This window comes from Nitratireductor sp. StC3 (genome assembly GCF_003015025.1).
GTDB classification, from domain to species: domain Bacteria; phylum Pseudomonadota; class Alphaproteobacteria; order Rhizobiales; family Rhizobiaceae; genus Mangrovimarina; species Mangrovimarina alexandrii.
Window position 1 is genome coordinate 167,111 of sequence record NZ_PYBP01000005.1, and the last position, 44,685, is coordinate 211,795.

Genomic DNA, 44,685 nt, shown 5'->3' on the forward strand with positions numbered 1-44,685 from the left:
GAACCCAGGTCGACCTCGGAGCCTTGGTCCGCGGGCGCGCTCGCGGCCGGCGCCCGAGCCGCGGCGGAGCGTTGCGCCTGCGGCCGCTGCGCCAGCAGGCGCAGCCACATATATTGCGCGGTGTTGGTATCTTGATACTCGTCCACCAAAATATAGCGGAATTTCTGCTGATATTCGCGCAAAATATCGGGATTTTCGCGCAAAAGCCGGATCGGATGCAGCAAAAGATCGCCGAAATCGCAGGCGTTCAGCGTTTTCAGCCGCTCCTGATAGGCGGCGTAGAGTTCGCGGCCCTTGCCATTGGCGAAGGCGCGGGCATCGCCCTCGGGGATTTGTGCCGGCGACAGGCCCTTGTTCTTCCAGCCGTCGATCATCTGGGCGAACTGGCGCGGCGGCCAGCGCTTGTCGTCGAGCCCCTCGGCCTGGATCAACTGCTTGAGCAGCCGGATCTGGTCGTCGGTGTCGAGAATGGTGAAGTCGCGTTTCAGCCCGGCAAGTTCGGCATGGCGGCGCAGGAGCTTGACGCCGATCGAGTGAAAGGTGCCGAGCCAGGGCATGCCCTCGACCTGTTCGCCGACCAGAAGCCCGACACGGCTCTTCATCTCGCGCGCGGCCTTGTTGGTGAAGGTGACGGCCAGAATCTGGCTCGGCCAGGCGCGTCCGGTCGCCAGGATATGGGCGATGCGGGTGGTCAAAACCCGTGTCTTGCCGGTGCCGGCGCCGGCCAGCACTAGCACCGGGCCCTCGGTGGTCTCGACCGCGCGCCGCTGTTCGGGGTTGAGGCCGGCGAGATAGTCGGGCGCCCGTGGATGGCGGGCGGCCATGGCGCGCGCGGCCAGTCCGCCGCCGCCGGCGGCGGCGGGCGCGGACATCTCGTCCCCTTGGTGGATGGGCAAATCGTCTGGGCGGCTGGACATTGCCTTGAATGTAGTGATTCGCGCCAGAAAGGCCAGCGGCGCGGCGCCTGTCACCGCCAAAGCCCGTCAGCGGAACCATTTTTCGCCATCGGCCGTTTCCGTCGTGCTGCGGGCCGCGTCAACCGGGCGCGGCGGTACGGCGAACAGGACGGATTTTCCCGGTTTCCCCTCCTGGCCAACGAATCGGCAGACGAGCGCCTGTCCCGCCCGGCCCGCGGCGGCTTTTTTCGCGACGGGCCTGCCCGCCGCGACAAAGCCTACCGCGCCAGAACGCGGGTTTCGCCGATCCGGAACACGGTCGTGCGGGTTTGGGTCGTCGCGGCGGCCAGAAAACGCCGTTTCTGCTCGGCCGGCGGATCCTCGGAAAGCGCGAATGTGCCCCAATGCATGCCCACGGCCAGCCGCGCGCCGAGCATCTTGGCCAGTTCCGCGGCCTCGGCCGGATCGACATGGTAGGGACGCTGGAAGCGGTGCGGGGACCAGGCGCCGGTCGGCACCAAAGCCACGTCGACGGGACCCAGGCGCCGGCGCATGTCTGAAAAGATCGCTTGATCCTTGGCGGTATCGCCGGCGAAATAGACCCTGTTTTGCCTGTCGCCGATCACGAAACCGGCCCAATGCATGCTGTCGATGGCAAAAGGCGGGCGGCGCACGCCGTGAATGGCCGGTACGGCGGTGATCGACAGGCCGTCGAGCCGCGCCGTCTCGTACCAGCGCATTTCTTCGACACGGGCAAAGCCCGCCCGCCGGACCAGGAACGCCGTGCCCTCGGGGACGAAAACGCGCGCATGGGGAAAACGACCGGCGAGCCTTTTCAGGCTGGCGATGTCGAGATGGTCGTAGTCGGCATGGGAGATGACGATCGCGTCGAGACGCCGGATCAGACCGGGGTCGGGGCGCAACGGCGGCAGGCGATGCAGATGCAAATGTCCGGGCCCGACACGATCGCCAAGCACGGGATCGGTGAGGACGGCATGGCCGCCGATCCGGATCAGGAAGGTGGAGTGCCCGAACCAGGTGAGCGCCAGCCGCGCCGCGCGTGCGCTCTCGAATTGTGCTTCGGCCTGCGCGGGCGTCAGCCAATGGTCGGGCGGCAGCGTGTCCTTTTGCGGAAACAGCTTGAGCGCCATCTTGGCCAGATGGTCGGTCCAGCCGACGATTTGCGGCGCCGGGGCGGGCCGGCCCGGATTGGCGTAAAACCGTGGCCCGTCCGTGGCGCGTCGGCCAGGCCCGGCACAGGCTGCCAAGGCGAGCGCCGCCAGCACGACGACGGTTTTCGCGCGTGTTGCTTCCCCGCGAGAAAGCACTCCCACCCCCCATTTTGCGCCAGTCTAACCGGTGTTTGCCCGGGAACAAACCCGCGTGTGCCGGATGATGGGGCGTGGGGATGCGTACGGCGGGCCGGTCAGGCTCGATGTCTGCTCCCGACGGCGCGCTTGGAAACTGCCGGCCGGGCTGGGGCTATTGCGTTGCGGTCGAACGGCCGACGCACCGCAAACCCGCACCAGCATAAGCAGTCGGGCTCACCCCTCCTGCCGGAGATGGCGAACCTCGCGCACCACGGCGCGCCATCGCAGATAATCGATCGGGATCGGTTCGTTGCGTCCGGCGATGGCGTGGATCGCGTTTTCGAGATTGTTCTTGGCCCGCCAAAAATCATAGTCGGAAAAGCGCCGGTCTCGGGCAAGCGTTTGCGCCAGCGCCTGGACGTCAGTCGTCACGCCATCACCTCGATATCGTTGTAAGTGCCCGTCGCCTCACCCGTTTCCCGAGCCATCTGTTGCGAGTCGGCCTATGCGTTCAAGGCCGGGCTTCGGCTGTCCACATTAACGTTTCGTTAAGGTTAACAATGTGTTGCGCCGGCCGGGACGGTTCCCGCGCGCATCAGCGATGTTCCTCGACCGAGGTCTGGACGAGGGCCTGGTTGAAGTGGCGCAGTGCCGCCACCAGGCTGACCCAGGCGATGATGCGGGTGGAGTCGGCAGGGTCGACGACCGGCAGGCGTTCATGGCCGCCAGTGTCGAGGGCGCGCAGTGCCGCATCGAGCGTGTCGGTCGGTTTGAGCGCCGTGCCGCCGCGTTCGGGGTCATAGGCGAGGGGCTCGCCGCCCGCGGCGACCGGCTCCATGAAATCCATCACCCGCACCGAGGCGCCGAGCGGCTTGTGCGGGCCCTCGCGCACGTCGAGGCCGCGCAGGCGCAACTGCCACTGGAACCAGGAATGACCGTGCACGGCCTGAATGACGCCCTGAGCCACGGCCACCGTCAGCAACAGCGCGATGGCGAGCGCGTAGCCGCCGGTCAGTTCGAACACGATCATCGCCGTGGAGATCGGCGCGCCGAACACGGCGCCGGCGACCGCGCCCATGCCGAGCATGGCGTAGAGGCCGCCGCTGGAGGCCATGTCGGGGAAAAGACCGGAGGCGATCATGCCGAAGGCGCTGCCGGTGAGCGCGCCGACCACCATCGCCGGCGCGAACACGCCGCCGCCGAAGCGCGCCGCAAGCGAGATTGCCGTCGCCACCGTCTTCAGCACGATCAGCGACAAGACGAGCGCCAGCGGCAGTTGCTCCGACAGGGCCAGGTCGGTGAGCTCGTAACCGACACCCAGAATATGCGGAAAAAAGACGCCGATCGCCCCGACCAGCACACCGCCGGCCACCGGCCGGGTCCAGAGCGGAATATCCACGCGGCGGGCGGCGAAATCGGCGATGAACAGCGCGAACTGGAACAGGATCGCGACCACGGCCGAGACCAGGCCGAGAAGCACGAAGGCGGGGAATTCCCAATAGGAAGCGACCGCGTAGGCCGGCACGGAAAAGGAGGCGTCGGGCCCGAACCACAGCCTGGACAAGACGCTGCCGGCGGTCGAGGCGATCATGATCGGCACGAAGGAGCGCAGCGCGTAATGGCCCAAAACCACCTCGTGGGCGAACAGCACGCCGGCGAACGGGGCGTTGAAGGAGGCGGCGACCGCGCTTGCCACGCCCGCCGAAAGCAAGGTGCGGCGGCACCATTCCGGCAGCGCGGCGCGGCGCGCGATCACCCCGCCGAGCGTTGCGCCGAGATGCACGATCGGCCCCTCGCGTCCGGCGCTGGCGCCGCTGCCGACCGAGATGGCCGAGACCAGCGCCGACCACAGCCCGTCGGCCATGCCGAGCTTGCGTCCGGTAAAGGCGCGCGCCTCGATGACGTCGGCGACGCCGCCGGCGCGGCGCACGGAAATGCGCTGCAGCAGGAGGCCCACGACGAGGCCGCCGACGACCGGGCCGGCGACGATCACCCACCACGGCATGCCGGCGGCGGCCGTCAGGGTCTGTTCGGAGCGGCTGCCGAGCCAGAACCATTGCGCGATGCCGATCAGTTCGCGGAAGATGATCGCGGCAATGCCGGCGCCAAGGCCGATCGCCAGCGCCAGGCACAAGACCAGCGGCTGGCGTTCCTTGCGGAAATCGCGCCAGTTCGGGCCGACCCAGCCCCTGAGCGCGACGATCGCGCGCTTGGCGAAGAGATTCATCGCCCAGCCTAGTTGGATTTGCGCCGGATCGCGATCGAGCGGCCGGCGCGTTCGGGCATCGGCAAGGCCCGGTGGGCGGCACGCACCGCCTCGACCCTTTGCCTTATGTCGTCGGGAAAGGCGACGACCCGCGGCCCGGCCATGTCGATATGCAGGGACAGCGTTTCCGACGTCGCGGCCAGCCAGCCGTCGAGATGATGGATCTCCTGGTAGGCGCGCAGGCGCTTGTCGTCATGGTCGATGAGATTGAAGGAGACGCGGACACGATCGCCCAGATGCAGTTCGCGGACGTAACAGACATGGACTTCGGCGGTGTAGATCGTCAGCCTGCGCGCGCTGGCATAGTCGGGGCCCATGCCCATCAATTCGAACGCCTCGTCGGAACAGCGATCGAACAGCACATTGTAATAGGCCATGTTGAGGTGGCCGTTATAGTCGATCCAGTCCTTTTCGATCTCCATGATGCGCGACAGGAGCGGTGCGTCGATGGTCATTGAATTTCCCCGCTTGATGAACTCTCCGGCGCGGCCGATAAAGGCGCGGACGCCCGCCGGCCCGGTCCCGATACTCATCAGAACCGGGACGCCTTCTCAAGGCCTGCGCGGCACAATGCACGGGAGGAACACATGGCGCTTGCCGATCTTGTCCGCGTCGAACGCAACGAAGACGGCATCCAGGCCGTGCTTGGCGTCCTCAAGCAGCGCTTCGGCGAGCGGTTTCAGACCGGCCAGGCGATCCGCGAGCAGCATGCCCACACCACCACCTATATTCCCGCGCAATTGCCGGACGGGGTGGTGTTCGCACACTCGACGCCGGAGGTGCAGGAGGTGGTGCGCCTTTGCGCGACGTATCGCGTGCCCGTGATCCCGTTCGGCACCGGCACGTCGCTGGAGGGTCATGTCAACGCGCCGGGCGGCGGCATCTCGCTCGACCTGATGGGCATGGACAAGATCGTGTCGGTCAATGCCGAGGATCTCGACTGCACGATCGAGCCGGGCGTGACGCGCGAGGCGCTCAACACCTATCTGCGCGACACGGGGCTGTTTTTCCCGATCGATCCGGGCGCCAATGCCAGCCTCGGCGGCATGGCCTCGACGCGTGCGTCGGGCACCAACGCGGTGCGCTACGGCACGATGCGCGACAATGTGCTGGCGCTGACGGCGGTGACGGCGGACGGGCAGACGGTGACGACCGCCAAGCGCGCCAAGAAATCCTCGGCCGGCTACGATCTGACGCGGCTTTTCATCGGCGCGGAAGGCACGCTCGGCATCATCACCTCGCTGACGCTCAGGCTGCAGGGCATTCCCCAGGCGATGTCGGGCGGGGTGTGCCCGTTTCCGAGCGTGGAGGCGGCCTGCGAGGCGGTGATCGCCACCATCCAGATGGGCGTGCCGGTCGCGCGCATCGAACTGGTCAATCGGCTGCAAATGAAGGCGATGATCGCCTATTCGAAGCTCGACTATCCCGAAAGCCCGTGCCTGTTCCTCGAGTTCCACGGCACCGAGAGCGGCGTGGCCGAACAGGCGCAGCTTTTTGGCGAGATCGCGGCCGAGCACGGCGGCGGACCGTTCATCTGGACCCAGGTCGCCGAGGAACGCACCAAATTGTGGAAGGCGCGCCACGACGCCTATTGGGCCTCGCTGCCGCTCAGGCCCGGCGCGCGCGGCCTGTCGACGGATGTGTGCGTGCCGATCTCGCGGCTGGCCGAATGCATCGCCGAAACGGAACGCGACATCGAGGCGATGGGCCTGGTCGCGCCGATCGTCGGCCATGTCGGCGACGGCAATTTCCACGTGCTGGTGCTGATGGACCCCGAAGACACGCGCGAGATCGCGCAGGCGGAGGCCTTCGTTGCCCGGCTCAACGAACGGGCGCTGGCGATGGAGGGCACCTGCACCGGCGAGCACGGCATCGGCCAAGGCAAGGCGAAGTTTCTGGAACTGGAACTGGGCACCGGCGTCGACGTGATGCGGGCCATCAAGAAGGCGCTCGATCCGCAGAACATTCTCAATCCGGGCAAGATTTTCGCGCTCGACTGACGGGTTTTTCGCGCTGGCCGGGATCGGCGCCGCCACTTTATCGACACGCCGATCGGGGTAAGGTGTCGGCTATCGACGACTCAGGAGCAGGTTTCTGGCCCGTCTGTTCGTATTCATCGGCGGCTTGATCGTGCTGGCGCTCACCGCGGCGCTGGTGGGGCCTTATTTTGTCGACTGGACCAGCTATCGCGCCGATTTCGAACGCGAGGCAAGCCGCATACTCGGCCGCGCGGTGACCGTGGAGGGCACCGCCACGGCGCGGCTCTTGCCGTTTCCCTCGGTGCGGTTCACCGATGTCAGGGTGGCCGGGGCGACGCCCGGCGAGCCGCAGATGACGGTCGACAGCTTCTCGATGGACGCGGAATTGTCGCCGTTCCTGCGCGGCGAGATCCTGATCTTCGACATGCGGCTCGAGCGGCCGTCGGCGGTCATCACGGTGGCCGAGGACGGCACCATAGACTGGGCGGCGCGGCCGGCGAGCCTTTTCGATCCGTCGCAAATATCGCTCGAAAAGATCACGGTGGCCGAAGGCAGGGTGCGGCTGCGTCATGCGCTCAGCGGCCGCGAGCATATTGTCAGCGAGATCAATGCCGAGATCGCCGCGCGCACGCTCGCCGGGCCGTGGCGGCTCGACGGATCGATGCGCCTCGACGGGCAGGCGGCGGCGGTCACGCTGTCGACCGGCACGGTCGAGGACGACGGCACGTTGCGGCTGCGCGCGCGGGTGCGCCCGAGCGACCGCGCCTTCGCGCTGGAAACCGACGGCCGGGCGCGGCTGCATGACGGGGCGGCCAGCTATGACGGCCGCTTCAAACTGGATGCAGGCATCCGCAGCGCCGACGGCGAGACGGGCGAGCAGCCCGAAGCGCCGGCCGGCTTTCGTTTCGCCGGCGCGTTCACGCTCGACAACAACCGGCTCGACGTTTCGGAGTTTCGGCTCGAGACCGGTACGCTCGACGACCCCTATACCGCCGACGGCACCGCGCTGCTCGATTTCGGCGTCTCGCCGCGTTTCCTGATCCAGGCGACCGGCGCGCAGGTGCGGCTCGACCGCGGGGAGGGCGAAGCAGGCGACATAACCGGCCTGGCGCTGCAGGATCGCCTGGACGCGCTCAACGAGGCCGTGCTCGACCTGCCGCGGCCGGGCATCGCGGGCACGGTCGACATCGACCTGCCGGCGATCGTGGCCGGCGATACCACCATTCGCGACGTGTCGTTCTCGGCCGAGCCGGGCGCGGACGGCTGGACGGTCAACACGCTGCGCGCGACGCTGCCCGGCCGCACGCGGCTGGAGGCGAACGGGCTGATTTCGGCCGGCGAGGCGATGCGCTTCGACGGCCGGCTTTTGTTGGCGGTCGGTCAGCCGTCGGGCTTCGCGGCCTGGCTTGCGCGCGACGTCGACGAGGCGATCCGGCGCCTGCCGGCCGCCGGTTTCGCCGCCGATGTCGAACTGGGCGCCGAGCGCCAGCTTTTCAACAATCTGGAATTGATCCTGGGCACAGCGCGGTTTCGCGGCTCGCTCGACCGCCAGCGGCGCGACGCCGTGCGGCCGGCCATGGCCGCCAAGCTGGAAGGCGAGGCGCTGGACGTCGACGGCATGGCGGCATTCGCCTCGCTGTTCGTCAGCGATGCCGGCGTGACCCATTTCGGCGGCCACGACATCGATTTCAGCCTGAAGGCGGGGCCGGTGCGGCTGTCAGGCCTGGCTGCCGAGGAGGTCGATACCGCCTTCAGGCTGCGCGGCGACCAGCTCGACATCGACCGGCTGGCGGTGACCGGCCTGGCCGGCGCCAATATCAGCGCGACGGCGAAGCTACGCGACATTGACGGCCGGCCGAGCGGCTCCGTCGACGCCTCCATCCTCGCCGGCGATCTCGCCCCGTTCGCGCGGCTGGTGGCGGCGCGCTTTCCCCAAAACGCCCTGGCGGCCGCGCTTGCCGGCCGGGCCGATGCCTATCAGGGGCTGATGGATGACGCGCAGATCGACCTGGTGGCGAGCCTGGAGCGCGCCGACGCGGGGCCGGGCCAGGCATCGCTGGGCGCGCAGGGCCATATCGGCGACAGCGATGTCAGCCTGTCGCTGTCGTCGGAGGCTTTCGACGGCGACCTTTTCGGCGCGCCGCTGGCGCTGTCGCTGGAGGCCGAAACCACGAATACCGCCGAACTGCTGGCCTTTGCCGGCCTGCCGGCCTTCGATCTCGGCCTGACCGGCGAAGGCACGGCGCAACTGGCGGTGGACGGCACCTTGTCGGAAGGCGCCGCGGTCCGGTTCGCGCTCCTGTCGCCGCAGGCCCAGGCGCGGTTTTCCGGCAGCGCCACGGTAAACGGCATGGCGCTGTCGGCCAAGGGCGGGCTCGACCTGTCGGGCGACGATCTGGAACCGTGGCTGATGACCTCGGGCCTGACCCTGCCCGGCATGGGGCTCGGGCTTCCCGCCGATCTCAAAAGCGATGTCGCGCTGGAGGGGGGCGTGCTCACGCTTTCCGAGATCGCCGGCAATCTCGCCGGCAATACGGTTTCGGGAGATTTGCGGGCGCGGCTCGCGGACGGGATGCCCGATCTCGCCGGCAGGCTCGCGCTCGGCGGGTTCGATCTCGCGCTCGCGGCCGGGCTGGTGCTCGGCGAAGGCGCAATCGAATATGACGGCGAGGGCTGGCCCGACGCGCCGTTTGTCCAGGCCGCGACGGTGCCGTTTACCGGGCGGCTGGATTTCGAGGTCGGCACGCTCGGCGTCGGTGCCTGGCTGAGCGCGGAGGAGGCCAGCTTCACTCTGGCGCTGGACCGGGAAGGGCTGCGGCTCGCCGATCTTGAGGCCGGCTTCGTCGGCGGTTCGCTGGAAGGGCTTGCGGAGCTCAACAACAATCAGGGGGCGGGCCTGTTTTCGGCCCAACTGAAGATCGAGGGCGCCGACAGCGCGACGCTGCTGCGCGCGCCGGGTTTCGGCGGCAGCGCCGATCTGAGCGCGTCGGCGACGGCGAGCGGGCGCACCGTCGGCGGGCTGATCGCGGCGCTGACGGGATCGGGCACGGCGCGGTTCGTCGGGCTTGCCGTGCCGGGCCTGAGTGCGGACGCGCTCGGGCCGATCCTGGCGCGCGCCGACGAGATCGGCCGCGACATCACCGCAGACCAGACGGCCGGTTTCGCGCCTGCGCTGGTCGCCGACGGGACGCTTGGGATCGGCGAAATCGTTGCCCCCTTCACCATTGCCGGCGGCGTGATCCGTACGCCGCCGCTGTTCATGGAGGCCGGTGCGGCGCGTTTGGAGACGCAGGCCCGCGCCGATCTCAATTCCGGCGCGGTGTCGATGGACGGGCAGCTTCGTTACGAGGCCGGCGACGAGGCGGTGGTCGGGTCCGAGCCGGTGGTCGGCTTTGTCGCCGAAGGGCCGATCGGCAATGTGATGCGCCGTTTCGATACCGCGCCGCTGGCGCAATTCCTGACCCAGCGCGCGCTCGAACGCGAACAGGCGCGGGTGGAAAAGATGCAGGCCGAACTGCTCGAAAAGCAGCGGCTGCGGCGCGAAGTGCGCTATTACACGCAGCTTGCCGAATCGCGCCGCGTCCGCCAGGCGGAAGAAGAGGCGCGGCGCCAGGCCGAGGAGGAAGCGCGGCGCCAGGCCGAGGAAGCCGCGCGGTTGAAGGCAGAGGAAGAGGCCGCGCGCCAGGCCGAGGAGGAAGAGCGGCGCCAGGCCGAGGAGGCCGCACGGTTGAAGGCGAAGGAAGAGGCCGCGCGCCAGAAAGCCGAGGAAGAGGCCGCGCGCATCCGCGCCGAGGACGAGGCCCGGCGGCGCGCGGAGGAGGAGGCGCGGCTTCGTGCGGAACAGGCCGCGCGCGAACAGGCCCGCGAGCCGGTCGACGAGGCCGGGACCGCATCGACCGACACGATCACCCGCACGCCGCTGCCGCCGCCCGCGCGGCCGCCGAGACCGAGGCCGGGTTCCGCTTCGGAACTCGATTTCGACGCGATGGACATCGAAGAATTTCTGAAGTCCCATTCACCGGGGCGCTGAGTTTGCGGCAGGCGCGTCCCGGCCGAGCGCGGCGCGCGGCTGTTACGATGACGGTTCGGGACGGCGGGCGCGTTCGGCGTCGCGCGCGCGCACATGGTCAAGCACGTAAAGTCGCAATGCCGACGACAGATTGGTGTCGCGCGGGCGCTGTTCGTCGATTTCGGCGACGAGCGCGGCCAGGGCGCGATCACGCCGGGCCGCGATTTTCTTCAACTCGTCGTAAAAAGCCTGTTCGATCGAATAGCTGGTGCGGTGGCCGCGGATCGTGACCGATCGTTTGCGCACGCCGCTCACGGCCGGTCGTCGCCTTGCGGCTTGTCGCGGCGATGGCCGTCGAGCGCTGCGCGGGCGGTTCGTTCGGTGCGGGCTTCGGTCTGCTTTTCGGTCTTGGTGCGGCCGTGGCGTGCGCGATTTTCGCTCGCCCGCTTTTCGCGCGCGGCCCGTTCGGCACGCTTGCGCGCCAGGCGCAGATTGACGATCTCAGCCATCGGCGCTCCCGAGCGGACACGCTTTTGGGCTATTTCTTTCGGAACGCATCGAGCGAGACGACCTGGGCGCCCTTGGTTTCGGCCTCCGCCTCGGCGGGCTCCTCGGCCTTTGCCTCGTCCTTCTTCTTCTTGGCGCGCTCGCCGCCGGATTTTTTCGCCGCGGTCGCCTTGGCGGGCGCGGCGGCTTTTTTGTCGTCCGCCTCCGGTTCCGGCACTTCTTCGGCCGGGGCCTCCACCTTCACGTCAAACTCGAGTTCGAAATTGACGGACGGGTCGTAGAAACCGCGCACGGCCGAGAACGGGATTTCGAGCTTTTCGGGCACATCGGAGAACGACAGGCCGATCTCGAAGCCGCTATCGGTCACCTTCAGGTCCCAGAACTGGTATTGCAGCACGATCGTCATCTGCTCGGGATAGCGCTCGCGCAGCCGGCTGGAGACCCGCACGCCGGGCGCGCCGGTGAGGAAGGTGATGAAAAAGTGATGGTTGCCCGGCAGGCCCGTCTTGGCAACCTCGCTCAAAACCTTGCGCATCACGCCGCGCAAGGCTTCCTGGGCGAGGATGTCGTAGCGAATTTGGTCGTCCGTCATGCAGTCGGGGTCCATCGAGTGAGTCCGGTTAGATTTAGTGCGGTTTGCACAAAGATGGAACCGGCGAGTGCGATATTCCCGCATGCGGCGCCGGTCAGCATCGCGGCCGGCGATGTCTCATGCCGTCCGCAGCGTGTCGACCACAAAGCGCACCCGTTCGGCAAGACCGGTTTTGGGCAATTCGACAAGCCGGTAGCCGAAGGCGGAATAGGTGTTTGCCATCGCGGCGTGGGTGCGCCGCGCTTCCTCGGGCGATTGGCGGCGTTCGGCGTCGTTGACGTAGATCTCGGGCCAGTGCGGCGCGATGAAGACGGTCGCGTTGTAACGGAAATCGGTGGCGGCCCGTGTCAACGCCGGCGGCACGGCAAGCCGCGACAGGGCGAGATAGCCGACAATGTCGGGGATGGCACGGTCGAACAGGACGGTCCCGCTGCGCTGCATGGCGAGCGCGTGCGACCGCAATTCCCAACACAGCATCCAGTCGGCGAAGCGTGCCCGATCAGCCCAGGGCAGGGCGTCGGCGCCGATCGCCTGTTGCTGGCGGATGACGCCGCGCCCGGCCTCGTCCATGACGGCGAAGCCGGTCGCGGCCAGTGCGTCGAGCAAAGTGGTTTTGCCGGAGCCCGGCCCGCCGGTGAAGACGAACAGGCGCTCGCTCTGTGGTGAGGACATGGCATGCTCCCTGGCTGGATGATTTTGGCGGCGACGGCGTGCGCGCGGGAAAGCGGCCGCGGGGCGCGCCAAGCGGCGCCGACACGCGCGACAGCGGACGGGAATGGACGGGGAGGCAGATGGGGAGAAGTGGAGGCTTCTGTTGCCAGGTGCCTCCGAACCCCGCCTAGAGGTGCGAACCGCTAGGACTTGAATTGAAGCTGTCGAGCCGCATTACGCAGCGAGACGTGCTTCCGCATAGTTGTCGTTTGCAACTACAAGTTTAGCCCGATAACGGTGGTACAATGCCGGGCAAAAGTCCGATCTTTACACCTTCGTCGATCCTATTTCGCCCCCATCAAAAACCGCCAGGCAAAGCGGTTTATGGTGGAGGCGCCGGGTACCGCCCCCGGGTCCGAACGGCTTATTACATCGGCAGTTTATCGCCATAGTCAGTCAAGCTGACGGGACGAATATAGGCATGCCGACGGCAAATGAAAAGACCGCCGGCACGCGGTTTGTCGGGCTATGCGGCCGGAACCGGCTTCGCCTTGCGCGCCAGCCACCGGTCGAGCCGGTCGGAGAGATCGTGCGTGGGCACCAGGCCGGCGAACAGGTCGCATTCGGTCTGCAGGCCCTCGGCGATGCTCATGTTGAGGCCGCGCGTGGTCGCCGCCAGGACCGCCGCGGCGGCCGAGGCGGTGTGGACCGTGATGCGACCGGCCAGGTCGCGCGCTGTCGCCATCAGCTCGTCGTGCGGCACGACGCGGTTGACCAGCCCGAGTTCGAGCGCATATCGCGGCGAGAAGGTTTCGCCGGTCAGCAGCAATTCCAGCGCGCGCTTGCGGCCCGCCAGCCGGGCGAGACGCTGCGTGCCGCCGAATGTCGGCGGCATGCCGAGCCGGATTTCCGGCTTGGCGAACAGGGCGTCGTCGCTGGCGACCGTCAGGTGAGCGGCTTCGACGATCTCGCAACCGCCGCCAAAGGCGAAGCCGTTGACCGCCGCGATCACCGGCTTGCGATAGGCCTCGATCCGCGCCGTCATGCGCTGGCCGCGGCGCACGAAGTCGCGCACGGCGCAGTCGATGCCCGCGCGCACGCTTTCGCGAAATTCGGCGATGTCGGCGCCGGCGGAAAAGGCGCGCTGGCCTGCACCGGTCAGGATCACTGCGCGGCAGCGGCTGTCGCTCTCGATCCCGTCGAGCAGGTCCAGCACACGGTCGATCATCGCGCGGGACAGCGCATTGAGCTTGTCGGGACGGTTGAGGGTGAGGACGGCGATGCCGTCGGCGACGTCGATGAGAACCGGTTCTGGCATGGTGCTTTTCCTGCGTGCGTGGGGGACGACGGGAAGGTAGCGTGACGCCGCTGTTGTGTATATTCACTAGTCGGTATACATAGGGCCATGGCGATGACGGCATTATCCACCCGCGAACGCATCGTGCAGGCGGCCACGACGCTGTTTTACGGCGAGGGCATCCGCGCGGTCAGCGTCGATGCGGTCGCCGCCAAGGCCGGGGTCACCAAGCGCACGCTTTATTATCATTTCGCCAGCAAGGACGAGTTGATCGCCGCCTATCTGGAAGGGCGCGACCAGCCCAATCTTGCCACTTTCCGGCGCTGGTTCGCCGAAACCGACGGTTCGCTTGCCGACAAGGTGCGCGGCATTTTCTGCGCGCTCGCCCGATCGGCCCGCAAGCCGGGATGGAAGGGCTGCGGCTTCCTGCGCACGGCGGCCGAATTGGCGGCGATGCCCGGCCACCCGGCGATGCGCATCGGCGCGGCGCATAAGAAGAAGTTCGAGGCCTGGCTTGCGGAAATTTTTGCGGGCGCGGGGCTGGCGGAGCCGGACCGTCTGGCGCGGCGGATCGTGCTGCTGCTCGACGGCTCCTTCGCCGTCGTGCTGTTGCATCGCGACCCGGACTATATGGAGGAAGCCGGCGCGACGGCCTTTATGCTGGTCGAGGCCGCGCTGTCCCGGTCCGGGCGGACCTGAGGCGGTCCGCCACGTTCGCCGGTATTGCGCCGGGATCAAGCATTCGTGTGAGGTCGTGTAGCGCGCGGCAGGCCCGGCCGCGCTACAAGCGGTGTCGGCAGAGAGGGAGGATGTGCGATGCAGCGACGTGGGGTCTTGGGCCTGATTGCCGGCGCGGCGGCCGCGCTTGGCACCGCCGGCGCGGCGGTTGCCGCCGACAAGGTGTTTACCGGCCTGGTGGCGGGAGTGGGCGCCGGCGGCTACGATGTCGTGGCCTACCAGAGTGAAAACGCCGCGATCCCGGGCGATCCGGCGATCGAAGCCAGCCACGAGGGCGTGCGCTACCGCTTCGCCAGCGCGCGCAACCGCGACGCTTTCCGCGCCGATCCGCAAAAATATCTGCCGCACTATGGCGGTTACTGCGCCTGGGCGGTGAGCCAGGGCTATACCGCCAAGGGCGATCCCGAGGCCTGGACGGTCGTCGACGGCAGGCTCTATCTCAACTATTCGCAGTCCGTGCGCGCACAATGGTCGCAGGACATCGCCGGCAATGTCGCCAAAGCCGACGCCAATTGGCCGGCCGTGCTGGACTGAGATGCCGGCGCCGGCATTGGCTGCGTTTTACCGGTTGGGGACAGGCCGGACAATGGCGTGCGCGGCCGGGCGCGATAGGCTAATGTGAGGCGCGAAGAGAATCGCTGTCCCGGAACACCATGCGCCAATATCTCGACCTTTTGTCCCACGTGCTCGACACGGGCACCGATCGCGGCGACCGCACGGGGACCGGCACCCGCTCGGTGTTCGGCCACCAGATGCGGTTCGACCTCGATGACGGCTTTCCGGTGCTGACCACCAAGAAGCTGCATTTGAAGTCGATCATCCACGAATTGCTGTGGTTTTTGTCCGGCGACACCAATATCGGCTACCTCAACCAGCACGGCGTGACGATCTGGGACGAATGGGCCGACGAGAACGGCGATCTCGGCCCCGTCTATGGCTCGCAATGGCGCTCCTGGCCGACGCCGGACGGCGGCTCGATCGACCAGATCGCGCAACTCGTCGACCAGATCCGCGACAATCCCGAGTCGCGGCGCCTGATCGTGTCGGCCTGGAACCCGGCCGAGATCGGCGAAATGGCGCTGCCGCCGTGCCACTGCCTGTTCCAGTTCTACGTCGCCGAGGGCCGGCTGTCGTGCCAGCTCTACCAGCGCTCGGCCGACATCTTCCTCGGCGTGCCGTTCAACATCGCCTCCTACGCGCTGTTGACGATGATGGTGGCGCAGGTGACGGGACTGCGGCCGGGCGAATTCGTTCATACGCTCGGCGACGCGCATCTCTACCACAACCATTTCATGCAGGCGCGGCTGCAGCTGACCCGCACGCCGAAGCCGCTGCCCACGATGCGCATCAATCCCGATGTCGCCGACCTGTTCGCCTTCCGCTACGCCGATTTCAGCCTCGAAGGCTACGAGGCCGACGCCTCGATCAAGGCGCCGATCGCGGTATGAGGCGGGTGTGAGGGGCTCGCCATGAGCAGTATCGCGATCGTTGTGGCCGTCGCCGAAAACGGCGTCATCGGACGCGACGGCGGCATGCCGTGGCGCCTGTCGACGGATCTCAAGCGGTTCAAGGCGGTCACGCTGGGCAAACCCGTCATCATGGGACGCAAGACCTTCGACAGTATCGGCAGACCCTTGCCCGGCCGGGCCAACATCGTGGTGACGCGCAATCGCGACTGGCGCGCCGACGGCGTCACGGTGACGGCGACGCTCGACGAGGCGCTGGCGATGGCGGCGCGCGAGGACGGCGATGAGATCTGCGTGATCGGCGGCGGCGAGCTCTATGCCCAGGCGATCGGCCTGGCCGACCGGCTGCATGTGACCCATGTGTTGGCCGATATCGACGGCGACACGCGTTTTCCGCCGATCGACCCGTCTGTGTGGGCGGTGGTGGAGGAGGCCGAGATCCCGCCCGGGGAAAAGGACAGCCACGCCACCCGTTACGCCGTTTACGAAAGGCGCTGAGCGCTTGCATGGCCGTGCCCGGTTTTTTACCCTATGATGTAAGAAAGCGCGACCATGTGCGGCAAATGACACCGCAAGGTCCATGCCCGCGTTGAAAGGGCGGTAGCGCATCCCTATAACTCTCGACACATGGATTCCGCCCGGCATTCAGGCCGTCGCGAAGCGGAACGCACAATGAAAGGAATTTCATGCCCTGGAGTAATCAGAGCGGAGGCGGCGGCCCTTGGGGGGGCGGCAATGGCGGTGGCCCCTGGGGCCAGGGACCGCGCGGTCCGGGTGGACCGTCCAACTCCCCCCCCGACCTTGAGGATATTATCCGACGCGGCCAGGACCGGCTGAAGCAGGCTCTGCCGGGCGGCGGCGGCTTCAGCCCCGCCATTGTCGGGCTGATCGTGGTCGGCCTGCTCGGACTGTGGGCCTTCAAGGCGATCTACACCGTCCAGCCCGACGAACTTGGCGTGGAACTGCGCTTCGGCAAGCCGAAGGACGATATTTCCGAGCCCGGCCTGCATTTCCATTGGTGGCCGATCGAGACCGTCGAAAAGGCCAACACGGCCGAAAAACTGCTCAATATCGGCGATGCGAGGGGATCGACCTCCTCCGGTCTGATGCTGTCGGGCGACCAGAACATCGTCGATGTCAGCTTTTCCGTCGCCTATCAGGTCGCCGATCCGCGCGCCTATCTGTTCAACGTGCAGAACCCGGACGACATGATCCGCCAGATCGGCGAGAGCGCGGTGCGCGAGGTCGTCGGCCGTCGACCGGCCCAGGACGTGTTCCGCGACGATCGCCAGGGCATTTCCGACAATGTGCGCAGCATCATCCAGACGACGCTCGAGGAATACGGCTCCGGCCTGGCGGTGAACGCGATCTCGATCGAGGACGCCGCGCCGCCGCGCGAGGTGGCCGACGCGTTCGACGAGGTGCAGCGCGCCGAGCAGGACGAAGACCGTTTCGTCGAGGAATCGAATCAATATTCCAACCAGCAACTCGGCCAGGCCCGCGGTGAAGCCGCCCAGATCCGGGAAGAGGCGGCCGCCTACAAGAACCGTGTCGTGCAGGAGGCGCGCGGTGAGGCCCAGCGCTTCATCTCCGTCTACGACGAATACGCCAAGGCGCCGGACGTCACCCGCAAGCGTCTGTTTCTGGAAACGATGGAACAAATCCTGAAAGGATCCAACAAGGTGATCGTCGAACAGGACAATGGCCAGGGCGTGGTGCCGTATCTGCCGCTGCCCGAACTGCAGAAGCGCGCGGGAGGAGACCAGTGATGTCGAACCGTCTTCCCATTATCGCGTTTGTGGTCGCGATCCTCGTCATTCTCGGATTTTCGTCGTTTTTCATCGTCAACGAACGCCAGCAGGCGATCGTGCTGCGCTTCGGCGAGATCGTCGAGGTGAAGACCGAACCGGGCCTCTATTTCAAACTGCCCTTCGGGTTTCTGGAGGCCGACAATGTGCAGCTGATCGAGGACCGCGTGCTGCGCTTCGATCTCGACGACATTCGCGTCCAGGTCTCGGGCGGCAAGTTCTACGAGGTCGACGCGTTCGTCGCCTACCGGATTTCCGATCCGCGGACCTTCCGCCAGACCGTGTCGGGCAGCGTGACGCTGGCCGAGCAGCGCCTGCGCACGCGTCTCGACGCAGCGCTGCGCCGGGTCTACGGCTTGCGCGGCTTCGAGGCCGCGCTTTCGGAAGAGCGCTCTTCGATGATGCGCGAGGTGCGCGACCAGTTGCGCCCGGACGCCAATTCGCTCGGCCTGGAGATCGAGGACGTGCGCATTCGCCGGACCGACCTGACCCAGGAGGTTTCGCAACAGACCTATGACCGCATGAAGGCCGAGCGCCTGGCCGAAGCCGAGCGCCTGCGTGCGCGCGGTCGCGAGGCGGCCCAGCGCATCCGCGCCCGCGCCGATCGCGAGGTGGTGGAAATCGTCGCCGAGGCACGCCGGGAATCGGAGATCCTGCGCGGTGAGGGCGAGGCGGAGCGCAACGCGATCTTCGCCGACGCCTTCGAGCGCGATCCGGAATTCTTCGAGTTCTATCGTTCGATGGCCGCCTATACGCAGGCGCTGGACAGCGAGGGCACCTCGATGGTGCTGTCGCCGAACTCGGAGTTCTTCCGCTATTTCGGTTCGGCCGCCGGCCGCGCGCCGGCGCCGGCCGAAAACGCTCCGGCCGCTCCGCGCGCCGACCGCACGACCACCGGCGCGACGCCGCCCGGCCAATAGAATGGGCGACTTCGTTGCCGCCATCGGTCTCGTCCTCGTGATCGAGGGCGTGATCTATGGCGGCTTCCCCGGTTTCGCCCGGCGGCTGGCAGCCGAAATGCGCGAGACGCCGGAACATGTTCTGCGTTATGGCGGGCTGGCGGCGGTCGCGGCCGGGGTCGCGATCGTGTGGATGGTGCGCGGGTAACGCAGGCGTTATCGATGCGGCGCGCGCGAGGTCGCAAACGCGCCGTATTTTTTGGGAAGTCTCAGTCAATCGGGCGAGGGCCGCGCCGACGGTCATGCGCCGCTACCGGGAGAACGATCGCATGTCCTTGACGCGAGTTTGGCCGTCGCTGCGCACGAGCCTGATTGCGGCCGCGGCCGCCGTTTCCGTCGCCGGCGTCACCATGTCCGTGCCCCAGGCCTCAGCCCAGAACGCCGGGCCGGCCTCGGTCGCCGACCTCGCCGACGGGCTGATCGGGGCGGTGGTCAACATCTCGACCTCGCAAACGACGCGCGGCGGACGCGACGCGGTGCCGATGCCCAAATTGCCGGAAGGGTCGCCGTTCCAGGATTTCTTCGACGAGTTCTTCCGCAACCGGGAAGGCCAGGACAACCGGCCGCGCAAGGTGCAGTCGCTCGGGTCCGGCTTCGTGATCGATGCCGAAGAGGGCATCATCGTCACCAACAATCACGTGATCGCCGATGCCGACGAGATCGAGGCCAATTTCTCCGACGGCAGCAAGCTGAAGGCCGAACTGATCGGGCGCGACACCAAGACCGATCTGGCGATCCTGAAGGTCGATCCGACGAAAAAGAAACTGACCGCGGTCCCGTTCGGCGATTCGGACAAGATGCGCGTCGGCGACTGGGTGCTGGCGATCGGCAATCCGTTCGGGCTCGGCGGCTCGGTGTCGATCGGCATCGTGTCGGCCAACAACCGCGACATCAATTCCGGTCCCTATGACGACTACATCCAGACGGACGCGGCGATCAATCGCGGCAATTCGGGCGGACCGCTGTTCAACATGGCCGGGGAGGTGATCGGCATCAACACCGCCATCATCTCGCCGTCGGGCGGCTCGATCGGCATCGGTTTCTCGATCCCGGCCAAGCTCGCCGTCAACGTGATCGACCAGTTGCGCGAGTTCGGCGAGACGCGGCGCGGCTGGCTCGGCGTGCGCATCCAGCCGGTGACCGACGACATCGCCGAAAGCCTCGGCATGGCGACGGCCAAGGGCGCGCTGGTGGCCGGCATCGTCAAGGACGGCCCGGTCGACAACGGCTCCATCCAGCCCGGCGACGTGATCGTGAAGTTCGACGGCCAGGACATTATCGACATGCGCGACCTGCCGCGCATCGTCGCCGAAAGCCCTGTCGGCAAGGCGGTCGACGTGGTGATCGTGCGCAAGGGCAAGGAAAGCACGGTCGAGGTCACGCTCGGCCGGCTGGAGGACGGCGAGCAGCTCGCCTCGGCCGAGACGGGCGGCGAGGGCGACGACGGCACGGTCGCAACCGCGACGGTGCTCGGCATGACCATTGCCGAGCTCGACGACCCGGCGCGGCAGCGTTTCGAGATTTCCGAGGATGTGTCCGGTGTGGTCGTGACCGAGGTCGCGCCGGACTCGGCGGCGATGGAAAAGGGTATCGCGGCCGGAGACGTCATCACCGAAATCGCTCAGGAATCCGTTTCGACACCGCAGCAGGTGATGGACCGGATCGCCGCGCTCAAGGAACAGGGCCGCAAAAACGCGCTGTTGATGCTGGCCTCCAAGAACGGCGAATTGCGTTTCGTGACCGTGCGGATGAATTGACGCGCACGCATATGGCCGCCGGGCACGCGGCCCGCACGGTCTGAACGCGGCCTACGGCTCGGCGCGGGCGCGCCAGGCCTCGCGGGACAGGCGGTAGAGGACGTGGCGGCGCAAGTCGGGATGGGTTTCGGGCACTTTCGGGTGGTCGAAATCCGCCTCCGGGTCGCGCCGCATGCCGATCCGCTCCATCACCGCGGTCGAGCGGGTGTTGTTCCACACCGCGAAGGACACGATCTCGTCAAGGCCGAGATCGTCGAACCCGTAGGCCAGCAGCGCCCGGGCGGCCTCGCTGGCGTAACCGTTGCCCCAAAATTCCGGCGCCAGCCGCCAGCCGATCTCGAACGTTTCGGCGGGCAGGACCGGTTCGAGACCGGCCGGCTGGAGACCGGCGAAGCCGATCGGCGCGCCGGTGGCGCGCAGTTCGAGCGCCGCGAAGCCGTAGCCGTTCCTGGCGATGCCGTCGCGCAGCATGTCGAACAGCCGGTCGGCCTGCTCGCGGTCTCGGCGGAAAGGGAAAAACGCCATCACCCGATCGTCGGAATTGATCCGGAAAAACAGCTCGCGGTCGCGATCCCGCCAGTTGCGGATCAGCAGACGGGGCGTCTCCAGCCTCATGGCCGGTGGAACTCGGGCTGGCGATAGCCCTGCAGGTAGAGCAGCGCCGTCAGGTCGCCATGGTCGACGCGGATTCGGGCCTGGGCGGCGACGCTCGGCTTGGCGTGCAGCGCCACGCCCGTTCCGGCGAGCCGCAGCATGTCGAGATCGTTGGCGCCGTCGCCGACGGCGATGGCGTCGGCCGTGTCCAGGCCGAGGCGCGTGGCGATCGCCTGCAGGGCCTCGGCCTTGGCGCTGCGGCCCAGAATCGGTTCGTCGACCCGGCCGGCCAGCACGCCGTCTTCTTCGACCAGCCGGTTGGCCTGGTTCTCGTGAAAGCCGAGCATGGCGGCGACCGGCCCGGTAAACAGCGTGAAGCCGCCCGACACGAGCGCGGTGAAGGCGCCGTCCCTTCGCATCGTGGCGACCAGTTCGCGGCCGCCGGGGGCGAGCGTGATGCGCTCGGCGATCACGCGCGCGACGACTTCGACCGGCAGGCCCTTGAGCAACGCCACACGCTCGCGCAGCGCCGGCTCGAAGGCAATCTCGCCGTCCATGGCGCGCGCGGTGATCGTCTCGACCTGAGCGCGCAGGCCGACTTCGTCGGCGAGTTCGTCGATGCATTCCTGGCCGATCATGGTGGAGTCCATGTCGGCGATCAGGATTTTCTTGCGCCGGCCGGCCCGGTCCTGAACGGCGATGTCGAGCGGGTGGCCGGCGAGCGCAGCCCGCAGGCGCGCGCCGGCATCGGCCGCATCGATGTGCGCGGGCACGGCGATGTCGGCGGCGACGGCCGGCGCCAGCCACTCGACCCGGCTTGCGCCGAGAGCCGATATGGCCATAGTCGCCGCGTCCTCGCTGAGCGCGCGGGCGACGGGATTGGAAATGATTGTTGCGACCAGTGCCATGAAAAACCCTGCACCGGCCGAACGCCGGGCACCGTTGAAAAACGCGATCCTGATAGCCGGCCCGACCGCCAGCGGCAAGTCGCGGCTGGCGCTGGCGCTGGCCGAGCGCAGCGGCGGGCGGATCGTGAATGCCGATTCCATGCAGGTCTACGCGACGCTCGAACGCATCACCGCACGGCCGGACCGTGCCGCACGCGACCGGGCGCCGCACCATCTTTACGGCCATGTCGATCCGGCACGGGCCTATTCCACCGGGGCCTGGCTGCGCGATGTCGCCGCGCTCGTGGACCGATTTGGCGTCGACGGCGCCCCGTTCATCTTCGTCGGCGGGACAGGGCTTTATTTCCGCGCCCTGGAAGGCGGGCTCTCCGCCATGCCCGACATTCCTGCGGCGGTTCGCCGCCGCTGGCGCGACCGCCTCGCGCGCGAGGGCAGCGCCGCGCTTCACGATGAGCTGGCGGCGCGCGACCCGGCAAGCGCGGCAAGGCTCGCGCCGGCCGACGGTCAGCGCATCGTGCGCGCGCTCGAGATTTTCGACCATACCGGCCGTCCGATCGGCGACTGGCAGGCCCGTCGGGCGCCGGCGATCGTGGAGCCGGACACGCTTCGCCGCTTCGTGCTCGAGGTCGACCGGGCGACGTTGACCCGCAGGATCGATGCGCGCTTCGACGACATGATGGCGTCCGGCGCGCTGGAGGAGGTCAGCGCGCTGGTCGCGCGCGGCCTGGACCCGGATCTTCCGGCGATGAAGGCCATCGGCGTGCCCGAACTGTCGGCGGCCCTCGCCGGGGCGGCGACGCTCGAGGATGCAGTTTCGCGGGCCAAGACCGCAACCCGGCGTTACGCCAAGCGCCAGGCGACCTGGTTTCGCAATCAGCTGGATTCGTCATGGACGAAAATCGCCCCGGACGTTCGGGTGGACAGAATATTTACCCCTCCCATTTAAGACACCACCAGGCCATTGCCGGCAGAGAAATTTTCACTCAAGGGTTGCAGTCATTAATACGGCCGTAAACAAAGACGTGCGAAACTCGGTTTCGGCTGGTTGGTGGTGGACGATGCGTTTCCATAAATCGGAATCGGCGTTTTTTGCCTTTATCGCCCTGATCCTCACGTCCGGGGCCTTCACGCTCGTCGCCTATGACGCGCTTGGCGGTTTCGAGGATATGGGCGGTTTCGGCGCGGCTGGCATGCGCCCGTCCCAGCTTTTGTTCGCCTCGGTGATGCTTCTGGCCGTCGCGGTATTTTTCGGCATGTTCTTCATCTACCCGCTTATCCGCACCCAGGTGAAGGAAGAAGGCAAGCTGCGCGAGATGACGGCCTCGCTCAGCGCGCGCTCCGAGACGCTGGAGCAGGCGGCGTTGACCGACGGGCTGACCGGGATGCAGAACCGGCGTTATTTCGACGATGCGCTACGCGAATATCTGCACGAGTTCCGCCGTATCGGCAAACCGATCGGCCTGATGATCCTCGATCTCGACCATTTCAAATCGGTCAACGACACCCATGGCCACGATGTCGGCGACGAGGTGCTGCGGGCGGTCGCGGGCTGCTTGCGCGATTTCACCCGCTATCACGATGTCGCGGCGCGGCTGGGCGGCGAGGAATTCGCCGTGGTGGCGCCGAACATGGACGAGGAACTGCTTACCAAGCTCGCCGAACGCATCCGCAAGGCGATCTCGGGCCTGACCGTGGTGTCGGGCAATATTCGGTTGAAGGTGACGACGAGCGTCGGCATCGCGGTGTGGGACGGCAAGGAAACGGCGGAGGACTTTTTCCGCCGCGCCGATCGCATGCTCTACCAGGCAAAACGTATGGGCCGCAACCGGGTCTGCGCCTGAGGCCGGGCGCCTCGCAGTGCCGCGCCCGACGGGCTCGTCCCGTTCCGGCGCCCGCCAAACCGCAGGCCGGCCGGCAGCGAAAATATCCTTCCTGAGAAGATCGACGAACAGGTTCGCGCCGTGGCGCCGGCGGGCTTTGCGGCCTATGCCGGCGCAGATCCGGCGGCGACAAAGGGCGTGGGCGGCGGAAAAGCTGGTTTGGAAAAGGCGGCCGCCGCGCCGCGCGCGCTCGCGGCGCGGCTATGCCGGCGTTGGAGGCGTTCTGCTTTGCACGGCTTCGCAGTCCGGTCCCAACGCATTGTTGCAAGACGTTTGCGAACGGCTCGGCGGCTTCCGCTTCGCCTAAAAACGCTTGAGGGCTTGCTTGCCGGTCGGCCGGGTCAGTCGCGGATCGGGCGGTAGGTGGCGTCGCCGAAACGGCGCGCGCGGCGCGGTTCGTCGTCGAAAGCGGCAACGCCGCCGCCCCGTTGTTCGCGGTCGGCCCAGCCGCCGCTATTGGCCGCGCCGCCGGGCAGGACGCGTTTCAACACGCTGCTCGGCTCGCCGAAGAAGGCGGGATCGGCCTGCGGATCGGCGGCGTTGGCCGGCTCGGCCCGGTTGACGTGCCGCATCCGCTCGATCATCGCGGCGAGGTCAAGGTCGTCGGGCTCGGTCACCTCGCCGAAGTCGCTGTCGGCGTGGGCACCGGGAATCAGGTCGGGGCTGAGTTCCTCGAATTTCAGGCGCATCGGCGTGGCCACGCCCTCGCCGAAGGCGATCGCCTCGCGTTGTCCCATGGACGACAGAAACGACAGGGTGGAGGCCGACGAGTCGGCGATCGCGCTGCGGATGATGTCCTGATCGCGATCATTGGACAGGCGCATGGCGAACACGGTCGAGCATTGCGACAGGATGGTCGGGTCGAGTTCGCCCGGTCGCTGGGTCACGACGCCGAGATAGCAGCCATATTTGCGGCCTTCCTTGGCGATCCGGGCCAGGGCGTGGCGGGTCGGCGCGAAGCCGAGCCGCGGGTCGGACGGCATGTAGCGGTGGGCTTCCTCGCACAGCACCAGCAATTTCAGCCGGTTCGCGCTCGCCTGGGCGAGGTCGAAGGCCAGCCTTGCCAGCACCGAACAGACCGAGTTGACCACCTCCGAGGGCATGCCGGCCATCTGGAAACACATGACCGGCTTGCCGCCATGGGGTACGCGGAAGGTCTTGCCGATGATGTCGCGGATGGAATCCTCGACCAGGCTCGGCGCGAACATGAACCGGTAGGACGGGTCGTTGATGATGCTTTCGAGCCGGCCGCGAAGCGAACGCAGGACGGGCCGCTCGGCCTTGGAATCGAGCAGGCCCATGCGCTCGTCGATCAGCCTGATCAGATCGTTGATGCGATAGGGCACCGGCGTGTCGGCGGTGACCGAACCGTGATCGGACGAGCGCCGCAGACGCGCCGCGCCGGAGGGTTGGCTGTAGGCGAGCTTGGCCGCGGGAATAAGGTCGCGAAGCATGTCGATTTCCTCGACCACCCCGTCGCGGCCGCGAAACAAGACCTCGGTCAACTCTTCGAGCCGGAACAGCCAAAACGGCAAGTCGAGCGTCGTCTGGTCGATGCGCGCGGCCTGACTGGGGAAGGCGGCGGAGAATTCGTTGTGCGGATCGAGGATGAGAATGCGCAGATCGGGGCGTTCCTCGATCGCCTTGTGCAAGAGCAGCGACACGGCGGAGGATTTGCCGACGCCGGTCGTGCCGACGATCGCGAAATGGCGATTGAGCATGCAGTCGATCGCGATGCGCGCCGGCAGCTTGGTGTTTTGGGCGAGTTGGCCGATGGCGACCGCCCGCTTGCCGTGCATCTGGTACACGGCCTCGAGATCGCGCGACCTGATCTGGTGCGCGATCGAACCGATATTGGGATAGACGGTGATGCCGCGGTCGAAGACCGGCCGGCGGGTACCGGGCTCGTCGCGAACCTCACCGATCAGTTCGAGATGAACCGTGATCGGATTGGTGCCGGTTTCGGCCCAGATGCCCGAGGGCGTCTCGATCGAGCAGACCAGGCCGACGAGACGGGTCTGGCCGGTCGACACCGAAATCAGCTTGCCGATGTTCCACAGATCGGTCGGTGCGTCCTCGGCCGCGTCGACATAGGACGAAATGGTCGCGCGCGCGCCGTCGCACTGGATGACGCGTCCCAGCATCCGGGCGTCCGGCTGCTGGGGGTTGCGTCTTTCCTGGCTGACCGTTTCGCCGACGGCCTTGCCGTTCTCGGCATACATCATCGACACATTCCCGTACCCTCGTTGCCAGGCACGGTAGCCGTGTTGGGTTAAGGCGGGGTGTTGGGGAATGGTAGACATTTCCCTAATGGCGGGGACGGCTCGCCGATGACGGGAACGGTCGCGGACGCGTTTTCGCGTTGACGGGGGCCGAAACCGTGCCTAAAGTCCGCGCCCATGAACACACGGATCATTCTCGTAGTAGGAACGCGCATGGGCAAGGCGGTGTAACCGTCGGGCAAAAGCACCCATGCGCGATCGTCAGGCTCCTTCGGGGGCCTTTTTTATTGTCAGGATCGCCGCTAAGGAACGTGGCGGCAGCGCGCAGAAGAAGATTGGGACGAAAGACAATGGTGAACCCGAAAGACGATACCGGCCGTGCCGAGATGACGGGCGCGGAGATGGTCGCGCAGGCGCTGAAGGACAACGGCGTCGAACATATTTTCGGCTATCCCGGCGGCGCGGTGCTTCCCATCTACGACGAACTGTTCCAGCAGGAGGATATCGAGCATATCCTGGTGCGGCACGAACAGGGCGCCGGCCACGCCGCCGAGGGCTATGCGCGCTCGACGGGCAAGGCCGGCGTGATGCTGGTGACGTCCGGGCCGGGGGCGACCAACGCGGTCACGCCGCTGCAGGACGCGTTGATGGATTCCATTCCGCTGGTCTGCATCACCGGCCAGGTGCCCACCACGCTGATCGGCTCGGACGCGTTTCAGGAATGCGACACGGTCGGCATCACCCGCCCGTGCACCAAGCACAATTGGCTGGTCAAGGACGTCAACGAGCTCGCCGGCATCATCCACGAGGCGTTCCACGTCGCCACCACCGGACGGCCGGGGCCGGTCGTGGTCGACATTCCCAAGGATATCCAGTTCGCCAAGGGCATCTACACCCCGCCGCAGCAGGCGCCGCGGACGTCGTACCGGCCGCGCCTGCAAGGCGATCTGGAGGCGATCAAGGCGGCGGTGCACCTGCTTTCCGAGGCCAAGAAGCCGATCATCTATTCGGGCGGCGGCGTGGTGAATTCGGGACCCGAGGCAAGCCATTTGTTGCGCGAACTCGTCGACCTGTCCGGTTTTCCGGTCACCTCGACGCTGATGGGGCTCGGCGCCTATCCGGCCTCGGGCGAGCGCTGGCTCGGCATGCTGGGCATGCACGGCACGTTCGAGGCCAACATGGCCATGCACGATTGCGACGTCATGCTGTGCATCGGCGCCCGTTTCGACGACCGCATCACCGGGCGCCTGGACGCGTTTTCGCCCAATTCGAAGAAGATCCACATCGATATCGACCCGTCCTCGATCAACAAGAACGTTCGCGCCGACATTCCGATCCTGGGCGATGTCGGCCGGGTGCTGGAGGATGTCGTGCGGCTGTGGCGCGCGACGGTCACGCCCGACCGTGCCGCGCTCGGACCCTGGTGGGAGCAGATCGAACGCTGGCGGGCGCGCGATTCGCTGGCCTACAAGCCCAATGACGACGTCATCATGCCGCAATATGCGGTCCAGCGGCTCTACGAATTGACCAAGGACCGGGACACGTTCATCACCACCGAGGTCGGCCAGCACCAGATGTGGGCGGCGCAGCACTACGGTTTCGAGCAGCCCAATCGCTGGATGACCAGCGGCGGGCTCGGCACGATGGGCTACGGCCTGCCGGCCGCGCTGGGCGTGCAGATCGCCCATCGCGACAGCCTGGTGATCGACATCGCCGGCGACGCTTCGGTGCTGATGACGATCCAGGAGATGAGCACGGCCGTCCAGTACCAGGCGCCGATCAAAATCTTCATCCTCAACAACCAATATATGGGCATGGTCCGGCAATGGCAGCAATTGCTGCACGGCAACCGGCTGTCGCATTCCTACACGGAGGCGCTGCCGGATTTCGTCAAGCTGGCCGAGGCCTATGGCGGCCACGGCATACGCTGCGAAAAGCCCGGCGAGTTGGACGACAAGATCGAGGAGATGATCGCGGTCAAGAAACCGGTGATCTTCGACTGCCGGGTGGCCAACCTCGCCAATTGCTTTCCGATGATCCCGTCCGGCAAGGCCCATAACGAGATGTTGCTGCCCGACGAGGCGACCGACGAGGCCGTTGCCAATGCGATCGACGCCAAGGGCAGGGAACTGGTCTAGGCGCGGAGAGCCGAGGGCTCGGCCACGCGGTCCGCAAGGACGGTCCGGCGCCCGCAAGAACCCGCCCGCCACAGCGCAGAAGGAAAAAGCGCAAAGATGAACGCCCAACTCAAACCGACCGGTTCCGCCTATTTCATCGCGCGCGAGACCGAGACCCACGAAACCCGCACGCTGTCGGTGCTGGTCGACAACGAACCGGGCGTTCTGGCGCGCGTGATCGGGCTGTTTTCGGGGCGCGGCTACAATATTGACAGCCTGACCGTGTCGGAGACCGAGCACGAGCGGCACCTGTCGCGCATCACCATCGTCACCCGCGGCACGCCGCACGTGCTGGAACAGATCAAGCATCAGCTCGAGCGCATCGTGCCGGTGCACAAGGTGGTCGACCTGACCGTGGTGGCGCGCGAGCGCGGGCAGGACCGGCCGCTGGAGCGCGAATTGGCGTTGGTCAAGGTAGCCGGCGTCGGCGACCATCGGGTGGAGGCGCTGCGGCTCGCCGACGCCTTCCGCGCCCAGGTGATCGACGCCAATACAGAGCACTTCATCTTCGAGATCACCGGCAGGGTCTCCAAGATCGAGCAGTTCATCGCCATCATGCAGCCGCTCGGGCTGGTGGAGGTGTGTCGCACCGGCGTCGCCGCGCTCAACCGCGGCGCCCAGGGCATGCAGTAGGGCCGGCGGGCTCGTTCCTTTTTCTCGGCGCGGACGGGTTTCCGCCGCGCCTTGCAAACCATGACGCTTCCCGGGTCGTCAAAATTGTTCCCCGGACAAATTCGGAGTCGATTTTCAGGCAATTTAGGACAATAATACTGTCCTAAGTGCGTGCCCGCGATCTTTGCATAGGCGCGGCGGGCACGGTGCAAACGGAACCGGACCATGACCGCCGACGTCTTTTTCGCCCTGCTGGTTTTCGCCTTCGTTTCCTCGATCACGCCCGGTCCGAACAATCTCATGCTTTTGGTTTCGGGCGTGAATTACGGTTTCTGGCGTACCGTGCCGCATATGCTCGGCATCGGTGCCGGGTTCGTCACATTGTTGTTGTCCGTCGGACTCGGCCTTGGCGCCGTGCTTTCCAGCTTTCCGTCTTTGCATACGGCGCTGAAATTCGCCGGCGGCGCCTATCTGCTCTATCTCGCCTGGCGGATCGCCATGTCGCGGTCGATCGATGGGGTGTCGGGTAACGGCCGGCCGATGTCCTTCCTGTCGGCGGCGGCGTTCCAATGGGTCAATCCCAAGGCCTGGGTGATGGCGGTGACGGCGATGGTGCTCTACACCAATGCGGACAGCCCCTTCGGATCGGTTTTTCTGGTCGCCGTCGCCTTCGGCCTCGTCAACGTGCCGTGCGTGTCGTCCTGGGCCGGGTTCGGGGTCGCGCTGCGACGGTTTCTGGCCGATCCGATCCGGCTGAAATGGTTCAACATCGCCATGGGACTGCTTTTGGCGGCGACGCTGTGGCCGATGCTGCGCTGATCGGCGTCGACATCTTGCCCTGAGCCGGTGCGCGCCATACTCTGCGCGATCATGGCGCACGATCACCACGACAACGAGCTCGATCCGATGACGGCGCGCGTGCGGGCGCTCGAAACCGTGCTTGCCGAAAAGGGGCTGATCGACCCGGCCGCCGTCGACGCGATCGTGGAGACCTACGAACACAAGGTCGGACCGAAAAACGGCGCGCGCGTCGTCGCCAGGGCATGGACCGATCCGGGCTTTTCTGAATGGCTGCAAAACGACGCCACCGCCGCGATCGCCTCGCTCGGTTATACCGGCCGCCAGGGCGAGCACATGCAGGCGGTGTTCAACAGTGCCGACACCCACAATCTGGTCGTGTGCACCTTGTGCTCCTGTTATCCGTGGTCGGTGCTCGGCCTGCCGCCGGTCTGGTATAAATCGCCGCCCTATCGCTCGCGGGCGGTGATCGATCCACGCGGCGTTTTGGAGGAGTTCGGGCTGAAACTGCCGGGCGAAACCGCGATCCGGGTGTGGGATTCGACCGCCGAGCTGCGCTATCTGGTCGTGCCGCTACGCCCGCCCGGCACGCAGGGCTGGGCCGAGGAGGCGCTTGCCGGCCTGGTGACGCGCGATTCCATGATCGGCACCGGGCTGGCGCTGGCGCCCGAGGCCGCACCGTGAACGGTCCGCACGACCTCGGCGGCCAGATGGGCTTCGGCGCCGTGGCGCCTGAGGTCGACGAACCGATCTTTCATGCCGAGTGGGAAAAGCGCGCGCTCGGCGTCACGCTGGCGGCCGGCGCGATGGGACACTGGACCATCGACGAAAGCCGGCACGCGCGCGAATGCCTGCATCCAGCCGACTACTACGCGTCGAGCTATTATGAAATATGGACGAAGGCGTTGGAACGGCTGTTGGTGCGGCACGGTTTCGTCACCGAGGACGAACTGGCAGCCGGCCGGGCGCACGGCGCGGGCGCGACCCCGAAACGCGTCCTGCGGGCGGCCGACGTGCCGGGCGCGCTCGCCAGAGGCGGGCCGTGCGACCGGGCGGTCGGGCAGCCGCCGCGTTTTTCGTCCGGCGCCCGCGTGCAAACCCGCACCATGCATCCGCAGGGCCATACGCGGCTGCCGCGCTACGCGCGCGGCAAGGTCGGGGTGATCGAGGCGGTGCGTGGCGGGTTCGTCTTTCCCGACGCCAACGCGCATGGCGCGGGCGAGGCGCCGCAGCATCTCTACACGGTCGTGTTTTCGGCCCGCGAATTGTGGGGCGAGGCGGCGGACGCGACGCTTTCGGTGTCGATCGACGCCTGGGAAAGCTATCTGGAGCCGGCCGATGAGCCATGAGGACGGCGCCTTCGCCGAACCCTGGCAGGCCGAGGCCTTCGCGCTGGCGCTCGCCCTGCAGGACAAGGGGCTGGTCTCGCCGGGCGAATGGGCCGCCGCGCTCGGTCGCGAGCGCGCGCGCGCCGGCGTTGCCGCCGACGGCAGCGACTATTACCATGGCGTGGTCGCCGCGCTCGAGGCGTTGCTCGCCGAAAAGGGGCTTGCCGACCGCGCCCGGCTTGCCGAACTGGCGGCCGCCTGGCGCCGCGCGGCCCGCGCGACACCGCACGGCGCGCCGATCAAGCTGGAAAACGACCCTCGCGGCTACGCCGGCTGAGCGGCCTCGCGCCGGCCCGCCCGTTATGCGCCGGTACGAGCGATCGGCTTGGCGTAGAGGCGCAATCAGGCTGGCGCAGGCCGCGGGCGCGCGGCCTATGCTATACTGGATTTCATGATCCGGCATGTGACCGTTATACGCGTCCTGGCGGCAACGGCGACGATCCTCGTCCTGCTGCTTGCCGTCGGCTGGCTGACACGCGAGGATCCTTCCTCGAAGCCCTATCTGAAGATCCTCGGCAGCGGTTTCATGTTCAATTACCGCGTCGCAGACGTCTATTACGGTTTCACCGCGCTGGTGCAGCGCCCGCTGCCCACCGGCTCGATCATCGAGGCGACGTTTGAGGACCCCGCCGGCGGCGCCGGCCACGTGGTGCGCACGCGCGTCGGCACCGACACGGCGCGCTATTCGCTGCGCTCGCCGCCGGTGCGCGGTGTCGAAAAGGACAAGCCCTACCGGGTGGCGATCCGGGTTTTGGACCGCGAGGCGCGCGCCGTGCTGTGGCGCGACAGCCTGAGCGTGCGCTCGCAGATCAGCGACGCGGTCGTGCCGGACAGGCCGCTGACGATCGGGCCGGGTTATGCACGCAACCCGCTCCGGTGAGACATCGCCGCGAAATTCGAGCGTTTCGATCGCGGGATGTCTTTGGCAGGCCGGGCCGGCTCGGCGGTGACGGGGCGCGTCGAGCACCCTTGCGCAAGGGGCGCGAATCCTGTCTTTCGGTGCCATGCAATTTTCTCCCCAACAGGACGAGGCGCTGAAGGCGGTATCGCGCTGGCTCAAGGAGGGCCGGCCGCAGATATTTCGGCTGTTCGGGTATGCCGGCACCGGCAAGACGACGCTTGCGCGCCATTTCGCCGAACATGTCGACGGCTCGGTGCAGTTCGCCGCCTTCACCGGCAAGGCCGCCCAGGTTCTGCGCGCCAAGGGCGCCACCAATGCGCGCACCATTCATTCGCTGATCTACCGGCCGCGCGGCGAGGAGGCGATCGCCGACGAGACGACCGGCAAGACCTCGATGTCGCCGACCTTCTCGCTCAACCGGCAAAGCCCGGTGGCGCGCGCCAAGCTGATCGTCATCGACGAGTGCTCGATGGTCGACGAGCAATTGGGGCGCGATCTTTTGACCTTCGGCACGCCGGTGCTGGTTCTGGGCGATCCGGCGCAGTTGCCGCCGATTTCGGGCGGCGGCTTCTTCACCGAGCACGAGCCCGATTTCCTGCTGACCGAAATCCACCGCCAGGCGCGCGACAATCCGATCATCCGGCTGGCGCTCGACGTGCGCGAGGGCCGCGAGTTCATGAAGGGCGATTTCGGCGCCGCCCAGGTGATCGGCCGCGAGGATGTCGACCAGGAGTTGGTTCTGTCCGCCGACCAGGTGCTTGTGGGCACCAACCGCACGCGGCGGCGCTACAACCAGCGCCTGCGCGAATTGAAGGGGTTTTCCGGGCCGCTGCCGCAGGCCGGCGACAAGCTGGTGTGTCTGAGAAACGATCCGGCCAAGGGCCTGCTCAACGGCTCCTTGTGGAAGGTGATGACGGCTTCGAAGGAAACGGTGAAGCCCGGCATCAACCTTCTGGTGTCGCCGGAGGAGGACGATCCCGACCGGGGCGTGTCCAAGATCAAGCTGTTGAAAGCCGCCTTCGAGACGCCCGAGGCCGACATTGCCTGGCAGCAGAAAAAGCGCTTCGACGATTTCGACTACGGCTACGCGCTCACCGTGCACAAGGCGCAGGGCTCGCAATGGGACGAGGTCGTGCTGTTCGACGAGAGCTATGCGTTCCGCGACACCCGCCAGCGCTGGCTTTACACCGCGATCACCCGCGCCGCCGAGCGGCTGACCATCGTGCGGTGAATGGCGGCCGGCCGTTATCCTTCGGCCGGCTCGGCGTCCAGCCATGCCCAGGCCTCGGCTTCCCGGTCGGCCTCGAAATGGCGCATCTCCATCGACATGAACGGCTTGAAGACCGTCATCATGGTGGCGATCCAGGCCGGTCCGCCGACGACGGCATATTTGCGGATATGCCGCAGCGCGTGGGTCTTGCCGATCATGGTCGATTCCTTGAAGGCCGCGCTCCAGTCGAAACCCTCATAGGCGGACATGCGCACCAGGAGGTCGATCTTGTCGTGAATTTCGTAGGCCCCTTCGAGCAAGCCGTACATGTTTTCGATGTCCGGCGCGGTGACATGGCCGGTGACGTCGAAGGCGTAGGCGTCGTCGCGGGTGGTGTCGATGCGCTTGATGGTGGGCGGGTTTTCGTTGACGAGCATGATGTTGATCCTCGTTTGCCGTTGTGCTGTCCATAAAATGAACGGCGTTTGGTCCTGTGCGTTCCGGCAAAAGCGACTATACATCGTCGCGTTGGAAAATTCCGCGAGTCAGCCATGCCGGCAAAACTGTCCGTAAACCTCAACGCCATCGCGATGCTGCGCAACCGGCGCGACCTGCCATGGCCGAGCGTGACGGGTCTCGGTCGCATCGCGCTGGCGGCGGGCGCGGGCGGGCTGACCGTGCATCCGCGCCCCGATCAGCGCCATATACGCTTCACCGACGTGCCACAGATCCGGGCGCTGATCGACGACGAGTTTCCCGACCGCGAATTCAACATCGAGGGATATCCGACGCAGGATTTCCTCGATCTGGTGGAGAAGGCGGAACCCGAGCAGGTGACGCTGGTGCCGGACGACCCCGAGCAGGCGACCTCCGATCACGGCTGGGATTTCGTCGTCAATGGCGACATTCTGCGCGCCATCGTCGCGCGGCTGAAGGCGAACGGGGCGCGGGTGTCGCTGTTTTGCGACCCCGATGCCTCGCAGGGCCAGATCGCGGCGGCCCGGGCGACGGGCGCCGACCGGGTCGAATTCTATACCGGGCCCTACGGCGCCTGCTACGACGATTCCAAAAAGGCGGCCAAAGAGCTGGAAAAGCTCAAAGAAACCGCGTTGCTCGCAAAAGATGCCGGGCTCGGCGTCAATGCCGGCCACGATTTGACGGTCGCCAATCTGCCGGCGCTGGCGCGGGCGATTCCGCATTTGGCGGAAGTCTCGATCGGCCAGGGCCTGACCGCCGACGCGCTCGAACACGGCATGGCCGAGACGGTGAGGCGGTTCCTGCGCGCCTGCGCGGGCCAGTAGCAGCGCGCGGGACCCGCAATTCGGTCAGAATTTATTAGGATTTTAGCGATTACATCCTCGTCAGAGCACGAGGATTTGTTATTCGTACCGTCGTCGCCATCGTCTTGTTGATCGCGCTCGCAGGTTGTGGGTCCACGCCGCGCGGCATCAACAATGTGTGCACCGTCTTCGACCAGAAGGACGGCTGGTTCGGCAATTGGTACCGGGCGGCCAAAAAGACGGAGCGCGAATACGGCGTTCCGGCGTCGGTACTGATGGCGACCATCCGCATCGAGTCCGGTTTCGATTCCGATGCGCGGCCGCCGCGCAAGAAACTGCTCGGGATCATTCCCTGGAAGCGCAAATCGACCGCCTACGGCTATTCGCAGGCGCTCGACGGCACCTGGCAGGGATATAAGCGCGAGACCGGCCGCTGGCGGGCGAGCCGAACCGATTTCGCCGACGCGATCCACTTCGTGGGCTGGTATCACTATAACAGCCATCGCAAGAACGGCATCGCGCTCAACGACGCCTACAGTCTCTATCTGGCTTATTATGCCGGTCAGGCCGGCTATGCGCGCGGCGTGTGGCGGGGCAATGCCGGCATGCAGAAATCCGCCCGCAAGGCCGCCAACATGGCCAATTCCTATGCCAGGCAGATGCGTCAATGCGGACGCTAGGCTTTCGCACCTGAAAGCCGGACGGGTTTTCAAGCCAAGGCATCCACGGATATCCCAAGCGCTCATCACGGTACCGTCTGGCGGGGCCGTGCCGAAACGCCGTGGCCGGTCGACCCGGCGCGGGCCGCGCGAATGACGGCCGCGCGGCCTTTCGCTTGTCAGGGCCGCGCCCGGCGTGCCATTTCGTGGTCGAACGGGGGATTTCGACCATATGGACATCGCGATCGCCGGAGCTGGCCCGGCCGGGCTCGCCGCGGCGCTTTTTCTCGACCGGGCCGGGCACCGGGTGACGGTTTTCGAGCGTTTCGAGGCAGCGCAGCCATTGGGCTCGGGACTGATCCTGCAGCCGACCGGGCTGACGGTACTGGCCGCGCTCGGCCTTCTCGACGCGATCGTGCCGCGCGGCAGCCGCATCGAGCGGCTGCACGGCAGCGACGCGCGGTCGGGGCGCACGGTGCTGGATGTGCGCTACGCGGCCTGGCGCGGCGGCCGCTTCGGCCTGTCCGTGCACCGCGCCGCCCTGTTCGACGTGTTGTTCGACGCGGTCAGGGCGGCCGATATCGGCTTGGAAACGGGCACCGAGATCGAGGCGCTCGACGTGACGGGGGCGCGGCCGCGGATCGTCACCGCGACCGGGCGCCTGTTCGGCCCGTTCGATCTCGTCGTCGATGCCAGCGGCGCGCGCTCGAAGCTGAAGCGGCATGCGCGCCGGCCGTGCGAGCCGCGGCCGCTCGCCTATGGCGCGTTCTGGGCTTCGCTCGACTGGCGCGGCGACGGTTTCGACCCGCACGCGCTGGTGCAGCGCTACGACAAGGCCAGCGTGATGATCGGCGTTCTGCCGATCGGCCGACCAAGGCCGGACGGCGAGGCGCAGGCGGCGTTTTTCTGGAGCCTGAAACCGGCGCAGGCGGCCGCGGTTCGCACGGCCGGGCTGGAGGCCTGGAAAGGGCGGGTCGAACGGCTCTGGCCCGAAACGCGGGCCTATCTCGACCAGATCGCGGATTTCGACCAGCTCACGCTGGCGCGCTATGGGCACCATACGCTCAAGGTTCCGGCCGGGCGCGGACTGGCGGTGATCGGCGATGCCGCGCACTCGACCAGCCCGCAACTGGGGCAGGGCGCCAATATGGCGCTGCTCGATGCGGCCGCGCTGGCGCACGCATTGGACAGGGCGCGCGACGTGGCGGCGGCCCTCGATTCCTATTGCGCGATGCGACGCTGGCACGTGCGCACGTTCCAGGCATTGTCGGCGGCCCTGACGCCGTTTTACCAGTCCGACTCCGCGGCGATGCCGTTCGTGCGCGACCGGCTTGTGGCCACGCTCGCCCATATCCCGCCCGTGCCGCAGATCTTGGCGTCGATGGTGGCCGGCACGCTGGCCGCCCCGTTTCGCCCGATCGGGCTTCGCGAGATCGACTGGCGCGCCATATAGGCCTTGCATGGGGCGGGGGCAAAGCGCTATGACGACCGAACCGTAACGTACGGTACACCACTGGGCGGTTTGCCGCCGGAGACAGAGTTGCAGGTCGCGCACGAGACAGAACGGCTGGAAACGCTCACCCCGCGCCAGGGCGAAGTGCTGGACGCGGTGCTCGCGCTTCTGGTGGAAGGCCGCGACGCGCTTACCATGAGCGCGGTGGCGCGGCGGGCGAGCTGCTCGAAGGAAACGCTCTACAAATGGTTCGGCGACCGCGACGGGCTGTTGACGGCGACCGTGCGCTGGCAGGCGGCGAAGGTGCGCACGGGCAGCTATGAGCGCCAGCGGCTCGATGCGGCGGCCTTGCGCGAAAGCCTGGAGGATTTCGCCGCCACCTGGCTGCGCGTCATTTCCTCGAAAAGCTCGATCGCGCTCAACCGGGTGGCGATTTCGCATGCCGGGTCCGGCAAGAGCAATCTCGGCCGGATCGTGCTGGCCAATGGCCGTTTTGCCATCGGCGAAAGGCTGAAACCCGTTTTGGAAGCCGGACGCGCGGCCGGGCTGCTTGCCTTCGACGACGCCGAAACCGCCTTCCGCAGCTTTTTCGGCCTGGTGGGCCGTGACGTTCAGATCCGACTTCTGCTCGGCGACCGGCTGGGCATGAGCGAGAGCGAGATCGCCCGCGACGCCGCATCGGCGACGCGGCAGTTCTTGGCTCTCTACGCAGCAAAACCGGCGCCGGAATCCGGTGCCGCCGGAACGCAAACCCAGGAAAGGAAATGATGATGCGTGTCTATTACGATCGCGACGCCGATCTCAATCTCATCAAGGGCAAGAAGGTCGCCATTATCGGCTATGGCTCGCAGGGCAGGGCGCACGCGCTCAACCTGAAGGATTCGGGCGCCAAGGAGATCGCGATCGGCCTGAAGGAAGGCTCGGCGACCGCCAAGAAAGTCGAGGCCGACGGGCTGAAGGTGATGAGCGTGGCCGAGGTCGCCAAATGGGCCGACCTGATGATGATGGCCACGCCCGACGAATTGCAGGCCGACATCTACAAGAACGAGATCGCGCCGAATATCCGCGACGGCGCCGCGATCGCCTTCGCCCACGGCCTGAACGTGCATTTCGGCCTGATCGAGCCGAAGGCGAGCGTCGACGTGCTGATGATCGCGCCGAAGGGCCCGGGCCATACGGTGCGCGGCGAATACCAGAAGGGCGGCGGCGTGCCGTGCCTGGTGGCGGTGCATCAGGACCCGTCCGGCAATGCGCTCGACCTGGCGTTGTCCTACGCATGCGGCGTCGGCGGCGGCCGCTCGGGCATTATCGAGACCAATTTCCGCGAGGAGTGCGAGACCGACCTGTTCGGCGAGCAGGTGGTGTTGTGCGGCGGCCTGGTCGAACTGATCCGGGCCGGCTTCGAAACGCTGGTGGAAGCCGGCTACGCGCCCGAAATGGCCTATTTCGAGTGCCTGCACGAGGTCAAGCTGATCGTCGACCTGATCTACGAGGGCGGCATCGCCAACATGAACTACTCGATCTCCAACACCGCCGAATGGGGCGAATATGTCTCCGGGCCGCGCATCATCACCGCCGAGACCAAGGCGGAGATGAAGCGGGTGCTCAACGACATCCAGACCGGCAAGTTCACCTCGGAATGGATGCAGGAATACCGTTCGGGCGCGGCGCGCTTCAAGGGTATCCGCCGCATGAACGACGACCATCCGATCGAACAGGTCGGCGAGAAGCTGCGCGGCATGATGCCGTGGATTTCGGCCAACAAGCTGGTCGACAAGGCCAAGAACTAACCGACCGACAGATCCCGCCGGCGGCTGCGGCCACCCGGCAAGGGTTCGTACGATTGAAAAATGCACAGGCGCCGGCCTTCTGGTCCGGCGCCTGTGCCGTTTCGGCACACTCATCGTGGCACGAAATTCGCTTCGAGAGCCCCATCAATGCGAGGAGGCTCGACATGATGCCGATTACCAAGAAGTCGATCGCCATCGATGGCCGCATTTTCCCCGACCGTCGCCGCGAACTGCGCCATCGGGTTTTGAAAGGCGCGAAGCTCACCTTCAACAACGGCTACGGCGCGAGCGAATGCGTGGTGCGCAACCTGTCGGAACGGGGCGCGAAACTCGCCTTCGGCGATACGCTCGGTGTGCCGCGCCGGTTCCGGCTGCACATTGCCGGCGAGACCATCACCCACGAAGCCGATGTGTGCTGGCGCGGCATCGGCGAGATCGGCGTGCGCTTCACATAACAAAAACAGGCGCATGCCAGGCTGGCCGGCCGCGGCGTGGGGCGGGCCGGCCAGCCGTAATGCCGGGCCGCTCCCGGTCTTGCCGCGAAACGCAAAACGCCGCCCCGAAGGGCGGCGCTTGGGATCCGGCCGTCGGCCGGGCCGGTTCAGCTATAAGGCGACACGCATTGGCGCCGCCGGCCGTGATAAGGCTGAAACGTGTTGTCGCGCACCCGATACGACCGGTAGCGGTCGAAGCACCACTGGATATGGGCGTTCGAAAGGCCGCGATGCCGCTTGTAATAACGGCGCGGCTGCACGTGGCGCCGCGGCGGATAGGCATCGTAAAGCAGCCCGGGCACGTTGAGATAGATCCGCGGTCCGCCGTGGCGATAGATGCGCCGATTGTGACGACGATCATAACGGCGCTTGTAGACGCGGCGATCGCGGAAATCGCGATCCCTGTAGACATGGCGGCGCTTCGCCCGGCGGTCGAAATAGACGCCGCCGCCGCGATTGATGATCGTTGGGCAATCGGTCGAGCCGCCGGCGCAGCCGATCGCGGTCAGACCGCCGCCGTGGCGCCAGATGCGCTCGCCGGCCGAAGCCGAATTGGTGCTCATCGACAGCGCGCCGACGACAAGCGCCGCGCACCAAACGAAGAGCGGAAAGATTCTGGACATTGTCGAGCCTCCTTGCGCAGTTGTCTTCCCGCGCCCACGGGGCCCAGAAAGCCGTAGCAAACACTCCTACTAGCCAATCCTACCTGAACTAGGGATGAACGGAAGCTTTTCAACCGCTGCGCGCGCAAGCGTGATCGGTGCCTTGTTATTTGCGGTGGGGGCGGGCAAATATGCCGCCCATGTCCGTGCGCGTCGCCAGTTTCAATATCGAGAACCTGATGAACAGGTTCGATTTTTCCGGGTATCGCAACGAGCTTTGGCAGGACAGGGCCGTGGCGCTGTTCGACATCAAGGACGAGGCCGAATATCGCGAGGTCGAGCGGGCGCGCGCGATCGCGCATACCGACGACGCCCGCCAACTGTCCGCGCTTGCCATCGCCGAAACCGGCGCGGACATCCTCTGTCTCCAGGAAGTCGACAATCTCGACGCGCTGAAGGCGTTCGAATACGGCTACCTGTTCAAGATGGTCGGGCGCGGCTATCGCCACAAATACATGACGGCCGGCAATGACGGCCGCGGTATCGACGTCGCGGTGATGATGCGGCCGGAAACCAGGCACGGCCAGCCGATCGAATTCGTCGCCATGACGAGCCATGCCCACGTTACCTTCGAGGATTTCGACCTGCATACGCCCGAACTGGCCGAACTGGGCATCGAACCGTTTGCCCGCATCTTCCGCCGCGACTGCCTGGAGGTCGACGTGCTGGTCGACGGACAGCCTCTGACCATCTACACGGTTCATTTCAAGTCGATGGGCACGCCGCGCAACGGCCTGTCGGGCCGGGATGCAAGCATGCCGGTGCGGATTGCCGAGGCGCGCGCGGTGCGCCGCATCATCCAGGAACGCTTCGGGGCCGGCGAGGCGGCGGACAAGCGGTGGGTGATTTGCGGCGACATGAACGACTACCAGGAACGGGTCGTCATCAGCGGCGACCGGTTTTCCGGCTACGACTTCACGCCGGTGCGCGAAGCGTTTTCCAGCGTCGATCTTTTGACCGAGGACGGTTTCAGCATCAATCCGGTCGAGCGGCGGCCCGAACTGGATCGCTGGACGCTCTATCACACGCGCGGGCCGCAGGAGCGCCATCTGTGCCAGCTCGACTACATCTTGCTGTCGCCGGCGCTGGCGCGCGGCAATGCCAAGGCCGTGCCCGACATCATCCGCGCCGGGCAGCCGTTCCGGACGCTGTTTCCGCCCGGCCAGGCGGTGGAGCGCTATCCGCGCATCGGCTGGGACCGGCCGAAGGCATCCGACCATTGTCCGATTGCGATCACGCTGGACCTGGTGTGAAGCCTGCGGCGCCCGCCTGCGGCACACTCGACGGGGCGTCTTGTTGGCATTATCTATAATTCCATGTCGCGTCACAAATCAGAACCCGTTGCCGCGCGGATCGGCCGCGAACTCGCCGAGCGCATCATCTCCGGCCGGATCGGCGCAGGCGCGCGGCTGCGGCAGGACCAAATCGCCGATGAGTTCGGCGCCAGCCATGTGCCGGTACGGGAAGCCTTCCGGCGCCTCGAAGCGCAGGGGCTGGTGGAAAGCGAGCCGCACCGGGGCGTTCGGGTGGCGGGCTTCAGCCTGGAGGAGGTGCGCGAGGTCGCCGCGATGCGCGCCGCGCTCGAGGTGCTCGCCTTGCGCAACGCCGCGCCGCATCTGACCAAGGCCATTCTGGACCAGGCCGAGGAGGCCACGCGCGCCGGCGATCAGGCGGGCGACGTGCAGGCCTGGGAAGACGCCAACCGCGCCTTCCACCGGCTGATCATCACGCCCTGCGGCATGCCGCGCCTGCTGCGGACCATCGACGATCTGCATATCGCCAGCGCCCGCTTCCTGTTTTCGGGCTGGCGGGCGGAGTGGGAAACGCCGACGGATCGCGATCACAGGGCCATCCTCGCGGCGCTGCGTGCGGGTGACATCGATGCCGCCACGGCCGTGCTTGCGCGGCATGTGCAGTGGATCGGAAAAAAACCGGAACGGCCGGGCGCCGTCGGCGCAGCTCGATAGGGCGCGCCAGAAAACCAGGCGGCACAAAGACGGGTTGCGGATTGCCGAATCGGCTGCGGCGGGCGACGCCGCGCGCATAAGGCCCACCGCCTGACGGCCGCCTGGCGGCCAGCGCAATTTTCCTGTTGCTGAAACGCTTTGCGCCTGGCGCAGGGGCGGATGCGCGCGCCGGGCTTGCAATGGGCACGGTTTTGTGGACTCCATTAGCGATAGAATATCCAAATTATCTATAATCTGAAAAGGACAGCCATGACCCTCTCGACCAGCGCCCGGCAAAGGCCGGCCTTCAGTCCGCTCGATCTGCAGCGTCGCCCGCTGATCTGGAGGATCGGTGCGGTGTTTTTCGGCAGCCTGTTTCTTGCGCTGTCGTCCTATATCGAAGTGCCGATGATCCCCGTCCCGGTGACGATGCAGACTTTCGCCGTCGCGCTGGTGGGCGCGCTTTACGGCTGGCGACTCGGCGGCGTCACCATCGCCGCCTGGCTGCTGGAAGGCGCGCTTGGTCTGCCGGTTCTCGCCGGCGGGGCCGCGGGCGCGCACCATTTCGTCGGGCCGACCGCCGGTTATCTCTTTGCCTTTCCGGTCGCGGGCATGGCCATGGGCTGGCTGGCCGAGCGCGGATGGAACGGCCATCGTCCCGGTCTGGCCTTTGTCGGCATGCTGATCAGCAATCTGCTTTGCCTCGTGGTCGGCGCGGCATGGCTGGCGGCCCTGATCGGCCCGCAGCAGGCGGTGATGGCCGGGATCGTGCCTTTCCTCGCCGGCGCGGTTCTCAAAGCGGCGCTCGGTGCCTTGACGCTCCGGCTCATGGCGCGCGAGCCGAGACCGGCTGCCGAATGACGGTGCGCTTGCGCCCGCACCATCTGCTGTGTGTGCTGACCTATGCGGGAAAGGGCTACAGCCCCGCCTTCACGGCCAATATGACCGCGATCGCGGGGCGCCTGGCAGGGGGCGAAGACGTTGAGGTCGTGGCCGGGCCGGACGACGTCTGTGCCCCGCTCCTGAGCGACCCGCAGCCCCATTGCCATCGTGCCAGCGTCAGCGAACGCGATCGCGCGGCGATCGACGATCTCGGCCGCGTTCTGGCCTTGCCGGTGCGCCTCGGCGGCCGGCTGAGGCTCGATGCGACCTGGCTCGGTCGGCTGCGCGCCGCTTTCGCGGCCGGCCACGTCCGCTCCGCCTGTCACGAGTGCGAATGGGACGCGCTGTGCACGGCGATTGCGCAGGACGGTTTTGCGCACACGGTACTTGCCGCGCGGGCGCGGGAGGCGTGAGCCTCGCCGCCCGCCGGCGCCTTATTTGCTCTGGCCGATGGCGAAGCAGGGATAATAGGTCGCCGGATCGACGGCGGCGGCGGCGCATTGATCGAGCACGGTAAATTCGCTCTGGTCTTCATAGAGCAGATAGGGGTCGACCAGCATGCGGCCGGAGAGGTCGCGCGAATTGCCGAACCTGTCGATCTGGCCCTCGACTTCGGGGCTGAGCTCGAGCAGGGCACGGCGCAGCACGTCGCCCTCCAGAAAATTGTCCGGCAGCTGGTCGAACGGCCCGTCGAAAAACGTGTTGAGCGAGGTTTCGTAGGCGCGCACCCCGACCAGGATCCGGCGGTCGAGATAGCGGTCCTGGTACCAGGCGAAACCGGTGCGTCGTCCGATGCTGACCTGGGTCGACGTCTCGGACTGGAAATAGGATTCCGACGGCACGTTGTCGTCGAGCACGTAGAGGAACATTTTCAGTTCCTGGTTCCACAACAAGAACATCTGCACGCCGGCCTCGTCGAAGACCGGGCCGAGATAGTCCTCGCCCGGCCCGAGCTTCGATTTCGGGATCCGGACATCGCGCAAATCGTTGAGCCGGAACGTCACCGTGCGCCCCTTGCGGGTCAGTGCATAGGTGAGACCGTCCTTTTTCTCCACGGTCACGCCAAGCTCGGCCGTATAGGCGCGATGCTTGGAAAGTTGCTGCTCGGTGAAGGGATTGTTTTCGGTGAAATAGGCGAAATGAACGATGCCGTCGTCGCGGTCGGCGATGTCGAGGCGGAAATTGCCGGCATAAGGCACCGCGTCGTGGATGAATTTGAAATAGTAGTAGTTTTCAGTCGGATAGACGGTGACCTCGTCGTTTAGCTGGGAAAAGACGTGGTCGAAGACCGCGTCGATGTCGGTGATGTCGAAAGCCGGCGCGGCGCGCACGGCGTCCACATAGGCTTCGTTGGTCGTGATCGTATTGGCGGATGCGGCCGCGACCGGCTGCGCCCAAACCATCGCTGCGGCCGCGAGGCCGAAACAAAGCCGGGCAAAGCGAAAGCCCCGCGGCATGAATGATGCCGGTGTCATGTCGATCTCCATTCCAATCATCGGGAACTGCCGGGGAGCCTGGCGCGCAGGCTCCCCGCGCATCTGAATTGCGCAAGCCTAGAGCTTGGGCAGGAATGCCGGCGGTTTTTCGATCGCCGAGCCCTTTTTCAGGTGCGACTGCAGCTTGTTGTGCGGCCTCACGGAACCGGTCTTGTTGTGCGACTGCGCCTTGTTGTGCGGCCTCACCGAACCGGTCTTCTTATGCGACTGCGCCTTGTTATGCGGCGATCCGGTCTTCAGGTGCGACTGGATCTTCTTGTGCGGCGAGCCGGTCTTCAGGTGTGACTGCGTCTTCTTATGCGGCGAGCCGGTCTTGAGGTGCGACTGCAACTTCTTATGCGGCGAGCCGGTCTTGAGATGCGACTGCGTCTTCTTATGCGGCGAGCCGGTCTTGAGGTGCGACTGCAACTTCTTATGCGGCGAGCCGGTCTTGAGATGCGACTGCGTCTTCTTATGCGGCGAGCCGGTCTTCAGGTGCGACTGCAACTTCTTATGCGGCGAGCCGGTCTTGAGATGCGACTGCGTCTTCTTATGCGGCGAGCCTGTCTTGAGATGCGACTGCAGCTTGTTGTGCGGCGATCCGGTCTTGAGGTGCGACTGCAGCTTGTTGTGCGGCGAGCCTGTCTTGAGATGCGACTGGATCTTCTTATGCGGCGAGCCGGTCTTGAGGTGCGACTGCGTCTTCTTGTGCGGCGAGCCGGTCTTGAGGTGCGACTGCGTCTTCTTGTGCGGCGAGCCGGTTTTGAGGTGCGACTGCAGCTTGTTGTGGGGCGAGCCGGTCTTGAGATGCGATTGCGTCTTCTTGTGCGGCGAGCCGGTCTTGAGATGCGATTGCGTCTTCTTGTGCGGCGAGCCGGTCTTGAGGTGCGACTGCAGCTTGTTATGCGGCGAGCCCGTCTTGAGGTGCGACTGCAGCTTGTTGTGGGGCGAGCCGGTCTTGAGGTGCGATTGCAGCTTGTTGTGCGGCGAACCCGTCTTGAGGTGCGATTGCAGCTTGTTGTGGGGCGAACCCGTCTTGAGGTGCGATTGCAGCTTGTTGTGGGGCGAACCCGTCTTGAGATGCGATTGCAGCTTGTTGTGGGGCGAACCCGTCTTGAG

At 66.5% G+C, this 44,685-nt stretch carries 47 protein-coding genes and 1 other RNA gene (1 of these 48 running past the window's edge); 30 read left to right on the forward strand and 18 right to left on the reverse strand.

The features are described 5' to 3' along the window. From C7T96_RS12555 to C7T96_RS12575, 5 genes are all read right to left on the reverse strand, one after another. Positions 1–917: the 5' portion of a UvrD-helicase domain-containing protein gene (locus C7T96_RS12555; protein ID WP_106571828.1), read on the reverse strand. It extends 1,693 nt beyond the left edge of the window; 917 of the gene's 2,610 nt are visible here — the first part of the coding sequence; it begins with the start codon at positions 915–917; its stop codon lies off the left edge, out of view. A 257-nt stretch (positions 918–1,174) separates the two neighbouring features. Further along, positions 1,175–2,224, reverse strand: a complete 1,050-nt coding sequence (locus tag C7T96_RS12560; protein ID WP_146149182.1) for an MBL fold metallo-hydrolase — start codon at positions 2,222–2,224, stop codon at positions 1,175–1,177. 216 nt (positions 2,225–2,440) lie between these two features. Next, positions 2,441–2,638 carry a hypothetical protein gene (locus tag C7T96_RS12565; RefSeq protein ID WP_106571583.1) on the reverse strand — a complete coding sequence of 66 codons (198 nt, stop codon included), beginning with the start codon at positions 2,636–2,638 and terminating at the stop codon, positions 2,441–2,443. 163 nt (positions 2,639–2,801) lie between these two features. Continuing rightward, positions 2,802–4,433 (reverse strand): chloride channel protein, encoded by a 1,632-nt coding sequence (locus tag C7T96_RS12570; protein ID WP_106571584.1) that lies wholly within the window; start codon positions 4,431–4,433, stop codon positions 2,802–2,804. An 8-nt stretch (positions 4,434–4,441) separates the two neighbouring features. Continuing rightward, positions 4,442–4,927, reverse strand: a complete 486-nt coding sequence (locus C7T96_RS12575) for a thioesterase family protein (protein ID WP_106571829.1) — start codon at positions 4,925–4,927, stop codon at positions 4,442–4,444. A 132-nt stretch (positions 4,928–5,059) separates the two neighbouring features. Between C7T96_RS12575 and C7T96_RS12580 the strand changes: the two genes are divergently transcribed. Together C7T96_RS12580 and C7T96_RS12585 are read left to right on the forward strand one after the other, a co-directional pair. Continuing rightward, positions 5,060–6,472 carry an FAD-linked oxidase C-terminal domain-containing protein gene (locus C7T96_RS12580; protein ID WP_106571585.1) on the forward strand — a complete coding sequence of 471 codons (1,413 nt, stop codon included), beginning with the start codon at positions 5,060–5,062 and terminating at the stop codon, positions 6,470–6,472. 94 nt (positions 6,473–6,566) lie between these two features. Continuing rightward, positions 6,567–10,481 carry an AsmA family protein gene (locus tag C7T96_RS12585; protein WP_106571586.1) on the forward strand — a complete coding sequence of 1,305 codons (3,915 nt, stop codon included), beginning with the start codon at positions 6,567–6,569 and terminating at the stop codon, positions 10,479–10,481. Between the two features lie 42 nt (positions 10,482–10,523). Here the strand turns inward: C7T96_RS12585 and C7T96_RS12590 are convergent, their stop codons facing one another. From C7T96_RS12590 to C7T96_RS12615, 6 genes are all read right to left on the reverse strand, one after another. Further along, the gene (locus tag C7T96_RS12590) at positions 10,524–10,775 is read right to left on the reverse strand and encodes a ribbon-helix-helix domain-containing protein (protein ID WP_106571587.1); all 252 of its coding nucleotides are present in this window, start codon (positions 10,773–10,775) and stop codon (positions 10,524–10,526) included. Further along, a complete protein-coding gene (locus C7T96_RS12595) occupies positions 10,772–10,969 on the reverse strand; it encodes a DUF4169 family protein (RefSeq protein WP_106571588.1) in 198 nt (65 codons plus the stop codon). Before C7T96_RS12595 ends, C7T96_RS12590 begins: the two co-directional genes overlap by 4 nt. Positions 10,970–10,998: 29 nt before the next feature. Next, positions 10,999–11,559, reverse strand: coding sequence for an SspB family protein (locus C7T96_RS12600; RefSeq protein ID WP_106571830.1), 561 nt, complete (start codon positions 11,557–11,559; stop codon positions 10,999–11,001). A 117-nt stretch (positions 11,560–11,676) separates the two neighbouring features. Beyond that, positions 11,677–12,231, reverse strand: a complete 555-nt coding sequence (locus tag C7T96_RS12605; protein ID WP_106571589.1) for an AAA family ATPase — start codon at positions 12,229–12,231, stop codon at positions 11,677–11,679. A 128-nt stretch (positions 12,232–12,359) separates the two neighbouring features. Continuing rightward, positions 12,360–12,715: a transfer-messenger RNA gene (gene ssrA, locus C7T96_RS12610) on the reverse strand. A gap of 21 nt (positions 12,716–12,736) precedes the next feature. After that, positions 12,737–13,528, reverse strand: coding sequence for a crotonase/enoyl-CoA hydratase family protein (locus tag C7T96_RS12615; RefSeq protein ID WP_106571590.1), 792 nt, complete (start codon positions 13,526–13,528; stop codon positions 12,737–12,739). Between the two features lie 87 nt (positions 13,529–13,615). Here C7T96_RS12615 and C7T96_RS12620 point away from each other — a divergent pair, with 87 nt between their 5' ends. From C7T96_RS12620 to C7T96_RS12655, 8 genes are all read left to right on the forward strand, one after another. Continuing rightward, complete coding sequence (locus tag C7T96_RS12620; protein WP_106571591.1) at positions 13,616–14,206, forward strand: TetR/AcrR family transcriptional regulator; 591 nt, start codon at positions 13,616–13,618, stop codon at positions 14,204–14,206. Between the two features lie 117 nt (positions 14,207–14,323). Next, the gene (locus tag C7T96_RS12625; protein ID WP_106571592.1) at positions 14,324–14,779 is read left to right on the forward strand and encodes a YHS domain-containing (seleno)protein; all 456 of its coding nucleotides are present in this window, start codon (positions 14,324–14,326) and stop codon (positions 14,777–14,779) included. Positions 14,780–14,898: 119 nt separating this feature from the next. After that, positions 14,899–15,693 carry a thymidylate synthase gene (locus C7T96_RS12630; protein ID WP_106571593.1) on the forward strand — a complete coding sequence of 265 codons (795 nt, stop codon included), beginning with the start codon at positions 14,899–14,901 and terminating at the stop codon, positions 15,691–15,693. Positions 15,694–15,714: 21 nt separating this feature from the next. Next, positions 15,715–16,209, forward strand: coding sequence for a dihydrofolate reductase (locus C7T96_RS12635; protein ID WP_106571594.1), 495 nt, complete (start codon positions 15,715–15,717; stop codon positions 16,207–16,209). Between the two features lie 188 nt (positions 16,210–16,397). Further along, complete coding sequence (hflK, locus tag C7T96_RS12640) at positions 16,398–17,480, forward strand: FtsH protease activity modulator HflK (RefSeq protein ID WP_106571595.1); 1,083 nt, start codon at positions 16,398–16,400, stop codon at positions 17,478–17,480. Further along, entirely contained in the window at positions 17,480–18,439 is a 960-nt protein-coding gene (gene hflC / locus C7T96_RS12645) for a protease modulator HflC (protein WP_106571596.1), read from the forward strand. Before hflK ends, hflC begins: the two co-directional genes overlap by 1 nt. Before the next feature lies 1 nt (position 18,440). Continuing rightward, complete coding sequence (locus C7T96_RS12650; protein ID WP_106571597.1) at positions 18,441–18,626, forward strand: DUF2065 family protein; 186 nt, start codon at positions 18,441–18,443, stop codon at positions 18,624–18,626. Between the two features lie 121 nt (positions 18,627–18,747). Further along, the gene (locus tag C7T96_RS12655; protein WP_106571598.1) at positions 18,748–20,235 is read left to right on the forward strand and encodes a DegQ family serine endoprotease; all 1,488 of its coding nucleotides are present in this window, start codon (positions 18,748–18,750) and stop codon (positions 20,233–20,235) included. A 51-nt stretch (positions 20,236–20,286) separates the two neighbouring features. Here the strand turns inward: C7T96_RS12655 and C7T96_RS12660 are convergent, their stop codons facing one another. Both C7T96_RS12660 and serB read right to left on the reverse strand, forming a co-directional pair. Then, positions 20,287–20,850, reverse strand: coding sequence for a GNAT family N-acetyltransferase (locus C7T96_RS12660; protein ID WP_106571599.1), 564 nt, complete (start codon positions 20,848–20,850; stop codon positions 20,287–20,289). Beyond that, the gene (gene serB, locus C7T96_RS12665; protein WP_106571600.1) at positions 20,847–21,737 is read right to left on the reverse strand and encodes a phosphoserine phosphatase SerB; all 891 of its coding nucleotides are present in this window, start codon (positions 21,735–21,737) and stop codon (positions 20,847–20,849) included. Before serB ends, C7T96_RS12660 begins: the two co-directional genes overlap by 4 nt. On the opposite strand from serB, the gene miaA reads away from it, so the two are divergent. Together miaA and C7T96_RS12675 are read left to right on the forward strand one after the other, a co-directional pair. Further along, a complete protein-coding gene (gene miaA, locus C7T96_RS12670; RefSeq protein ID WP_106571601.1) occupies positions 21,736–22,683 on the forward strand; it encodes a tRNA (adenosine(37)-N6)-dimethylallyltransferase MiaA in 948 nt (315 codons plus the stop codon). The two genes, serB and miaA, sit on opposite strands and share 2 nt — an antisense overlap. Positions 22,684–22,795: 112 nt before the next feature. Continuing rightward, positions 22,796–23,578: a GGDEF domain-containing protein gene (locus C7T96_RS12675; protein ID WP_106571602.1), complete on the forward strand. Its 783-nt coding sequence runs from the start codon at positions 22,796–22,798 to the stop codon at positions 23,576–23,578. Between the two features lie 380 nt (positions 23,579–23,958). Here C7T96_RS12675 and C7T96_RS12685 read toward each other — a convergent pair whose 3' ends face one another. Beyond that, on the reverse strand, positions 23,959–25,839 hold the full coding sequence (locus C7T96_RS12685) for an ATP-binding protein (RefSeq protein ID WP_106571604.1): 1,881 nt from the start codon (positions 25,837–25,839) through the stop codon (positions 23,959–23,961). 350 nt (positions 25,840–26,189) lie between these two features. Here C7T96_RS12685 and C7T96_RS12695 point away from each other — a divergent pair, with 350 nt between their 5' ends. The 8 genes from C7T96_RS12695 (at position 26,190) to C7T96_RS12730 (ending at position 32,946) form a co-directional block, all read left to right on the forward strand. Beyond that, complete coding sequence (locus C7T96_RS12695) at positions 26,190–27,977, forward strand: acetolactate synthase 3 large subunit (protein ID WP_106571605.1); 1,788 nt, start codon at positions 26,190–26,192, stop codon at positions 27,975–27,977. Positions 27,978–28,073: 96 nt separating this feature from the next. Beyond that, positions 28,074–28,649 carry an acetolactate synthase small subunit gene (gene ilvN, locus C7T96_RS12700; protein WP_106571606.1) on the forward strand — a complete coding sequence of 192 codons (576 nt, stop codon included), beginning with the start codon at positions 28,074–28,076 and terminating at the stop codon, positions 28,647–28,649. Positions 28,650–28,853: 204 nt separating this feature from the next. Then, the gene (locus C7T96_RS12705) at positions 28,854–29,447 is read left to right on the forward strand and encodes a LysE family translocator (protein WP_106571607.1); all 594 of its coding nucleotides are present in this window, start codon (positions 28,854–28,856) and stop codon (positions 29,445–29,447) included. A 51-nt stretch (positions 29,448–29,498) separates the two neighbouring features. Further along, complete coding sequence (gene nthA, locus C7T96_RS12710) at positions 29,499–30,110, forward strand: nitrile hydratase subunit alpha (RefSeq protein WP_106571831.1); 612 nt, start codon at positions 29,499–29,501, stop codon at positions 30,108–30,110. Next, entirely contained in the window at positions 30,107–30,775 is a 669-nt protein-coding gene (nthB, locus tag C7T96_RS12715) for a nitrile hydratase subunit beta (RefSeq protein WP_106571608.1), read from the forward strand. The genes nthA and nthB overlap by 4 nt, the downstream gene beginning before the upstream one ends. After that, complete coding sequence (locus C7T96_RS12720) at positions 30,765–31,091, forward strand: nitrile hydratase accessory protein (RefSeq protein ID WP_106571609.1); 327 nt, start codon at positions 30,765–30,767, stop codon at positions 31,089–31,091. The genes nthB and C7T96_RS12720 overlap by 11 nt, the downstream gene beginning before the upstream one ends. Before the next feature lie 126 nt (positions 31,092–31,217). Beyond that, a complete protein-coding gene (locus C7T96_RS12725) occupies positions 31,218–31,694 on the forward strand; it encodes a hypothetical protein (protein ID WP_245414137.1) in 477 nt (158 codons plus the stop codon). Between the two features lie 124 nt (positions 31,695–31,818). Further along, on the forward strand, positions 31,819–32,946 hold the full coding sequence (locus tag C7T96_RS12730; RefSeq protein ID WP_106571611.1) for an ATP-dependent RecD-like DNA helicase: 1,128 nt from the start codon (positions 31,819–31,821) through the stop codon (positions 32,944–32,946). A 14-nt stretch (positions 32,947–32,960) separates the two neighbouring features. Here the strand turns inward: C7T96_RS12730 and C7T96_RS12735 are convergent, their stop codons facing one another. After that, positions 32,961–33,362, reverse strand: coding sequence for an STAS/SEC14 domain-containing protein (locus C7T96_RS12735; RefSeq protein WP_106571612.1), 402 nt, complete (start codon positions 33,360–33,362; stop codon positions 32,961–32,963). Between the two features lie 114 nt (positions 33,363–33,476). Here C7T96_RS12735 and C7T96_RS12740 point away from each other — a divergent pair, with 114 nt between their 5' ends. The 6 genes from C7T96_RS12740 to C7T96_RS12765 all read left to right on the forward strand — a co-directional run bounded on the left by C7T96_RS12740 (position 33,477) and on the right by C7T96_RS12765 (position 38,562). Beyond that, positions 33,477–34,226: a pyridoxine 5'-phosphate synthase gene (locus C7T96_RS12740; RefSeq protein WP_106571613.1), complete on the forward strand. Its 750-nt coding sequence runs from the start codon at positions 33,477–33,479 to the stop codon at positions 34,224–34,226. 80 nt (positions 34,227–34,306) lie between these two features. Then, positions 34,307–34,885, forward strand: coding sequence for a transglycosylase SLT domain-containing protein (locus tag C7T96_RS12745; RefSeq protein WP_106571614.1), 579 nt, complete (start codon positions 34,307–34,309; stop codon positions 34,883–34,885). Between the two features lie 211 nt (positions 34,886–35,096). Beyond that, on the forward strand, positions 35,097–36,317 hold the full coding sequence (locus tag C7T96_RS12750; protein ID WP_106571615.1) for an NAD(P)/FAD-dependent oxidoreductase: 1,221 nt from the start codon (positions 35,097–35,099) through the stop codon (positions 36,315–36,317). 87 nt (positions 36,318–36,404) lie between these two features. Beyond that, positions 36,405–37,085 (forward strand): TetR/AcrR family transcriptional regulator C-terminal domain-containing protein, encoded by a 681-nt coding sequence (locus tag C7T96_RS12755; protein WP_106571616.1) that lies wholly within the window; start codon positions 36,405–36,407, stop codon positions 37,083–37,085. Positions 37,086–37,087: 2 nt separating this feature from the next. Continuing rightward, complete coding sequence (gene ilvC / locus C7T96_RS12760; protein ID WP_238719860.1) at positions 37,088–38,107, forward strand: ketol-acid reductoisomerase; 1,020 nt, start codon at positions 37,088–37,090, stop codon at positions 38,105–38,107. A gap of 164 nt (positions 38,108–38,271) precedes the next feature. After that, positions 38,272–38,562, forward strand: coding sequence for a PilZ domain-containing protein (locus tag C7T96_RS12765; protein ID WP_106571618.1), 291 nt, complete (start codon positions 38,272–38,274; stop codon positions 38,560–38,562). Positions 38,563–38,708: 146 nt separating this feature from the next. On the opposite strand, the gene C7T96_RS12770 is transcribed toward C7T96_RS12765, so the two are convergent. Then, the gene (locus tag C7T96_RS12770) at positions 38,709–39,224 is read right to left on the reverse strand and encodes a BA14K family protein (protein WP_238719859.1); all 516 of its coding nucleotides are present in this window, start codon (positions 39,222–39,224) and stop codon (positions 38,709–38,711) included. A 179-nt stretch (positions 39,225–39,403) separates the two neighbouring features. On the opposite strand from C7T96_RS12770, the gene C7T96_RS12775 reads away from it, so the two are divergent. The 4 genes from C7T96_RS12775 (at position 39,404) to C7T96_RS12790 (ending at position 42,504) form a co-directional block, all read left to right on the forward strand. Further along, positions 39,404–40,516 (forward strand): endonuclease/exonuclease/phosphatase family protein, encoded by a 1,113-nt coding sequence (locus tag C7T96_RS12775; RefSeq protein ID WP_106571619.1) that lies wholly within the window; start codon positions 39,404–39,406, stop codon positions 40,514–40,516. A gap of 63 nt (positions 40,517–40,579) precedes the next feature. Then, positions 40,580–41,230: a GntR family transcriptional regulator gene (locus C7T96_RS12780; protein ID WP_106571620.1), complete on the forward strand. Its 651-nt coding sequence runs from the start codon at positions 40,580–40,582 to the stop codon at positions 41,228–41,230. A 249-nt stretch (positions 41,231–41,479) separates the two neighbouring features. Continuing rightward, on the forward strand, positions 41,480–42,070 hold the full coding sequence (locus C7T96_RS12785; RefSeq protein ID WP_106571621.1) for a biotin transporter BioY: 591 nt from the start codon (positions 41,480–41,482) through the stop codon (positions 42,068–42,070). Further along, a complete protein-coding gene (locus C7T96_RS12790) occupies positions 42,067–42,504 on the forward strand; it encodes a DUF1284 domain-containing protein (protein WP_106571622.1) in 438 nt (145 codons plus the stop codon). Before C7T96_RS12785 ends, C7T96_RS12790 begins: the two co-directional genes overlap by 4 nt. Positions 42,505–42,525: 21 nt before the next feature. On the opposite strand, the gene C7T96_RS12795 is transcribed toward C7T96_RS12790, so the two are convergent. Then, positions 42,526–43,566: a hypothetical protein gene (locus C7T96_RS12795; protein WP_146149183.1), complete on the reverse strand. Its 1,041-nt coding sequence runs from the start codon at positions 43,564–43,566 to the stop codon at positions 42,526–42,528. Between the two features lie 78 nt (positions 43,567–43,644). Beyond that, positions 43,645–44,685 (reverse strand): hypothetical protein (locus C7T96_RS24065; RefSeq protein ID WP_158264360.1); only part of this gene is annotated, 1,041 nt, incomplete at its 5' end.

What these genes read in the sequence shown, in the direction of transcription:
- C7T96_RS12630 (WP_106571593.1), top strand. Translation starts at nt 14,899, where the DNA reads ATGCGCCAATATCTCGACCTTTTGTCCCACGTGCTCGACACGGGCACC.
- C7T96_RS12570 (WP_106571584.1), bottom strand. Translation starts at nt 4,433, where the DNA reads ATGAATCTCTTCGCCAAGCGCGCGATCGTCGCGCTCAGGGGCTGGGTC.
- C7T96_RS12615 (WP_106571590.1), bottom strand. Translation starts at nt 13,528, where the DNA reads ATGCCAGAACCGGTTCTCATCGACGTCGCCGACGGCATCGCCGTCCTC.
- ilvC (WP_238719860.1), top strand. Translation starts at nt 37,088, where the DNA reads ATGCGTGTCTATTACGATCGCGACGCCGATCTCAATCTCATCAAGGGC.
- C7T96_RS12580 (WP_106571585.1), top strand. Translation starts at nt 5,060, where the DNA reads ATGGCGCTTGCCGATCTTGTCCGCGTCGAACGCAACGAAGACGGCATC.
- C7T96_RS12765 (WP_106571618.1), top strand. Translation starts at nt 38,272, where the DNA reads ATGATGCCGATTACCAAGAAGTCGATCGCCATCGATGGCCGCATTTTC.
- C7T96_RS12780 (WP_106571620.1), top strand. Translation starts at nt 40,580, where the DNA reads ATGTCGCGTCACAAATCAGAACCCGTTGCCGCGCGGATCGGCCGCGAA.
- C7T96_RS12695 (WP_106571605.1), top strand. Translation starts at nt 26,190, where the DNA reads ATGGTGAACCCGAAAGACGATACCGGCCGTGCCGAGATGACGGGCGCG.
- hflC (WP_106571596.1), top strand. Translation starts at nt 17,480, where the DNA reads ATGTCGAACCGTCTTCCCATTATCGCGTTTGTGGTCGCGATCCTCGTC.
- C7T96_RS12595 (WP_106571588.1), bottom strand. Translation starts at nt 10,969, where the DNA reads ATGGCTGAGATCGTCAATCTGCGCCTGGCGCGCAAGCGTGCCGAACGG.
- C7T96_RS12655 (WP_106571598.1), top strand. Translation starts at nt 18,748, where the DNA reads ATGTCCTTGACGCGAGTTTGGCCGTCGCTGCGCACGAGCCTGATTGCG.
- C7T96_RS12770 (WP_238719859.1), bottom strand. Translation starts at nt 39,224, where the DNA reads ATGTCCAGAATCTTTCCGCTCTTCGTTTGGTGCGCGGCGCTTGTCGTC.
- C7T96_RS12650 (WP_106571597.1), top strand. Translation starts at nt 18,441, where the DNA reads ATGGGCGACTTCGTTGCCGCCATCGGTCTCGTCCTCGTGATCGAGGGC.
- serB (WP_106571600.1), bottom strand. Translation starts at nt 21,737, where the DNA reads ATGGCACTGGTCGCAACAATCATTTCCAATCCCGTCGCCCGCGCGCTC.
- C7T96_RS12685 (WP_106571604.1), bottom strand. Translation starts at nt 25,839, where the DNA reads ATGTATGCCGAGAACGGCAAGGCCGTCGGCGAAACGGTCAGCCAGGAA.
- hflK (WP_106571595.1), top strand. Translation starts at nt 16,398, where the DNA reads ATGCCCTGGAGTAATCAGAGCGGAGGCGGCGGCCCTTGGGGGGGCGGC.
- C7T96_RS12750 (WP_106571615.1), top strand. Translation starts at nt 35,097, where the DNA reads ATGGACATCGCGATCGCCGGAGCTGGCCCGGCCGGGCTCGCCGCGGCG.
- C7T96_RS12785 (WP_106571621.1), top strand. Translation starts at nt 41,480, where the DNA reads ATGACCCTCTCGACCAGCGCCCGGCAAAGGCCGGCCTTCAGTCCGCTC.
- C7T96_RS12625 (WP_106571592.1), top strand. Translation starts at nt 14,324, where the DNA reads ATGCAGCGACGTGGGGTCTTGGGCCTGATTGCCGGCGCGGCGGCCGCG.
- C7T96_RS12635 (WP_106571594.1), top strand. Translation starts at nt 15,715, where the DNA reads ATGAGCAGTATCGCGATCGTTGTGGCCGTCGCCGAAAACGGCGTCATC.
- nthA (WP_106571831.1), top strand. Translation starts at nt 29,499, where the DNA reads ATGGCGCACGATCACCACGACAACGAGCTCGATCCGATGACGGCGCGC.
- C7T96_RS12735 (WP_106571612.1), bottom strand. Translation starts at nt 33,362, where the DNA reads ATGCTCGTCAACGAAAACCCGCCCACCATCAAGCGCATCGACACCACC.
- C7T96_RS12775 (WP_106571619.1), top strand. Translation starts at nt 39,404, where the DNA reads ATGTCCGTGCGCGTCGCCAGTTTCAATATCGAGAACCTGATGAACAGG.
- C7T96_RS12660 (WP_106571599.1), bottom strand. Translation starts at nt 20,850, where the DNA reads ATGAGGCTGGAGACGCCCCGTCTGCTGATCCGCAACTGGCGGGATCGC.
- C7T96_RS12705 (WP_106571607.1), top strand. Translation starts at nt 28,854, where the DNA reads ATGACCGCCGACGTCTTTTTCGCCCTGCTGGTTTTCGCCTTCGTTTCC.
- miaA (WP_106571601.1), top strand. Translation starts at nt 21,736, where the DNA reads ATGAAAAACCCTGCACCGGCCGAACGCCGGGCACCGTTGAAAAACGCG.
- C7T96_RS12795 (WP_146149183.1), bottom strand. Translation starts at nt 43,566, where the DNA reads ATGACACCGGCATCATTCATGCCGCGGGGCTTTCGCTTTGCCCGGCTT.
- C7T96_RS12605 (WP_106571589.1), bottom strand. Translation starts at nt 12,231, where the DNA reads ATGTCCTCACCACAGAGCGAGCGCCTGTTCGTCTTCACCGGCGGGCCG.
- ilvN (WP_106571606.1), top strand. Translation starts at nt 28,074, where the DNA reads ATGAACGCCCAACTCAAACCGACCGGTTCCGCCTATTTCATCGCGCGC.
- C7T96_RS12740 (WP_106571613.1), top strand. Translation starts at nt 33,477, where the DNA reads ATGCCGGCAAAACTGTCCGTAAACCTCAACGCCATCGCGATGCTGCGC.
- C7T96_RS12600 (WP_106571830.1), bottom strand. Translation starts at nt 11,559, where the DNA reads ATGACGGACGACCAAATTCGCTACGACATCCTCGCCCAGGAAGCCTTG.
- C7T96_RS12575 (WP_106571829.1), bottom strand. Translation starts at nt 4,927, where the DNA reads ATGACCATCGACGCACCGCTCCTGTCGCGCATCATGGAGATCGAAAAG.
- C7T96_RS12675 (WP_106571602.1), top strand. Translation starts at nt 22,796, where the DNA reads ATGCGTTTCCATAAATCGGAATCGGCGTTTTTTGCCTTTATCGCCCTG.
- C7T96_RS12620 (WP_106571591.1), top strand. Translation starts at nt 13,616, where the DNA reads ATGGCGATGACGGCATTATCCACCCGCGAACGCATCGTGCAGGCGGCC.
- C7T96_RS12790 (WP_106571622.1), top strand. Translation starts at nt 42,067, where the DNA reads ATGACGGTGCGCTTGCGCCCGCACCATCTGCTGTGTGTGCTGACCTAT.
- C7T96_RS12720 (WP_106571609.1), top strand. Translation starts at nt 30,765, where the DNA reads ATGAGCCATGAGGACGGCGCCTTCGCCGAACCCTGGCAGGCCGAGGCC.
- C7T96_RS12730 (WP_106571611.1), top strand. Translation starts at nt 31,819, where the DNA reads ATGCAATTTTCTCCCCAACAGGACGAGGCGCTGAAGGCGGTATCGCGC.